Annotated in this window: 54 protein-coding genes and 1 riboswitch (1 of these 55 running past the window's edge); of the genes, 17 read left to right on the plus strand and 37 right to left on the minus strand. The window is 36.0% G+C overall.

The annotated features are described in order from the left end of the window. The 19 genes from prdD to menB all read right to left on the minus strand — a co-directional run. Positions 1-588, minus strand: the 5' portion of a protein-coding gene (gene prdD, locus AB3H93_RS03615; protein ID WP_010737604.1) for a proline reductase cluster protein PrdD. 150 nt of this gene lie to the left of the window's left edge; 588 of the gene's 738 nt are visible here — the first part of the coding sequence; it begins with the start codon at positions 586-588; the stop codon falls past the left edge of the window. Positions 589-600: 12 nt separating this feature from the next. Further along, positions 601-1,326, minus strand: coding sequence for a D-proline reductase (dithiol) protein PrdB (gene prdB, locus AB3H93_RS03620; protein ID WP_081001064.1), 726 nt, complete (start codon positions 1,324-1,326; stop codon positions 601-603). Next, positions 1,327-1,635, minus strand: coding sequence for a CBO2463/CBO2479 domain-containing protein (locus tag AB3H93_RS03625; protein ID WP_010719135.1), 309 nt, complete (start codon positions 1,633-1,635; stop codon positions 1,327-1,329). Between the two features lie 13 nt (positions 1,636-1,648). After that, positions 1,649-3,544 (minus strand): D-proline reductase (dithiol) proprotein PrdA, encoded by a 1,896-nt coding sequence (prdA, locus tag AB3H93_RS03630; RefSeq protein WP_081127579.1) that lies wholly within the window; start codon positions 3,542-3,544, stop codon positions 1,649-1,651. Positions 3,545-3,570: 26 nt separating this feature from the next. Continuing rightward, entirely contained in the window at positions 3,571-4,920 is a 1,350-nt protein-coding gene (gene prdC, locus AB3H93_RS03635) for a proline reductase-associated electron transfer protein PrdC (protein WP_368020156.1), read from the minus strand. Positions 4,921-5,380: 460 nt separating this feature from the next. Further along, complete coding sequence (locus AB3H93_RS03640; protein ID WP_158000810.1) at positions 5,381-5,551, minus strand: hypothetical protein; 171 nt, start codon at positions 5,549-5,551, stop codon at positions 5,381-5,383. Positions 5,552-5,602: 51 nt separating this feature from the next. Next, positions 5,603-6,769 carry a class I SAM-dependent methyltransferase gene (locus AB3H93_RS03645; protein WP_010719132.1) on the minus strand — a complete coding sequence of 389 codons (1,167 nt, stop codon included), beginning with the start codon at positions 6,767-6,769 and terminating at the stop codon, positions 5,603-5,605. Positions 6,770-6,918: 149 nt separating this feature from the next. Next, positions 6,919-7,734, minus strand: coding sequence for a maltodextrose utilization protein MalA (locus tag AB3H93_RS03650; protein ID WP_034698022.1), 816 nt, complete (start codon positions 7,732-7,734; stop codon positions 6,919-6,921). Positions 7,735-7,746: 12 nt separating this feature from the next. Next, positions 7,747-8,598 (minus strand): sugar ABC transporter permease, encoded by an 852-nt coding sequence (locus AB3H93_RS03655; protein ID WP_010719130.1) that lies wholly within the window; start codon positions 8,596-8,598, stop codon positions 7,747-7,749. A 3-nt stretch (positions 8,599-8,601) separates the two neighbouring features. Next, the gene (locus AB3H93_RS03660; protein ID WP_010719129.1) at positions 8,602-9,900 is read right to left on the minus strand and encodes a carbohydrate ABC transporter permease; all 1,299 of its coding nucleotides are present in this window, start codon (positions 9,898-9,900) and stop codon (positions 8,602-8,604) included. Positions 9,901-10,307: 407 nt separating this feature from the next. Continuing rightward, on the minus strand, positions 10,308-11,567 hold the full coding sequence (locus AB3H93_RS03665) for an extracellular solute-binding protein (RefSeq protein ID WP_010737611.1): 1,260 nt from the start codon (positions 11,565-11,567) through the stop codon (positions 10,308-10,310). A 98-nt stretch (positions 11,568-11,665) separates the two neighbouring features. After that, a complete protein-coding gene (locus AB3H93_RS03670; protein WP_368020157.1) occupies positions 11,666-13,435 on the minus strand; it encodes a glycoside hydrolase family 13 protein in 1,770 nt (589 codons plus the stop codon). 327 nt (positions 13,436-13,762) lie between these two features. After that, on the minus strand, positions 13,763-14,875 hold the full coding sequence (gene menC / locus AB3H93_RS03675; RefSeq protein ID WP_368020215.1) for an o-succinylbenzoate synthase: 1,113 nt from the start codon (positions 14,873-14,875) through the stop codon (positions 13,763-13,765). Next, the gene (gene menH, locus AB3H93_RS03680) at positions 14,865-15,701 is read right to left on the minus strand and encodes a 2-succinyl-6-hydroxy-2,4-cyclohexadiene-1-carboxylate synthase (protein ID WP_207432154.1); all 837 of its coding nucleotides are present in this window, start codon (positions 15,699-15,701) and stop codon (positions 14,865-14,867) included. Before menH ends, menC begins: the two co-directional genes overlap by 11 nt. Next, positions 15,694-16,407: a thiamine pyrophosphate-dependent enzyme gene (locus AB3H93_RS03685; RefSeq protein WP_368020158.1), complete on the minus strand. Its 714-nt coding sequence runs from the start codon at positions 16,405-16,407 to the stop codon at positions 15,694-15,696. Before AB3H93_RS03685 ends, menH begins: the two co-directional genes overlap by 8 nt. Next, positions 16,382-17,443, minus strand: a complete 1,062-nt coding sequence (gene menD / locus AB3H93_RS03690) for a 2-succinyl-5-enolpyruvyl-6-hydroxy-3-cyclohexene-1-carboxylic-acid synthase (protein WP_368020159.1) — start codon at positions 17,441-17,443, stop codon at positions 16,382-16,384. The genes AB3H93_RS03685 and menD overlap by 26 nt, the downstream gene beginning before the upstream one ends. Further along, positions 17,440-18,801, minus strand: a complete 1,362-nt coding sequence (locus AB3H93_RS03695) for an isochorismate synthase MenF (RefSeq protein ID WP_368020160.1) — start codon at positions 18,799-18,801, stop codon at positions 17,440-17,442. The genes menD and AB3H93_RS03695 overlap by 4 nt, the downstream gene beginning before the upstream one ends. Then, the gene (menE, locus tag AB3H93_RS03700; protein WP_368020161.1) at positions 18,782-20,308 is read right to left on the minus strand and encodes an o-succinylbenzoate--CoA ligase; all 1,527 of its coding nucleotides are present in this window, start codon (positions 20,306-20,308) and stop codon (positions 18,782-18,784) included. The genes AB3H93_RS03695 and menE overlap by 20 nt, the downstream gene beginning before the upstream one ends. Beyond that, complete coding sequence (menB, locus tag AB3H93_RS03705) at positions 20,253-21,068, minus strand: 1,4-dihydroxy-2-naphthoyl-CoA synthase (RefSeq protein WP_010719121.1); 816 nt, start codon at positions 21,066-21,068, stop codon at positions 20,253-20,255. The genes menE and menB overlap by 56 nt, the downstream gene beginning before the upstream one ends. A gap of 127 nt (positions 21,069-21,195) precedes the next feature. Here menB and AB3H93_RS03710 point away from each other — a divergent pair, with 127 nt between their 5' ends. The 6 genes from AB3H93_RS03710 to bsh all read left to right on the plus strand — a co-directional run bounded on the left by AB3H93_RS03710 (position 21,196) and on the right by bsh (position 26,261). Then, positions 21,196-21,585, plus strand: coding sequence for a PaaI family thioesterase (locus AB3H93_RS03710; RefSeq protein WP_368020162.1), 390 nt, complete (start codon positions 21,196-21,198; stop codon positions 21,583-21,585). A 279-nt stretch (positions 21,586-21,864) separates the two neighbouring features. After that, positions 21,865-22,713, plus strand: coding sequence for a YitT family protein (locus tag AB3H93_RS03715; protein ID WP_010719119.1), 849 nt, complete (start codon positions 21,865-21,867; stop codon positions 22,711-22,713). Between the two features lie 208 nt (positions 22,714-22,921). Next, positions 22,922-23,332 carry an organic hydroperoxide resistance protein gene (locus AB3H93_RS03720; RefSeq protein WP_010719118.1) on the plus strand — a complete coding sequence of 137 codons (411 nt, stop codon included), beginning with the start codon at positions 22,922-22,924 and terminating at the stop codon, positions 23,330-23,332. A 58-nt stretch (positions 23,333-23,390) separates the two neighbouring features. Next, on the plus strand, positions 23,391-23,822 hold the full coding sequence (locus AB3H93_RS03725) for a MarR family winged helix-turn-helix transcriptional regulator (RefSeq protein WP_034698048.1): 432 nt from the start codon (positions 23,391-23,393) through the stop codon (positions 23,820-23,822). Between the two features lie 131 nt (positions 23,823-23,953). Further along, positions 23,954-24,979 carry an AI-2E family transporter gene (locus AB3H93_RS03730; RefSeq protein WP_010737621.1) on the plus strand — a complete coding sequence of 342 codons (1,026 nt, stop codon included), beginning with the start codon at positions 23,954-23,956 and terminating at the stop codon, positions 24,977-24,979. A 304-nt stretch (positions 24,980-25,283) separates the two neighbouring features. Continuing rightward, the gene (gene bsh, locus AB3H93_RS03735; RefSeq protein ID WP_034866541.1) at positions 25,284-26,261 is read left to right on the plus strand and encodes a choloylglycine hydrolase; all 978 of its coding nucleotides are present in this window, start codon (positions 25,284-25,286) and stop codon (positions 26,259-26,261) included. A gap of 124 nt (positions 26,262-26,385) precedes the next feature. Here bsh and AB3H93_RS03740 read toward each other — a convergent pair whose 3' ends face one another. Continuing rightward, positions 26,386-27,669: an LPXTG cell wall anchor domain-containing protein gene (locus tag AB3H93_RS03740; RefSeq protein WP_368020163.1), complete on the minus strand. Its 1,284-nt coding sequence runs from the start codon at positions 27,667-27,669 to the stop codon at positions 26,386-26,388. Positions 27,670-27,812: 143 nt separating this feature from the next. Between AB3H93_RS03740 and AB3H93_RS03745 the strand changes: the two genes are divergently transcribed. The 8 genes from AB3H93_RS03745 to AB3H93_RS03780 all read left to right on the plus strand — a co-directional run bounded on the left by AB3H93_RS03745 (position 27,813) and on the right by AB3H93_RS03780 (position 36,077). After that, positions 27,813-29,360: a helix-turn-helix domain-containing protein gene (locus tag AB3H93_RS03745; protein WP_034698053.1), complete on the plus strand. Its 1,548-nt coding sequence runs from the start codon at positions 27,813-27,815 to the stop codon at positions 29,358-29,360. A gap of 212 nt (positions 29,361-29,572) precedes the next feature. After that, positions 29,573-30,136: an alkyl hydroperoxide reductase subunit C gene (ahpC, locus tag AB3H93_RS03750; protein WP_368020164.1), complete on the plus strand. Its 564-nt coding sequence runs from the start codon at positions 29,573-29,575 to the stop codon at positions 30,134-30,136. Positions 30,137-30,147: 11 nt separating this feature from the next. Continuing rightward, entirely contained in the window at positions 30,148-31,686 is a 1,539-nt protein-coding gene (ahpF, locus tag AB3H93_RS03755; protein ID WP_010719110.1) for an alkyl hydroperoxide reductase subunit F, read from the plus strand. A gap of 148 nt (positions 31,687-31,834) precedes the next feature. Continuing rightward, a complete protein-coding gene (locus AB3H93_RS03760) occupies positions 31,835-32,182 on the plus strand; it encodes a DUF2200 domain-containing protein (protein WP_010737628.1) in 348 nt (115 codons plus the stop codon). Between the two features lie 70 nt (positions 32,183-32,252). Then, the gene (locus tag AB3H93_RS03765) at positions 32,253-32,777 is read left to right on the plus strand and encodes a DUF308 domain-containing protein (RefSeq protein ID WP_053766849.1); all 525 of its coding nucleotides are present in this window, start codon (positions 32,253-32,255) and stop codon (positions 32,775-32,777) included. Positions 32,778-33,023: 246 nt separating this feature from the next. Next, on the plus strand, positions 33,024-34,175 hold the full coding sequence (locus tag AB3H93_RS03770) for a cation:proton antiporter (protein WP_096709088.1): 1,152 nt from the start codon (positions 33,024-33,026) through the stop codon (positions 34,173-34,175). A gap of 71 nt (positions 34,176-34,246) precedes the next feature. Continuing rightward, positions 34,247-34,699, plus strand: a complete 453-nt coding sequence (locus AB3H93_RS03775) for a MarR family transcriptional regulator (RefSeq protein ID WP_063627145.1) — start codon at positions 34,247-34,249, stop codon at positions 34,697-34,699. A gap of 175 nt (positions 34,700-34,874) precedes the next feature. After that, complete coding sequence (locus AB3H93_RS03780; protein WP_368020165.1) at positions 34,875-36,077, plus strand: MFS transporter; 1,203 nt, start codon at positions 34,875-34,877, stop codon at positions 36,075-36,077. Between the two features lie 113 nt (positions 36,078-36,190). On the opposite strand, the gene AB3H93_RS03785 is transcribed toward AB3H93_RS03780, so the two are convergent. The 4 genes from AB3H93_RS03785 to AB3H93_RS03800 form a co-directional block, all read right to left on the minus strand. Beyond that, positions 36,191-38,227: a penicillin-binding transpeptidase domain-containing protein gene (locus AB3H93_RS03785; RefSeq protein ID WP_368020166.1), complete on the minus strand. Its 2,037-nt coding sequence runs from the start codon at positions 38,225-38,227 to the stop codon at positions 36,191-36,193. Positions 38,228-38,348: 121 nt separating this feature from the next. Continuing rightward, positions 38,349-39,230 carry an LCP family protein gene (locus tag AB3H93_RS03790; protein WP_010737634.1) on the minus strand — a complete coding sequence of 294 codons (882 nt, stop codon included), beginning with the start codon at positions 39,228-39,230 and terminating at the stop codon, positions 38,349-38,351. A 79-nt stretch (positions 39,231-39,309) separates the two neighbouring features. Next, positions 39,310-40,503: an FtsW/RodA/SpoVE family cell cycle protein gene (locus AB3H93_RS03795; protein ID WP_034698076.1), complete on the minus strand. Its 1,194-nt coding sequence runs from the start codon at positions 40,501-40,503 to the stop codon at positions 39,310-39,312. A 113-nt stretch (positions 40,504-40,616) separates the two neighbouring features. Continuing rightward, positions 40,617-40,782, minus strand: a riboswitch (M-box (ykoK) riboswitch). 458 nt (positions 40,783-41,240) lie between these two features. Further along, positions 41,241-41,855, minus strand: coding sequence for a flavin reductase family protein (locus AB3H93_RS03800; RefSeq protein WP_368020167.1), 615 nt, complete (start codon positions 41,853-41,855; stop codon positions 41,241-41,243). A 228-nt stretch (positions 41,856-42,083) separates the two neighbouring features. On the opposite strand from AB3H93_RS03800, the gene AB3H93_RS03805 reads away from it, so the two are divergent. After that, positions 42,084-42,854 (plus strand): ankyrin repeat domain-containing protein, encoded by a 771-nt coding sequence (locus AB3H93_RS03805; RefSeq protein ID WP_368020168.1) that lies wholly within the window; start codon positions 42,084-42,086, stop codon positions 42,852-42,854. A gap of 283 nt (positions 42,855-43,137) precedes the next feature. Here AB3H93_RS03805 and AB3H93_RS03810 read toward each other — a convergent pair whose 3' ends face one another. The 10 genes from AB3H93_RS03810 to AB3H93_RS03855 form a co-directional block, all read right to left on the minus strand. Then, positions 43,138-43,611, minus strand: a complete 474-nt coding sequence (locus AB3H93_RS03810) for a YbaK/EbsC family protein (RefSeq protein WP_368020169.1) — start codon at positions 43,609-43,611, stop codon at positions 43,138-43,140. 200 nt (positions 43,612-43,811) lie between these two features. Next, on the minus strand, positions 43,812-45,572 hold the full coding sequence (locus AB3H93_RS03815) for a 1-deoxy-D-xylulose-5-phosphate synthase (protein ID WP_368020170.1): 1,761 nt from the start codon (positions 45,570-45,572) through the stop codon (positions 43,812-43,814). Positions 45,573-45,855: 283 nt separating this feature from the next. Further along, positions 45,856-46,098: a GlsB/YeaQ/YmgE family stress response membrane protein gene (locus AB3H93_RS03820; RefSeq protein ID WP_010719097.1), complete on the minus strand. Its 243-nt coding sequence runs from the start codon at positions 46,096-46,098 to the stop codon at positions 45,856-45,858. Positions 46,099-46,134: 36 nt separating this feature from the next. Beyond that, positions 46,135-46,647 (minus strand): Asp23/Gls24 family envelope stress response protein, encoded by a 513-nt coding sequence (locus AB3H93_RS03825; protein ID WP_225792589.1) that lies wholly within the window; start codon positions 46,645-46,647, stop codon positions 46,135-46,137. Positions 46,648-46,692: 45 nt separating this feature from the next. Then, complete coding sequence (locus AB3H93_RS03830; RefSeq protein ID WP_010719095.1) at positions 46,693-46,881, minus strand: DUF2273 domain-containing protein; 189 nt, start codon at positions 46,879-46,881, stop codon at positions 46,693-46,695. 12 nt (positions 46,882-46,893) lie between these two features. Beyond that, on the minus strand, positions 46,894-47,457 hold the full coding sequence (gene amaP / locus AB3H93_RS03835) for an alkaline shock response membrane anchor protein AmaP (protein WP_010737641.1): 564 nt from the start codon (positions 47,455-47,457) through the stop codon (positions 46,894-46,896). 690 nt (positions 47,458-48,147) lie between these two features. Continuing rightward, positions 48,148-48,306 carry a cyclic lactone autoinducer peptide gene (locus AB3H93_RS03840; RefSeq protein WP_063627151.1) on the minus strand — a complete coding sequence of 53 codons (159 nt, stop codon included), beginning with the start codon at positions 48,304-48,306 and terminating at the stop codon, positions 48,148-48,150. Continuing rightward, the gene (locus AB3H93_RS03845) at positions 48,290-48,886 is read right to left on the minus strand and encodes an accessory gene regulator B family protein (protein ID WP_096709081.1); all 597 of its coding nucleotides are present in this window, start codon (positions 48,884-48,886) and stop codon (positions 48,290-48,292) included. The genes AB3H93_RS03840 and AB3H93_RS03845 overlap by 17 nt, the downstream gene beginning before the upstream one ends. A 108-nt stretch (positions 48,887-48,994) precedes the next feature. Continuing rightward, entirely contained in the window at positions 48,995-49,741 is a 747-nt protein-coding gene (locus AB3H93_RS03850) for a LytTR family DNA-binding domain-containing protein (RefSeq protein WP_034698101.1), read from the minus strand. Positions 49,742-49,743: 2 nt separating this feature from the next. Next, entirely contained in the window at positions 49,744-51,030 is a 1,287-nt protein-coding gene (locus AB3H93_RS03855; RefSeq protein WP_368020171.1) for a sensor histidine kinase, read from the minus strand. Between the two features lie 640 nt (positions 51,031-51,670). On the opposite strand from AB3H93_RS03855, the gene AB3H93_RS03860 reads away from it, so the two are divergent. Both AB3H93_RS03860 and AB3H93_RS03865 read left to right on the plus strand, forming a co-directional pair. Next, positions 51,671-52,144: a DUF2975 domain-containing protein gene (locus AB3H93_RS03860; RefSeq protein ID WP_010719090.1), complete on the plus strand. Its 474-nt coding sequence runs from the start codon at positions 51,671-51,673 to the stop codon at positions 52,142-52,144. An 8-nt stretch (positions 52,145-52,152) separates the two neighbouring features. Then, the gene (locus tag AB3H93_RS03865) at positions 52,153-52,374 is read left to right on the plus strand and encodes a helix-turn-helix transcriptional regulator (RefSeq protein ID WP_010719089.1); all 222 of its coding nucleotides are present in this window, start codon (positions 52,153-52,155) and stop codon (positions 52,372-52,374) included. A gap of 123 nt (positions 52,375-52,497) precedes the next feature. Here the strand turns inward: AB3H93_RS03865 and AB3H93_RS03870 are convergent, their stop codons facing one another. From AB3H93_RS03870 to AB3H93_RS03880, 3 genes are read right to left on the minus strand one after another with little or no spacing between them, the layout of a single operon-like run. Next, positions 52,498-55,656, minus strand: a complete 3,159-nt coding sequence (locus AB3H93_RS03870) for an LPXTG cell wall anchor domain-containing protein (protein WP_368020172.1) — start codon at positions 55,654-55,656, stop codon at positions 52,498-52,500. 17 nt (positions 55,657-55,673) lie between these two features. Next, positions 55,674-56,510, minus strand: coding sequence for a hypothetical protein (locus tag AB3H93_RS03875; RefSeq protein WP_368020173.1), 837 nt, complete (start codon positions 56,508-56,510; stop codon positions 55,674-55,676). 15 nt (positions 56,511-56,525) lie between these two features. Then, entirely contained in the window at positions 56,526-57,656 is a 1,131-nt protein-coding gene (locus tag AB3H93_RS03880; protein ID WP_368020174.1) for a Rib/alpha-like domain-containing protein, read from the minus strand. Positions 57,657-57,671 lie beyond the last annotated feature (15 nt).

Raw genomic sequence — 57,671 nt, forward strand, 5'->3', positions numbered from 1 at the left:
TACCTGCTTGACCAACGTCACTTTTGGCTTTCCCGGATTTCTTTTTTCTTCATAGATATGTGTTTCCGTTGCTTCCTTACCATCTAGCAACTTTAATTGTTCTCGGATTTCCTGCAGATAATTGTCAACTATCCGAAATAATTTTAAACATAACTCACGATCGAAAGGTGTTCCTTTCTTGACAAGTAAGTCAATCAAAATAATGTAATCCTCTGCGTTAGGTGTGCCCGGTCGATTTAAAAATAAATGATCACGCAATACACCATCAGAAGAACCAAACTCATGGAGCTGTTCACCCTCATCGATTGTGCCGGTCATTATGACCGACACTCCCGTTAATGTATGGGTGATACCCGTCCCCAAAACGCCTAATACTTTAGCAGAAATTGGTAAAATATCCATGATAGTATTTGTTTTTAGGTCTAACTGATCTGGCTCTAACAATCGGATCGTCAAGGATTTGACATCCTCACACAGACAATCAAATTCAGTTTTTATCTGTAGTTGATTGTGATCAAGCTTAAATTGATTTCCTATGGAAACTTTTTCCATATGGAAAACTTTCATTTTTAATGTTTCTCCTTGCATGCTGATCCCTCTTTACACATGAGCGATATATTCATAAGGTAATGGCACAATTTTCCCTGGTGTTTCAATTGAAACTAGGCTTTCTAAAGTATCTTTTAAAATACCCGTTTGCATGTCAATATTATGTGGTTCTCCGGCATTAGCACCCATCGGCACACGTGGTGCTACAGCTCTAGGTGAACCATTTTGCCGTACTACTGGTGGTAATGCGGCGATTAAAATAGTAGGAATCCCTGCTTCCTCAATTGCTCTCTGCACGATCACGGCAGTTCTATGACAGGTCCCTCAACCAGCAGTCAAAACAACTGCATCAACTTCTTCTTCCACGAGTTTTTGTGCGATTTCTGGTCCCGTCTGTTCATTAAAGGCATCTTGGTCACCGCCGCCTCCCATAAAGCCATAATGTACAGGGGCAGCTTCTTTAATAAAACCAGCTTTTACTAATTCATGCAGTCGATCAATCGGAAACATTGCATTGACATCCCGATTAACGTCTGCGTTGTCATATCCACCATGTGAGACCATTAAATCTTCACTTGGTACTCCATCTGGAATCTCACGATACGTTGTGTCTCCTGCCAAATTAAAGCGTGTATCACTTTTTAAGTGGACACCAGCTGCCGTTGCCAAAGCAATCCGCATTTCTTTCAGCTCTTTTTTAACGGGCGTAAAGACGGATTTGGGTGTGATTGGTACAAAAATTTCTGACTGTAATCCTTCGAATACTGTTAAACTCATCTACTCATTTTCCTCTCTCATTTTTATTTTCTTCTGTTGATTTTTTAAACGTCGACGTTCATGTTCTGTGATTGCTTCAACGTAATGAGTATTGGCTGCTTCTTCCAAAACCTCTGGATAACTCATCAAAAATCCAACTTCTTGTCCTATTTTTAAATCGTACTCTGAAATAATCATGCGCCGCGGAATTTTTAATTGACCTAGTCGTCCTTTGATATCAATAGTTACGCTCGCATCTCGAACTTCAACAAGTATCCCTTCAAACATTTGTTCAGTAGAGACATACTTTAATTTTTCGATTCTATCCATTTTGCACCTTATTTTATTCTTTTTCATAAATTTCTTGACGTTTTTTACTTTTCGGCAAAGATTGCTCATTTTCTTCCAGGTCTATTTTTCTTCCTGTTGTTTTTTCGATAATCTCAATGTTGTTTTGTTTGACATTCGGATTCCATTTACGTTCAGCTGGTTTAATTGTTCCTCCACCCATTAACGTTTTTAACATAGCTAAATCACGAATGGCGTCTTCTCTACACAAGGTATTATTTGATAAAATTTCATTTTCAATCCCTTGTTTTGATTTATTATTATCAACCATTGCGCCCATTTCAGAATTACCAACAACTAAGGCTCCTTGAACAGCACTATAAGAGTCGCCAACCACTTTGATTCCACGTTTTCCAATTTCTTCCATGTGAGAAGCGAAATCAATATGATTATTTCCGAAACCTTCAGTGGTTACAATGGCACCATCAATGTCCATGGCTTCGACAGTCATTCCTAAACGTTTTGAAACATAATATTTTTCAGTATTCGCTTGTGGAGAGCCGACGAACATAACACCGACTAAATCAATTTCTTCATCTGCCATTGCTTCTTTAACAAGCGGTTCCCGCCAATAATGGCGTGAAGTTTCTTTCGAAGCCGGTCCAATACAAGTTAACGCATGGATTCCTCCATCTAATACTTCTGTTGGTGCCAATAGGATTGGCAAATTGCCAAGGTCAACATTTGGTTTTGCGCCAAATGTTCCAACTGGCTCGATGGGCATAATCAAATTATCATGCATCGCACCTTGCCCCATTATTTCTTTGATGATCAAAACTTTCTTATTGCCAATTCGACGTTTCTGTATAATTTCTTCTGAATGTATCACCAATGATTCATCCGCTTTTTTGAGGGCTTCACGAATTTCTTGAGTGATGTAATCAGAAGCTTTGTGAGCGGCTAGCGGACCCGGACGTTCCATATTCGCGTGTTCTTTGATTGTCACTTGGGTTTTAATAAAGATTTCTCCTTTATCTGGTGCTCCAGGTCGTCCCCACATAATGTTACGATCTAATTCTCCTTCAGAAGAACCAAATTCACCGATTTGAACTCCATTAGCATCCGTCCCTGTAACAACCATGACGACACCATCCAGTACTCGGGTAATTCCATGCCCAAGATCACCTTCAACTTTTGCGGCAATTGGCTGAACGTCCATAATCGTTTCACTATATTCAGTGTATTTATCTGGTGTAATGATTTCTAAAGTCATATCTTCAACGAGCTGTTCCAGTTCAACTGCTTCAGCGCAAATTTCTGTCATTTTTCGTAAAATTAAAGTTGTTCCTTCGATTTTTGTTTCTTCCCCAAAAATCACCTGATCAATTTTTAGATGATCATGTCGTACAGAACGAATCACTTTTTCTTTCACCTGATTTGAGTTTTCCAAAACCGGTGCTGGTATTACTGGCGTTACTTGCTCAGGAATTATTGATTCCGGTTCAGGATTTACCGTTTCGGTTAACTGAGTAGCCATCATTAAAGGAAGCTCTAAATCAATTCCTTTTCCTTCAGCAATATGAATTTTAATAGTCTGACCACTTGTTACAGAAGATGAAGCAGTTTGAATTGGCGTCGCAATTGTTTCAGAAGTCTCAACTTCTTTTTTTTCATTTAAATGAACTTCTTTCATTCCTTCAGATACACCTTCCAGTAATTCTTTTGTCAATGGAATCAACGCATCCGTTGTTTCTTTTAATGTTGTACCAAGTACTTGTTCAATTGTTAACACATCTTCAGAAAATTCAAGCAACCCTGATTCTTCTAGATCAAGAAAAATTGCGGGGTCCTCTAGATTTTCTGGCGTAATCACTGTGCCTGCTTCCGCACGACAACAGAGTACAGCTAGATCTTTTGCATGTTCTTGGGCAGTTTCAGCCGTAATAGACATTCGTTAAATCCTCCTAAAATTTAAATTTATTTCGTTGTAGGTAATTTACGATATAGTCTGTGCCCATCTGCCCGAAGTACATGATCTGTATGATGATAAACCGGAACTCCTAACCTAGGAGCTACACCAATAACGGTGTTCGTTCAATCAGAACAAGTTCCAGTCATCACAACTTCAGCACCTGCTTTTTTCAAAGCAAAGACTGTTTGTGCTTGTCCTGGACATATACCTGGCAAGGTACATCTATATCTTCCATTCACTTTTACCATTCGCTTACAGCGTTGTGTAGCAACAACTTCAGCACCCATGTTTTCAGCTATTTCAGTCATTCTTTCTTCTGAACCGCCGCATTCACAAAGTAATAGTCCTATTTTTCGATGTTCTTGAGGAAATGGCATAGCAACCAATACCCCTCCGCTGGTTTTCGTAATGGGGGTTTCTTCCGTGCCGCTATGACCAGTCATTGGTCCACCAATCACAATTTCTCCATGGGGCTCAATAAAACCTCCAACTTGATCAATTAATTGCTTGACAGGTGTTCCAATTGGGACATCTTTAAAGACTGTTTTCTTTTGTTTTACACGACCAGATACCGTAAGATCTTTATCAATAAATGGTTTTCGCTGTTCAATCGCTTCGACAATGCGTTTAATTGTTTCAACATTATCCACTACTGCTCCGATTTCGATTGGCAGTTGACCAGGGTCTAAAGTGATGTTCAACACTTCACGAATCACTACACGTTCATCGCCTGCAGGATAGATGTCAGGTAATTGGTAAACATCTATTGTCGGTTCATTGTTGATAAACTTTAACAATTGTATGACTAACTCTCGATGTTTTCCTTTAACGGCAATGATTCCTTTGGGTGCTTTCGTAATGCTCATGCAATACTTTATTCCACGAATCAATTGTTTGATTTGACTTTTCATTTGCTTTACATTGTGAAGTAATAAAGCTTCACATTCTGCACCATTTGCGATAAAGATGCCTTCTGGTATTTCACAAGATAATTTTATATCTGTCGGAAACCCAGCTCCACCAGCTCCGACAATTCCGGCTTCTTTGATTGCTTGAATATAAGAGGATGTTTCTGGAATAGGAAGATAACTTGAAAAATTTTGCTTTTCATCAATCTTTAGCACAATCTGATCGTTGGTTACTTCTGATACAACGCCTGAAAAGCTAGAATGAATGTTTGCTCCTAATCCATCTGGTTTAGCAATTTTTTGTCCACGTTGCACATATTCGCCTATTTTTACCATACTCTTTGATGAAGCGCCTACATGTTGTTTTAATGGTATAAGAATTTTTTCCACTCTTTTCACCTCCCTCGTTTTACTTGAACTTGAGTAAACTAGCCACCCACAGCTCATGTTTATAATATCACAATATGGAGGTTTGATGAACGATTTATTTATAAACAATTGTTATTTATAGTTCTATAAATGCTTTTATAACAATGAAAATATATGTATTGTTTTTTATTTAAATATAGATAAAAAATAACAACATGTACTTAATGATTATATACATAGAGTGAGAACTGATGGAAAATCTTTTTTCACTTTATTGAACGACACATATAGTCTATGCAATTTTGATTATCATAATTTTTTCATTTTCATTCATCAAAAAATACAGTTTAGCACGGTTGCTCTTTCAATATCTGTTCTATTCTATTGGCAAAATCAGCTCGATAATCATCTCCTTTTTAGCTAATAAAAAATCAAAAAAATATGTTAGAGAGCAATAGACATTTTCACAATAAAAAAGGGACTGGGACAAAATTTGTCTCAGTCTCTTCTAGTATCTCTAAAAACGAATAAACGGTGTTCAAACATCAGCCCCTTGAAATAAGCCTGAATTTTTCAAAACATGAGAAGCTGTTTCAAAAAATTCTTTCTTATTGTCATCAGAGCTACCCGATGTTTTTACGACCTCTGATTCACGGCGTTCAAGAAGCAACTCCTCAATAATAAGGGAGGAGCTAAACGCTTCTTTCAAAGCCTCTTTTCATGCGAATCTTAATTAATATTTTTTATTAGGTTTCTCCCCTTATGCACGATGCATTGGAAGATCATTATTACTTGGTTGAACAAGTAAGTATTGGATAACATCAATGTTACTTGATTCAAAAGATGCTGCACAAGCTTGAAGGTAAAGATCCCACATTCGATAGAAGGAATCGCCCATAGTTTCTGTTACCTTGTCTTGTACTTTATGGAAATTATTTGTCCAATGTTCTAAAGTAAGCTGATAGTCCCGGCGCAAACTTTCTAAATCAATTAACTGTAAATCATTATCCGTAATATCTGTTACGATTTCTGCTAATCCTGGAATGTATCCACCCGGGAAAATATATTTGTTGATCCATGCATTAACTGCCCCACCTTGCTGACGAGTAATACCGTGAATCAACGCTGTTCCTTTAGGAGCTAGTAATTTTTGGATGACACCAAAATACTCTTTTAAGTTGTCTGCTCCCACATGTTCAAACATCCCGACACTTGTAATATGATCAAACGTTTCATCTTTTAGATCACGATAATCCATTAATAAGACCCGACATTTATCTTCCAGATGTTCTTCTTTGATCCGATTAGTAATATGGTTATATTGTTCTTCACTCAAGGTAATACCAGTTGCTTTTACATTGTATTCTTTGATAGCTGTAAACATCAAGGTTCCCCAACCACAACCGATATCTAATAACGTATCATTATCCTTGATAAAAAGTTTATCTAAGATGTGGTGAACTTTATTGATTTGGGCTTGTTCCAATGTATCTTCAGGTGTCTCAAAATAAGCACAAGAATAGGTTAATGTTGGATCTAGCCACATTTCATAAAAATCATTTCCTAGATCATAATGTGCATGAATATCTGCTTGATTTTGTTTTTTTGTGTGTTTTTGCTTTTTAGGAAGCCATTTTAAATAGTCGCTCCCTCTTAAAAAGCTGTTTGCTTGTTGGTAAGCATCGTTGATCAACGCTTGAATACTTCCCTCAATCTCAATACGATGATCCATGTAAGCTTCACCTAGAGCTAGAGAGGCGTTATTTGTGATTTCTTTCATTGGTATTTCTTCATGGATCTTAATTTTGATTTGAGGAGGATTGTCAGTATCTCCATAGCGTTTTGTCGTACCATCCCAGTAAGTAACTTCGACTGGAAGGGAGAAAGAACGTGAAAATAATTGATTATATACTGTTTTTTCTAACATGATTTTCCTCCTTAGAATTGCTACTATTTAACGTTAATACTAAAAATTAAAAGAATCAACTCAGAAGGGTATTTTTCAGAAAAAAATCTTTGTTACCTATCAAATTTTCATTATTTTCACATTTATTTTCTCATAATTAGTTGATGATCTTAGGCCTTGACTTCATCTTTAAAGCCAGTTTTAGCAAAAATCCATAGCAATAAAAGAACTGAAACAGTTGATTGAATACCTAACATCAAAACAAAATCAAAATAAAAGAATCCAACAATCGTGGCAATAATGGAGCCAACTCCAATCACATTCAACATTAAATTGGCACTTTCTTTGAATGTTTGGATGGAAGAAAAACGACTCTTTCTAGTTAGCCATAAAAAGAAAGAAGCACCAAATAAAATGAAGCTAGTCATTATAAATAAGATGATTCCTAAACTCATACTATAAGATAAAATAATCATTGGACGATTACTGGCGTAAAATTCCTGTTCTAAAAATGCTTGAAACTCTTGTGGCGTTCGGACTGATTCGGGATTGAAAGACGCTTGGTAATTCATTTGATAGGTTCTTATACGCCCCTGTTCTTTTTGTTGGATTGTCCAATGATTTTTTGCGAAATCAATAAAGGCGTTTTTTTCGTTTTTTTGTTCTTTCGTCAATCCTGACCCAATCAGTATTTCGTTATTCTGATAAATCGTTATTGGTGAATGATTTATTTGCCCATTCTCCATGGGTAATTCTGAAAATTTATTTACTCCATCTTGATCAATTAGTTGGTGAACTGTCAAAAATTGCTCCATAGGGATTGCTTTTACCTGATTGGTATAATACATGGTAATCGGCATAACCATCAACGCGACCAAGAAAAGAAAGATCAGACTCAATTTAGGCCATGACAACTGTCTTCTACCAGCAAAAAGACGTCTAGGACTATTTAAATGAGAAAAGTAATTCAAAGGAAATGTTTGCATCAACACCTGCTCCTAACCTTTTGTGCCACCAGAAGTCAAACCAGTGACAAAGTTTTTTTGTAAAAAGAAGAACAATAAACAAATCGGTAATGCAATGAGGATCGCTCCTGCGGCAAATAATGAAACCCGTTGATTTGTCACATCAGAAATGAATGTTTGCAAACCAACTGCCACTGTTTGATTTTCTGGTGTGCGTAGTAAAAATTTAGCGAGCATGAAGTCTCCAAACGGTCCCATAAAGGCCCACAATGCTTGAACGGCAATCATTGGTTTAACTAACGGTAAAACGATTTGTAGAAAAATCCGGAAATGACCAGCTCCATCTAATTTAGCAGATTCATCTAAATCAAGTGGAACAGTATCAAAATAACCTTTCATTAGCCAAGTATTCATCGGAATTCCCCCACCAATATAGATCATTGTTAAGAACCAGTATCGATCTAAGGCGTTAAGTAGAAAAGCCATGACGTAAAAAGCGGTCAATGCAGCCATCGTTGGAACCATTTGAATCACCAGGAAAAACATCAAGCTTGATTTGCGTCCAATGAAACGGTAACGACTATAAGTGTAACCAGCCAAAGTTACAACAGTCACTTGGATAACCATTGTTAAAATGGAAATAATCAAGGTATTTTTATACCAAGTACCATATAACGTTTCTGAGAATAGCCGTCTAAAATTTTCTAGTGTCCAGTCACTGGATAAATCCAGACTAAAAGCAGCGATATTACCTGATTTAAATGCTGTACTGGCTGTAATCAACAATGGATAGATAATGATGATCGACAAAAGAATCAAAAAAACATAGGTCAAGAATTGTGACAATCTTCGTTGGAATTTAGCACTTGAATTAAATTGTTTCATCGCTTAGTCCTCCATATTAAATGCATTAGTCTTTTTAAACACAAGTAAAGAAACACAAATGACAATTGCAGAAATAATTAGTGTAATGGCTGAAGCCATGGAGTATTGTGGCGAGGTTCCCGTCGTTAGTTTATAGATCCAAGAAATCAAGATGTCTGTTGAACCTGCGCCCCCTCCTACACTTCCAGGACCACCGTTGTTAAATAAATAAATCATCGAGAAATTGTTGAAATTACCAGTATACTGAGTAATAAACGTTGGTGCTGCTACTAGAAAAATAGCCGGTAACGTGATATTAGAGAAACGTTTCCAAGCATTTGCACCATCGATTTTTGCTGCTTCATATAAATCTTCAGAAATGGATTGTAAAATACCTGTTACCATGACATAGATATAAGGGAAACCTAACCACCCTTGAACCATAATGATCGCAACTTTCGTCCAAAATGGATCTGTTTTCCATGAAATCGCGCTAATGTCTACGAATGGCAGATGATTGATAAAAGGAATCACTTGGGTGTTGATCGCCCCCACACTATCATTGAAGATATTAGAGAAACTCATAATTGTTATAAATGCTGGTACCGCCCATGGTAAAAGGAAAATAATACCAAAAAAACGTCTAAATTTAATAAATTTTTGGTGAGCAATAACGGCTGTAAAAATACCTAATGTGATTTGAAGTGTCGTTGCACATAGTGTCCAAATAACAGTCCAAGAAAACACAGAGAAAAAGGTATTACGGTAAGAACTTAAGAAGAAGATACTAAAAAAGTTTTTTACTCCGATCCAATCAATCAAACTAGCAGGTGGGATATGTTTGAAATCATAGTTGGTAAATGCTGTAAATAATGTGACTAGAACTGGAAAAATAATCGTAAAAATCATCAAAAGATAGGCTGGAAGTGTAAGCAAATAAGGAAAACCCTCATCACCAATATTATGTATAACTTCCTTCATCGTTCGGTTGATTTTCTTACCTTCTTTGCGTAAAACTGCGACACGTTTGGCATCTAACAGATTCAGTCCATAGAAAATAAAAAAAATAACCGTAATGATTAGTTGCAGCGTTCCTTGAATCAAAATAAATAAGGAGTGATCCTCCATCGGAACCGTTCCCAGTGTGACTAAGCCAATCAAAGAGTGGAAGCCACCAACTATCAGTTGTAGAATAAATGCTACGAAAATACCTAGAAATACGATTCCTTTGAACGCTTGACCATTAGCAAATTGCCCTAAGCCAGGTATGAGAGACATAAGTGTAATTTTTCTTACATTGATATTATTTTGTTCGTCTTGCATAACGATACCCCCAGTACTACTATTTTATTCTTTGCGCAAGGAAATGAATCAGTCGGCTATCCATAATAGCCATCTATAAGTAACTATTCATAGCAGTTATACATAGTAACTATAAATAGTAGCTATAAATAGTAGCTATCCATGACAGTCATCAATAATTGCTATCAAAAACCATTTTCCATTCATTTGTAATCCTCACTCAGTTGCTATAAAAAAACTCTGCTCGTGGATGTTATTCACACGAATCAATGTGAAACAGTTAAAGAAAATACACCGTTCAACTGTTTCACCTATTGATCCATGACTTGTTTTATGATTTGGTTGACCAAATGAGATTTAGTGGTCTACTATCACCACATCTAGTAAAAATATCCATTTGATCGTGAATAGAGATTGCTTTGTTACTTTTAATATTTTTGCTCAATCGCTTCTTTTATGGTTTTCACTGCTTGGTTAGCAGATTCTTTTGGCGATTTAGAACCTGAAGCTGCATCAAACATTAAGTTTTCAGCACCAGTCCAAACTTCAGCCATTTCTGGAATATTTGGCATTGCTTGCGCAGTTTCATACTGATCAATCACCGCAGTTGTCAATTCATCATTTTTTGATTTAGCTGTTTCACGTGCTGCTTGATTGGCTGGAATCTCATTGACCATTTCAAAGAATTTTTCTTGATTTTTTGTGTTTGTCACATAGTCTAACCATTTTTGTGATAATTCTTTGTTTTTAGAATAGTTACTTGCTACCCAACCTTTTCCTCCACCAAACGGTTGATAAGATTCGCCGTTGTTCAATGTTGGAATTTTTGCTACCCCATAATTGATTTTGTTGTCTTTATAAGTTTGTGCTTGCCAAGGACCATCAATGATTGCTGCTGCTTTGTTAGACATGAATTGTTGGCTAACGAAATCGCCTGCACTCTTGATATCTTGCATCCCTTTTGGCCAAACATTTTGGAACCAGTTTGTAGCATAAGTGATTCCTTCGATTGATCCTGCATTATTTAGACCAATATCTGATGGATTAGTTCCGTTGTCACCAAAAACATACCCGCCATAGCCTGCTAGTAAACCATAAGAATAATAAAAATCAGTCCATTTTGCTAAGAATCCAGTATTTTTTCCTGCTTCTGATTCAAAGGCAAAGCGTTTGTCTTTGGCTAGATTTTCTAATTCTTTGAAAGTGGTTGGTGCTGCATCTACTAGATCCTTGTTGTAATACAAGACTAATGTTTCGATCACCGCTGGTTCGCCGTAAATTTTTCCGTCATAGGTCACTTGTGCTTTATCTGTTTCATCATAGTCGGCTTCATTTCCTAATTTGACTTCCGCTAAATGGCCTTGTTGTCCTAACGCACCAATTCGATCATAGGCTGCCATCATCACATCTGGTCCTTTACCGGCAGGTCCATCCAAAGAAAGCGCTTCTAATTGATCGAACATATCTTTTTCAACTAGCTTGATTTTGACATCATTCTCTTTTTCAAAATCACCCTTGATCTCATTGATGTAATCTTTATAACCAGAATCTACCGATACAGTTAATGTTTTTTCATCATTTCCACCGCTAGCTGTATCAGCTTTTCCATTACCACAAGCTGCTAATCCACCTAAAATACCAAGTGACAATAAACCCAACCCTAATTTTTTAACATAGTTTTTCTTCACTTTTTGTTCCTCCACTTCCATAAATGTTGTTTGTATAAAGAGTATACTGTTATAAAACGACAACTTGCAAACGCTTTCTGCATGTTACCGGTAACAAGTTATTCACACATCAAAATGAATCCGAATTGTTGAATTTCAGCTTTCCCATCATTTAATAATTCACTATTTTGGCTTAAGATAATTTCATTTTTCTGATCAACCAAATAACTTGTAGAAGATTGATTAAAAATAGCATGGATCTTTTGGCCGTTCAATTCACGAGAAAAATGAATCACGTCTTGACTATCATCAATTAGCTCCCAGCAAATCGTACCTGTGATTAAAATTTCAGATAATCGTTTCCGAAGATAAATTAATTCTTTAATAAAACCGTATAATTCCGTATCTTGTTGCTCTTTCTCCCAGATCATACATTTACGACAATCAGGATCATCTTCTCCAGTCAATCCGATTTCCGTTCCGTAATAAATACAAGGTGCGCCTTTTTGTAAAAACATGAAAGTAAGTACAGCTTTCATCAACTCTTTATTTCCATTACACAAGGTTAGGATTCTCGCAGTATCGTGGGAATCTAATAAATTAAATGTTCCTTCGTTTACTTGATCTTGGTACAGCATCTGCTGATGGTTCATGCCACTTGCCATTTGTGAAGCAGTGATTTTTCGTTTGACAAAATAGTCTTTGATTGAGTCTGTAAACGCATAGTTCATTACAGCATGGAACTCATCTCCTTGTAACCAAGCTTGGGATGAATGCCAGATTTCGCCTAAAATATAAATATCCGGTTTGATTGCAGTGACTTTTTCATGGAACAATTTCCAGAAATGATGATCGACTTCATTAGCGACATCTAAACGCCACCCATCAATATCAAATTCTTTCACCCAATAAGCAGCAATATCTAGTAAGTACGATTGAACCTCAGGATTTGCTGTGTTGAGTTTAGGCATGAAAGGTGTAAAAGCAAACGTATCATAAGATAAATTTGCTGCTGTTTCGGGTAAATTCGTCATTTGATAGGCATCCACAGGAAAAGAATGAATATGGAACCAATCTTTATAAATTGATTTTTCGCCATTTTTGATCACATCTTGCCATTGGGGCGAGTCACTACCAATATGATTGAAAACAGCATCTAACATAATGCGTATACCCTTTTTATGCGCTTTTTCGATTAATTCTTTTAACAGACGTTCGTCACCAAAGGCTGGATCAACCTTCAAATAGTCGATCGTATCGTATTTATGATTAGACATAGCTTGGAAAATCGGGCAAAAATAAATACCATTGATTCCCAAATCGACTAAGTAATCGAGGTGATCAATCACACCCTGTAAATCACCACCAAAGAAATCATCTCGGTCAGGTGCTTTACTTCCCCATGGTAGCGTATGAGCTGGATCGTTAGTTGAGTCGCCATTCGCAAATCGTTCAGGAAATATTTGGTACCAAATCGTTTCTTTTGCCCATTGCGGCACTTTGAAACGATCAATTTCATGAAAATAGGGTATCCGGAAATAGTAATTTGGTTCTGCTAAGTTTGCTGGTTCATACGCAAAAATCCCTTGATCCCCGTAAAAACATTCTGTGCCATCAATCCCTACGATATGAAACCCATATTGTAACCTTCTAGTCGAGCTTGTTTGTTCCACTTCCCAGTAATCATGAACTAAAGTACTCAGACTTTTTTTCATTGGTATTTCTTCCAGATACCATTTTTGTGAATCAATCGTATAAGGATCGCCACTAATAAGATAAACTTTTTTTACATCGTCTTTACAGGTACGTAAACGAATTCTGAAAGTATCAGCTGTATATAAAAAAGCATATTCACTTTCCGGTCGATGATAAATTGCTGCGGTGTTCATGTATTTCCTCCTTCATATTTAAGATTACGTGTTCACTATAAAAGAGTGAACAACAAAAGACAACGCTTTCATTTATGTTATCGGTAACAGAATTCTGTTTCCCATGATTATCTCATCAAAAGGAGAAGTTAGGTCAATGGCGACATTAGCTGAATTATCGGTATTGTAGAAAGTGTAATTTTATACTCGCTACTTGCTGATTCATATAAAAAAAGTTCAACAATAAAGAAAGAATCCAAAAGAGAAAGAGCTGCTTTTGGATTCTTTCTGATTACTTGGTGTATCTCTACAACGACCACAGTGATCATATTATTTGTCAAACGTTTATTATTGAGAAAAAAGGAGTTCCTTTTTGTAGCAATAACGTTCGATTTTTTCTTGATCAAGGACTGCCCCATTGCCTTTTCCTAAGGGAATTGCAAGTTTCCCATCAGTGAGGCAAGCTTTATTTTTGATGATATCATCGTAGTAATAGCGATCTGATGCCGATATATCGCCAGGGAAAGTAAAGTCATTTTGGCTGGCAAATTGTATATTTAAGCAACGTCCTACTCCTGATTCAAACATTCCACCTAGCCACACCGTCAAGTTATGTTCACGACAAAATGTTACGATGGATAATGCCTCAGCGATCCCACCCACTCTGGGGATTTTTAGATTAATCCCACGACAACTTCCCAAGGTATGAGCGGTTTTAACATCATTTAGTGTACGAATATTCTCATCTAAACAAATTGGTGTTTTTAATTGTTTCTGTAAATACGCATGCTCGATAAAATCCCGTTGATTAAAAGGCTGTTCAATCATCGCTAGGTTTAATCGATCCAATTCTAACAATATCGGTAGATCCTTTAATGTATAAGCAGAATTGGCATCTGCCATCAAAAGCAAGTGAGGAAATTCCTTTCGTAATAAGGTTAATGGTTCGATATCGTAACCTGGTTTGATCTTTAACTTCAACCGCGTATAGCCTTGAGAAACATACATTCGAGCTTGTTTTAACAATTTTGCAGAATCTGTGTGGATACCTAAACTAATCCCAACTGCTAATTCTGTTTTCGTACTTTTGAAAATTTCTCGGAGACTGACATTCTTTCTTCTGGCATATAAATCCCAAATAGCAGTTTCCATGGCTGCTTTTGCCATAAAATTCCCTTGCACTTTCGTCAATCGTCGCTGAACTTCGAAAGGCTCTTTGATTTGAGACATAGTAAGTAAAGGAATCAATTCATTTTTGATGATCAAGCGACTCATGTCGATCGTTTCTTCAATATAGTCCGCTTGTTGGAAAGAAACCAACTCTCCTACTCCTTGATTGCCTAATTCATCCTCGATTATCAATAAATCAAACGCTTTTTCAGTTAGAATTCCATAACTCGTTTCAAAAGGGGTAGTCAAAGGTAATTTAAGTTGTAATTGCTCGATTTTTCTAATTTGTATCACTTTTTTCTTTCTCCATTATCCATTGATTTACTAGGGAAACAAATTTCGTTGGCTGTTCTAGATGAATACAGTGTCCACTTTTGGGAACCAACGCCATGGAAAACAGACTATTTTCTTCAACCAATTTTTTTCCGATTTTTTGAAACTTATCATCATATTCTCCTGCTAAATAAAGGATCGGTCTTTGGATATTTCTAAGCGATGGCCAGTAATTCGTCTGTTGCCCAGTTCCCATGTACATCAAACTAAGCGCCAAACCAATTGGTTGTTGCATAAGTCTTCCTTGGCGAATCTTTCTTCTTGTCGAATCAGGTAGTTCTTTTTGACTTTCAAATAATGGAATCGATTCCCAATAATCCACAAAACCAGACAATGGTTCAGTCATGATCTTTTGCGCTAATAGAAGATCTTTTTTTTGACGTATGAGTCTTTCGCTAAGCGAACTGACGCCTGGTGTACCACTTTCCATAATGATGCCTAAAATTCCTTTTGGTTGTTCAATCAGCCAAGTTAACGCGGTACGGGCCCCCATGGAATACCCCAACAAATAAAAGGCATCGATCTTTAATTGCAGAACCAATTGTGCTAAATCTTGAACAAGTAATGGAAGCTTATAGCGATAAGGATGAACATAAACATCCGTCTTACCATGCCCGATCAAATCGATTGCTAAAACATTTAAATCTTGAAAAGGCAAAGAAAAGCTCATGGAAGTTCCGGTAAATCCGTGTAAACAAATGATAGTAGGTCTCATTGGAGATGTTCGCTGTAACCAACGATAAGCATAATTAACACCATTGATTTTTATTTTTCCCTCACTCATTTCGATTACCGTATCCCTCAATCATGTGTTGCCAAAGCTCTACTGGTGCTTTTTGTTCGCCAACGACTTCAATCAACGTCCAAGTTGAATTTTTTTTCTCTTCTCTGTTGTCTTTACTGTCTATTCTTTCTCGACTTTCACAAACTATTTGTTCAAATTCAGTCAGCGATTTGGGCTTTTTATAAGCGCCGCAGTACAGATCTGCCACTTTCTCCAAGTCTAGATGTAAGGGTGTTGAAAACAAAGGATCAAAAAAGGAGTTATCTAATTCCCTTTGAGGAAGGAAAGAAAAGATACCTCCCCCGTTATTATTCAAAACGATCACAGTCACCGGCAGCTCAAGTTCTTTGATTATTTGTAATCCATTCATATCATGAAACAAAGCTAAGTCACCAATCAACAAAAACATCTGCTGTTTCTTAGCCGCACAAATACCTGCAGCTGTTGAAACAATCCCGTCAATACCATTTACTCCCCGATTCCCATAGACTGAAAATCGTTGTTTTGAAAAACCAGCGTAGCGATCAATAAAACGAATAGCATTACTATTGGACAAGAAGAGTGTTTCGTCAAACTTTAACAATTGAAAAAGACGCTTACTGGCATTGCTTTCGTTATAGGCATCTAAGGGTAAGGTTGTTTCTATCGTTTGTCTGGCAAGCTTTGCTCTTTCTTGCCAATTAGGATAACCAGTTTCTATCTGCATGAGTATGAAATTCTTCATTGCTCATGTTCTTAACCATGCTACAAAACGTCAGTGGATCAATTGGTAAAACATAATTACTTTGATGTAACCAGTCTTTCCAAGATTCGCTTTCATCAATGATGACATAAGTCAGGTCTTTTGACTGATTTAAATAAAGCATGAGGTTTTTGGCCAATGGCAAGTTACCAAACTGCCAAACGATTTCGGGTGTTTCTAAGCGTTGATCGGCAAAGATCAAATCACCATGAGAAATATAATTGTCGCTTTCTTTCCCGCAATTTCCTAAATTTGTAAGTGGATCACCAAGAATAGGCCATCCTACGATTTCAGCTAGTTCAATCATTTTCGTTGCCTGTTGTGTGGTCAATTCTCTTCCAACAATAATCAACCCTTTTTTGGTTAACCAAGAGTCAAGTTCTGGTAACGAAAAGGAAGTTACTTTATTGATCGTTTCCCCTTTTCTTGAATAATGACGTGTAAATGATTGTGATAAATCCGGCAGTAAAGGTTCTCGAAAAGGTAGATTCACATGTACAGGTCCTTTAGGAATTTTTATTGTAGCAGCCGCACTCTCCCAACCCTGAAAAAACGCATATCTTTCAAAAGATTCTCCTTCTTCTGGCAAAGCCATTCCGATATACTTTTTGACATGGCTTCCATACAAATGTTGCTGATCCATCGTTTGTGGTGCTCCTACGCCTTGCGCCTCTGGTGGACGGTCAGCGGTCAACACAATGAGTGGAACATTTGACGCCTCAGCTTCACAAATGGCTGGATAATAATTTGCTGCAGCAGTTCCTGATGTGCAAATCAGACCCACAGGTTCCTTTTGTGCTTTTGCTAAACCAAGCGCAAAAAAAGCAGCCGAACGCTCGTCCACATTGATATAGCAATTGATTTTCGGGTCACGATAAGCCAATAAGGCCAGTGGTGTCGAGCGTGATCCTGGGCTAATGACCATTTCTTTTAATCCACTTTCTTTCAATCCATGAATAAATGCTAATAAATAAGCAGTCAGCTCTTTTGTGTTCGTCATTCTTTTACACCTCGAATCATCGGTTGAAATTTTAGAGCAGTTTCTAAGTATTCCGCTTCAGGCGTTGAATCTGGCACAATTCCACAGCCAGCATACAACTGGACCTCAGTATCACTCACTACTCCAGAACGAATACCAACTGCAAATTCACCAACATCCTCAGTTAAACTACACCAGCCAATTGGACCACCGTATAACCCTCGCCCAATAGGTTCTTTTTCCGCTATCCAATCAATGGCTGCCTGTTTAGGAACACCGCCTAAAGCTGGTGAAGGATGTAGTTGTCGTATGACTTCTAAAAATGAGAAACCATCCTGACGGCTCCCTTTCAACGTCAAACAAAGATGTTGAACGTCTCGGTTTTTTAAAAGACTTTTTTCTGATACTGTTAGTTTCCCCTTAATAAATGAGTGCATCTGTTCTGTTAAACGTTCGACGACTAATTGGTGTTCTCCAATATTTTTAGAGTCTTTTAAAAGTTTCTCTCCCAATGTAACGTCTTCTCTTTCATTTGAACTTCGAGCGATAGAGCCTGCAATACTAGCGGTCAAAAAATGGGTATCAGTCGCCTGAAGCAAACGTTCAGGTGTTGCGCCAATAAACGCTTGACCTTTTGCTTCTAAAACAAAGTGATAGGTGTTTGGTTGTTGACTAATCAGATGAAGTAAGATTTTTTCAACAGAAAATTCTTTGCCAACTAATTGCATCTGTCTTGCTAAAACCACTTTTTTAAGTGCTGATTTTTTATTTGCTGTGACTTCGATCGTCTCTTCAACAGCTTTTAAGAAATGAGGAACAGCTACTTCAGTTTCTTTTAGTACTTGACTTGGCGAAAAATCTGGGACACATCGCTCTTTCATTTCATTAATAAGTCTCATTTTTTCTTTAATAAACTCATCGAGTTTTTTTAAAGTTTTAAAATGATTCCTTACGGTTATTACAACGGTTAGTTGCTGATGATTTTGCTTGATTAATAGTTCGGGTAGAATAAAACAGCCCTCTGCCAATTCTCCCCAAATAGGCGCTTGTTTTTTGTTTTCAGCATCGAAAGGTAATCCTCCAAAAAGAATCGGAGTCTCTTTTTCAGGAACCAGAAACGAAAGTTTTTTAAAAAACTCTTGTTTAGTATTTATCAGGTCTTCGGTGGACCAGTTTCCACGCTTCTTTAAAAGATTACGCCCAAACCCCAAGAAACCGACATTTTTGTCTGGCGTTTGCCAAAAAAAACGTGTGCCTTTAAAGTCACTCGCTTTTGCAAAGAGATTTGCTAACGGTTCATAAGGAATCTTAAAGCTATAACATACATAGTCAGCTTCAGGTACTTCCTGTAGATTTAGATTAAATAAGTTGGTAGTCAATATAGTTCACTCTTTCTTCTGTTAAAAAAAGTCGTTTTAATGGTTTTCCTGAGGCTGTTTTTGGTAGATCATGGATGACAAAAATTTCGTCAGGATGTTTGTAGGAAGCAAGTGGCTCCATGAGATTGCAAATTTCATTAACGCTGACCTTATCTATTAATTTCAAATAAGCTACTGGGCGTTGCCCCCAGTTAGGATCGGCTCTACCAATAACAATAGCCTCTGTAATTTTCTGACTTTTTAAAAAAATTGCTTCAATCTCAGCAGGGTAAATATTTTCTCCGCCAGAGATGATTCGCTCACTCATTCGACTAAGAATTTTTAGTTCACCAGTATCTGTTAAATAGCCCCAATCACCAGTACAAAACCAGCCCTCTTTCGTCCACGAATGTCGATCTCGTCCGTTGAGATATCCTTTAACGATCGATGGACCTTTCAAAAGAATTTCTCCAGATTCATTCGCTTGATCTGTCCCATCGATTTTAATTTGCACACCCATTAGCGGACGACCAACCGTGTCCTTAAACTTTGAATGCATATGGATTTTACCTGCGACAACTTGGGAACATGTTTCTGTCATGCCATAAGACAACATAACGGGTAGCTTCAACTGGCAACAGTCTTCAAGTAAGGTAGATTCAATCGGACCGCCACCTAATAAAACTTGCTTCAAAGAAGAAGGATAACCGTCTTCTGGTACAAACGGCAACAGATCTTTTAACATTTTCGTGACTAACGACAAATAAGCGGTTTTTTCGCTTAAAATCAGTTGGTTGACTTCTGATGGGTGAAATTTTTCACATAAATGAACGCTAATTCCTAAAACAAGGGAACGTAAAAGAATCGATAAACCACTGATATGGTACAACGGGACGCAACAAAGCCAATTCTCGCCAGACTCGATAGCCATACTTTTTTGTGTAGCTAGGCTACTTGCTTGATGGTTTGAAAAAGTTTGAGGTACTCCTTTTGGCTTTCCAGTAGTCCCAGATGTATACATGATCGAGGCTATTTGCTCCAATTGATAGCCGAAATCAATTGGTGGTTCATTAATTCTCCCGATTAGTTCCTTTTTTTTCGGGAAAGAAATGATGGTTACATTTTCAAAGGAAAAATGTTCAGGATGTTCAGTGATCAATAGTCGTGTATTGGCATCTTTTAACTGATAAGCTAGTTCTTCACTGGTTAACCTTGTATTTAGAAATTGGATCTCCATTCCTAATTCCCATAGAGCTAAGATCGACTGATACATCATTGTCTGATTGTCGCTCAAAATGGCTACTCTTTTAATAGTTTTTTGTTGATTGCTTATAAAACGTTTGAAATAATAAGCAAGTTGCTGTACATAGTGATTCAATTCACTAAACGTTAGACAAACATCTTTCGTATAAAAGGCTGACTGATCTGGCTGTTCTAATGCTTGTCGTTGCAACCAACTATTTGGTTTTTGTTTAGGGAAATTTAGGAAATTGGTCAAAGTCAGGCTCTCTCTTTTCTTTGAATGCATCGCGTCCTTCTTGAGCTTCAGCCATCGTGTAGTAAAGTAAAGTGGCATCCCCTGCTAATTGTTGGATCCCCGCTAGTCCGTCTGTATCTGCGTTCATTGCAGCCTTGATCATTCTTAATGCTAAAGGACTTTTCTTCAACATTTCTTCTGCCCACTCTATCGTTACGTCTTCAATTTCGGCTAAAGGTACCACTGTGTTGATCCAATTCATTGCTAAAGCTTCTGTTGCGGAATACTGTTTCGTCATAAACCAGACTTCTTTTGCTTTTTTATGACCGATCACTCGAGCTAGATAGCCTGATCCATAACCGCCGTCAAAACTTCCTACATTCGGACCTGTTTGTCCAAATTTCGCATTTTCAGCGGCAATTGTGATGTCACAAACAAGTTGTAAGACATTGCCTCCACCGATCGACCAACCTTTGACCATAGCAATCACAGGCTTTGGAATGACCCGAATCAAGCGTTGGAGATCTAGCACATTCAAGCGAGGGATTTGATCATCACCTACATACCCGCCATTTCCTCGAACTTTTTGATCTCCACCAGAACAAAATGCTTGATCTCCTGCCCCAGTTAAAATAATCACACCAATATCTTGCCGCTCTCGACAAATAGTAAAAGCTTCAATCATTTCAAACACTGTCTTTGGAGTGAATGCATTGTGTACTTGAGGTCGATTAATTGTTATTTTTGCTATTTTACCATGTTTTTCAAAAAGTATTTCTTCATAGTCTTTAATTGTTTGCCATTCTCTCATTTTATTCCTCCTCTAAGTTGAACATTCTTATTATACACAAAAGCCAAAGAAAACGTTTGTAATTTTATATTTTTTAAGAATTTCTGTTATACTATTCAAAAAAACAAAAAAGGAATGAAACCTAAAAATGAATTTAATCGAATATTTACAGATCGAGACAATATCTATCTCAAAAGAACAGGTTGAATTGTTACTACCGATTTCTGACATCCATCTCCAACCTTTTGGCTTCCTTCATGGCGGAATCAACGGTATCTTAATTGAAACCGCTTGTAGTATTGGCGCTAACCAACATTTAAGCTCGACACAATATGCGGTAGGTGTAGATTTACATGTCAACCACCTTAACAGCGCTCAAAATGGACAATTACGAGTGATCGCACATCCGACTAAAATTGGACGCTCTATCCAATTTTGGGCAGCTGAAATCTATTTAGAAAAAGAAAACAAACTAACCCCTGCTCATCTTATTGCCAATGGTTCTTGCACACTAACTGTTCGTAACGAATCGACATGACGTTGCATTTATGTCCAACCTTTCATCCATTAAATTTCCATCTTTATTTGCTCTTTATCGAATTAAGGAAAAGTAAAAGACATCTTTCATTTTTATTTCAATCGATAAAAAATATTAATATTCACTATCTATAGCAACATAGTGAACTCATAGCTCCTCTATTTCTCGACCTGAAATGTTAGACTAACCTAACATTTTTTTAAAATAGTAGTTAACTTTAGGTGGATATTACGTTATAATGAAAAAAGCACTAAAAAATTAAAATACAATAATGAATGGATGAAGCAAATGAAAACGATGATTTGGACATACATAAAAATAATGTTTGCCTTAACCATTTTAGGTGTAGGTATCAATATGTTTTTAGGGCCTCACCATATCGCAGCAGGCGGTGTGAGTGGTTTAGGTATTCTCTTAGAATCGGCTTTAGGTTTTGATCGTGCAATGGTCATTTTAGTATTAAATATCATCATGTTGGTATTAGCTCTTGTATTTCTTGGAAAAAAACCTTTTTTCAAAGTGCTTTTTGGAAGTCTTGTCTTTCCGCTGATTATAGCGGTCGTCCCTGAAATGATGGTTACGTCGGATCGTTTACTTTCAGTGATCTTTGGTAGTGCGATCTTTGCTCTGGGTGTCGCTATTTTATACAAAAATAATTCTTCAAGTGGCGGAACAACTATTCCACCACTGATCTTCAAAAAGTACTTTCATTTGAATACTTCGATTGGTTTATTGGTAACAGATGCGTTTGTTGTATCACTTAATTTATTTATTTTTGGGTTTGAAGAATTTTTATATGCCATTCTTTCGATCGTCATTACCTCGATTGTAATGTCTTATATTGAAACAGGAATGAATCGTAAAAAATCGATAATGGTGATGAGCGAAACCTCTATCGAAGAAATCCGCCAACGTTTAAGTGCGGAAATTGGTCGTGGCTTAACTTTATTAGAAGCAAAAGGTGGCTACAACCGCAAATCTAAAGAAGTTTTATTGATCGTCGTAACAGACCAGGAGTTTTCAAGAGTCAAACCATTGATCGAAGAAATCGACCCTACTGCTTTTGTGATTGTCAGCAGTGTAGCTGAAGTAACTGGTAGTGGCTTCACTTACCATCCAATTGAGTAATAAGAAGCTTATTCATAAATACTTCCTCTTCTATTTTTGTATTTCTTCTAAAAATTGATGCTGCTTAAATAATTTATCTAAAACGAGTGATGCCATAACGTGTAGTCGCTCGTTTTTTTATGCCCATGCTGAAACGAATTAGTTGCCTTTCTCAATTAAGTTGTATACAATTTAATTGTACAAAATCAAATTTAAAGGAGTGTTTTTTATGAAAAAAATGTATTCTACAAAAATGATCAATACTGGTGGTCGTTCAGGTGAAGTTCATAGTCCAGATCATTCATTTGAACTTGCAATTGCGGCTCCTGGACGTCGTGTAGCCGATGCAACGAATCCTGAGCAATTATTTGCAGCAGGTTTCAGTGCTTGTTTCAATAGTGCGTTAGAATTGATCAAAAATCAAAAAAATATCTCTGGTGCTTCTACCATCAGTGCTCAAGTATCTTTGTATGCTGAAAATGAAATGAGTTTTGTTTTAGGCGTTGAAATTGAAGGTCATGTTGAAGGTCTTTCTTTAGAAGAAACACAAGAATTATTGGAAGCAGCTCATAAGGTTTGCCCATATTCTAAAGCAACTGCAGGTAATATTGAAGTGACATTGACTGCCGTTAACAGCTAGACATTTATTACAAAATCAGCTATGCTAACAAGGAACTACGAGAATCGAGGTGGAGAAAATGGAAGATTTATATTTAGAAAACCAGTTGTGCTTTCCTTTATATGCCACCTCTAAAGAAATCATTCGCTCGTACAACCCTTTGCTGAAGCCTTTAGATTTAACTTACACGCAATACCTGGTAATGCTTGTTTTATGGGAAAACCAACAAGTCACAATGAAAGAACTTGGTAGCTTACTTTGTTTAGATTCTGGAACCTTGACGCCCGTCATAAAAAAAATGGCTGACAAAGGCCTACTTCAAAGAAGAAGAGCAGATAAAGACGAGCGTATTACGATTCTATCACTGACTTCTAATGGAAAAGCTTTAGAAGAAAAAGCAAAAGATATTCCTGCTAAAATATTAGCGAGTCTTCCACTTGAACCGGATGAGCTTGTTCTTTTGCAAAAACTCAGCAAGAAAATGCTAACTAATTTTCGGGAAAAACACTAGGAAATAAACAGTCAAACTGCAGACATTGCTCATCAATGTCTGCAGTTTTTATTTTTTTCTTCCTAATTCCCTATTTCCGCTTTATAATCAAATATGTACGCTATGACTTAAATTACTTGGAGGTTGTTGATTTGTCTGTTTACCAACGCTTTTTGGCGAATGAAAAAATTCGTCGTATGACTGTTCTATTAATCATTATTGTAGTCCTTTTTCTTGTAAGAAGCATGATTACAACAATTTTACTAACTTTTATTTTTACGTATTTAATGATTCACTTAGTGCAAATTATCCAACGATTCATTAAGGTTCCAACCGGGGTATTAACCATTATTGTTTATGCTCTTGTGGTTTACCTAATCTATTTAGCATTTACAATTTATATCCCCGTCTTGGTACACCAAACATTTGACATGGTCAAATCAGTCATCAATTTCTATGAACATCAACCCAAAGACGCTGATCCGGTTTTACTTTATATCCATAATTACATTGAAAGAAATGATTTCTTTGAACAATTACAAAATGGTGCATCAATTGCTTTAGGCTATTTGCAAGACTTTGGTAAGATGGCTGTCGCCTTTACTATGTCTTTTATCTTAAGTTTCTTTTTTATGATCGAAAAGAAAAAAACAATCCTATTTTCCCGCTTATTCTTAAAAGGCGAATTTTCTTGGTTCTTCCAAGACATTTATTACTTTGCTGATAAATTTGTCAATACCTTTGGATTAGTATTAGAGGCACAGTTCATTATTGCTTTATTAAACACGATCCTCACAACTATTGCTTTGGCTGCTTTTGGTTTCCATCAGTTGCTTAGTTTAGCAATTATGATCTTTATTTTAAGTTTGATCCCAGTTGCTGGTGTCATTATCTCTTGTGTGCCCTTATCCTTTATTGCGTATTCTCAAGGTGGCATAAAAGATGTGGTTTACATCTTATTAACGATTTTAATCGTCCATTTACTTGAATCTTATGTTTTGAATCCAAAATTGATGTCTAGTAAAACAGAATTACCGATTTTCTATACCTTTATTGTATTATTGATCAGCGAACGCTTTTTAGGAGTATGGGGTTTGATTGTTGGTATTCCAATTTTTACATTCTTATTAGATATATTAAAAGTGAAAGAAATTCCCAACCATCCCCTCAAAGAGTGACTTTCTTTGAATCAGAACCTGTAAGATTTACTTCAGTTTAATTATCATAAAAATTTTGTGACGTCTCTAGCTCTGAGAAATAAGTCGAAGAATCCCTTCTAGTTAGGGCATTCTTCGGCTTATTTTCCGCTAAAATTTTCTAGAACACCGCACACTTGTCTTGTTAATCCTTACAAAGTAAATCCATCTTAGAAAAGATCTTTTTTTATAATAGGAGTTTTTTTAATCAAAAATCAGTTTTTCTGGTAAAAAACTAAAATTGGTATTATCATTAATTTATATTAATAAAAGGAGGAGATGTATCATGTGTACATCCATTGTTTATGCAACTAAAGATCATTATTTTGGACGAAACTTAGATTTAGAGCTTTCTTATGGACAAGTAGTGACAATTACGCCTAGAAACTATCCTTTTAAATTTCGTCGAACGGATCCTCTACCCTCTCACTATGCGTTAATTGGTATGGCTGCAGTTGTTGATAATTATCCGTTATATTTTGAAGCAACAAATGAAAAAGGACTTAGCATGGCAGGTTTGAATTTCCCTGAAAATGCTCATTACTTTGAAGAAGACTCTGGTAAAACCAATATCTCACCATTCGAATTTATCCCTTGGTTATTAGGAAAATGCGCAACAATCGATGAGGCAAAAAAATTACTTGCTGAGATCAACTTAGTAAATATCAATTTTAGTGAAGAACTTCCACTTTCTCCTCTTCACTGGATGCTTGCTGACCAAAATGAAGCTCTCGTGATCGAATCAACCATTGATGGTTTGAAAATTTACAATAATCCAGTCGGTGTGTTAACAAATAATCCACCTTTTGATTATCAATTGTTTAATTTAAATAACTACCGTCATGTTTCTCCTACTGTATCTTCCAATCATTTTGCGAAAAATCTAGAGTTGGATGTGTATAGTCGTGGAATGGGTGGATTAGGCTTACCAGGCGACTTATCATCTGCTTCTCGTTTCGTAAAAGCTGCCTTTACAAAATGGCAATCAGTCTCAGGAGATTCAGAGATGGAGAGCGTGAACCAATTTTTCCATATATTAACATCCGTGGAGCAACAAAAAGGATTGTGCGATGTAGGAAATGGGAAGTTTGAATATACGATCTATTCGTCTTGTTGTAACATGGACAAAGGGATCTATTACTATACTACTTACAACAATCACCAAATCACCGCAGTTGAAATGCATAAAGAAAATCTCGAAGGCACTGAATTGATTACTTATCCAGTGGTTGATCAAGAACAAATACATTATTTAAACAAATAAAAAATAAGTGATTTAATACTTATGGTTCATCACTTATTTTTCTAGTAATTTTCTATTTTATAAAGAAGAGAATGAGGATGTGCTCCTCATTCTCTTCTTTTAATAATAATGTTATTTGTTTGCTTTAACTTTGTTTTTCACTATTTCGTAACTTTCTCACTCCGAAAATAGAGAAAATGATAAGTGTAAACCCAAGATACATAAAACTTGGTGTTGCTTTATCTGCTGTTTTTGGTAATTGACCACTTATACCATTACCAAGAGATTTTTCATTATCTGAGAAATTATCATTGTTTATTTCATAATTGTTTTCATTTTTAGGCGTTAAACTACCTGATAAAGACATCTGATGCGATTTTTCTTTGATCATATCTGGCAAAATTACTTGATTTTTCGTATTAACGTCAATTAAAGATTCCCCCACAGTTGGAAATTCTTCTTTCTTAGGTATCTCGATTTCCACTTGAGGTTTTTTCATTTCATCTGGAGTTGGATCAGTCGGTTCAACTGGATCTGGCTTTTCTTCCGGTGTTGGATCAGTCGGTTCGACTGGATCTGGCTTTTCTTCTGGCGTTGGATCAGTCGGTTCAACTGGATCTGGTTTTTCCTCCGGTGTTGGATCAGTCGGTTCGACTGGATCTGGTTTTTCCTCCGGTGTTGGATCAGTCGGTTCGACTGGATCTGGCTTTTCTTCTGGCGTTGGATCAGTCGGTTCGACTGGATCTGGCTTTTCTTCCGGTGTTGGATCAGTTGGTTCAACTGGATCTGGTTTTTCCTCCGGTGTTGGATCAGTCGGTTCAACTGGATCTGGTTTTTCTTCTGGCGTTGGATCAGTCGGTTCGACTGGATCTGGCTTTTCTTCCGGTGTTGGATCAGTTGGTTCAATTTCTGGTAATTCGGTAAAATTATCCTCATCAACATTAAGCATTTCTTCAACTGTCTGACGTTGACTATAAGGCGTAAGATGCTGATTATCTGTCGGACTGCCATCAGCTACTTTGATCGTAAATAATGCTGGCTTTGTTAAATGTTGATTTAATGTTACAGTAAAGGTAAAACTAGCCTTATGTCCATTAATCTGAAGCGTAGTTGGATCGTACCCAATCGTCAATGCTGGATCAACATTCTCAAATACTACATTGGATTGTGAGATTGGTTGCCTATCGCCTGAATAGCTGACACTGGCTTTGACTGGTACCGTTTTTCCCACCGGAAATTTCATGATTCCTGAATTTGTTGTGGAAAATTCATCCTGTAGTGTGATAAAATTCACGTTTGCCCACCCAGGCTCTTTCGTTTTAGTAACGATTGGGTGGTGCTCTTCAATCTTTACTTGTTGCGTTGCTTCGGCAGTTACCGATAGGCCTGTCAAAGCAACAGTAGCCATTATAAGTTTTAAGTGATTCATTTTTACATCTCCCCCGTTTCAAACACTTTTGGCTTGCAATACATAAGATAATACAAACGGCTAAAATATTATTACTGTTTTTTTGTTCAAAATAGCTAATTTTTTAGTAAAATGCTGGATGGAAAATCAAATGGAGGAATAACATGCAAACACAAGAAGCAATCAAAAAGTATCTTTTAAATAAAAAAAGTGTTACCAAGCTCAATATTTTTCTTTTTCTTGCAGAACACCCATTCTTCATTACCACTCACTACCTCGCTGATTATTTTGAGATGTCTGATTCTAATTTTTTGCTTTATCTCCAAGAATTAGAACAGGATTTTATGACACTTGATTTAGAAGATGTTTCTTTGATCAGGCAAAAGAAATTTGTCCAGTTAGATTTAAAGAATACAGATAGTGCAAAATGTTATTATGAATTATTTGGTAAATACTGTTTAGAATCGACAAATTTTAAAATTTTAACAGCCCTGTTAGAACCAACTGGTCATTCAATTGTTAGCATTAGTCAAACAACAAATTACAGCTCCTCTTATCTTTATTCCAAAATGAAAGCTGTCAATCAGTTCCTTAAATTGTATGGGATTGCATTTAAATTTACAGCTAAAGGAAAAAAAATCGTAGCAGGAACGGAAGTACAGATCCAGTATTGTTTTTTAGATGTTTATTGGAATATTTTTTCAAATACTTCTGTCCCCTATGGCATGGAAACCCCACAATCTATTACGTATGAACTAACAACTTATTTTAAACAAGAATTACTTGATGCCCTAAGTGGAGGGATGAAAGAGAAATTATTTTTACTATTAAAAATCTGTGTAGAGAACTTTCCAGTTACATCGTTGAAGAATGTCCAAAGAGAGTTTAAAGAATATGACTATATTGAATACTTGGTTACTCCAGAATTTGATTTGCTTAACGATCATTTATCTATTTGTCATGAACAGCGGGTTTTAATCAACCTGTTAGCAAGATTAGCGATCTCAAAACTAGAAAGTGACGAGCTTAGCTTTCAACATTACCAAATGTTACTAGAAGCTAATGTTCCTTACATCGTTTACTCTAAAAAGCTAGTGGAGTCTTTTAGCCGACACTTTCATTTAAAAGTACCAGTCAACCAACAAAAACTTTATGCCTTGAACTTTGCTCGAAATAAACTTTTCAGTACTTTTTTGAATCCTGATCAACCCAATACTCCTTTACCTACCTATACTTTATATGAAGGAAAAGAAAATTTTGAAAACTTACAAAATGAGATCAAACAATTCTACGTCACTTTTAGACAAAAAATCAGTAAAGAGCTGCCAGATCTATTGATCAAAGAAAATATGCAATGGATCGTTGAAGACTTACTTCATTTGTATGATCGCTTTAAACCTCAACATTCGATCGTTATAGGTATCAATTACACCAAGGATTTTTATGTGAGTAAAGATTTGATGGTCAAAATCGAGCAGATCTTTTCTTCCGAGTCGATCATCATCCAAAAAAATTATATGGAAGAATGTGATATCATCGTCAGTGACTGTCCCTTAGAGCATCTGCCGTCACACATCAAAAAAATCTATTTATTGGACAATTATGTAACACCGCAAGAATGGAAAAAAGTAATTACTCAAATTGCTGGATATATCTTTGAATTAAAACAAGAAAATGATTATACATCTTGCACACCATTTTCTAATAAATAATCCAATGCAGCCGTTCATGAAAAAATAGTCGACGAATCCTACTAAACAAAGGAAGCAGCCACTATTCCCATGTACGGCTTTTTCTATTGCACCTATAAATAACCTCCTATTTTTACGAGACATTCTTAAAATAACCAAAAAACCTTTGACTTTGCAACCGTTATTAAATTATATTAATTATAAATAAAGTGAAATAAATTGGAGGTTTTCATATGTCATTGATTGGAAAAAAAGTTGGAGAATTTACCGCACAAGCTTATAAAAAAGGAGAATTTATCGATATCAGCGATGCTAATCTTACTGGTAATTGGAGTATTATTTGCTTTTATCCAGCAGATTTCACTTTCGTATGTCCGACAGAATTAGAGGATTTACAGGAACAATACGATGAATTAAAATCACTAGGCGTCCAAGTCTTTTCTTGTTCAACGGATACCCACTTTACACATAAAGCATGGCATGACTCATCTGAAGCTATCGGAAAAATAGAATATGCCATGATTGGCGACCCTTCTCACCACATTTCTCGTCTATTTGATGTATTGAATGAAGAAAGTGGACTTGCACAAAGAGGAACTTTTATCATAGATCCAGATGGTATCGTACAAGCAATGGAAATCAATGCTGATGGTATTGGACGTGACGCAAGTGCCTTGATTGACAAAATCAAAGCCGCACAATACGTACGTACGCATCCTGGTGAAGTTTGTCCAGCGAAATGGAAAGAAAGTGGTGAAACACTAAAACCTAGTTTCGATCTTGTTGGAAAGATTTAGAGGATGAGCCGATGTTAGATAAGGAAACGAAACAAAATTTAGCTCAATATCTTGATTTAATGGAAGCACCAGTTGTTTTTTCGGTTAGTACAGATGACACAGCCAATTCCCAACAACTATTCGAGTTTGTGAACGAAGTGGCAGATATGACTGATAAAATTACGGTTGAACAAAAGACGTTGCCACGTACCCCTAGCTTTGAAATCAATTCTTTACAAAAGACTAGCGGGATCACTTTCGCAGGTATTCCTTTAGGCCACGAGTTTGCATCTTTCCTCCTTGCTTTATTACAAGTAAGTGGACGACCACCTAAAATAGCTGATACTTTGATTCAATCCATTTTAGAAATTAATCAACCTCTACATTTTGAGAGCTATGTCAGTTTAACTTGTCACAACTGCCCTGATGTTGTTCAAGCGTTAAACATTTTAGCGGTTTTAAATCCGTTGATCACCCATACGATGATCGAAGGTGGGATGTATCAGCATGAAATCACTGAAAAACAAATCATGGCCGTGCCAACCGTCTTTTTAAACGAAAAAGAATTTGCTAGTGGACGAATGACGATTGAACAAATTTTAGGAAAAATAGCTGGCCCGAATCTAATGGAACAAAAGGAAATCAATACAAAAGAATTATTTGACGTTCTAGTTATCGGTGGTGGTCCAGCAGCAAGCAGCGCAGCGATTTACGCAGCTAGAAAAGGACTCCGCACTGGACTCGTAACTAATACACTTGGCGGACAAGTCGTAGAAACGTTAGGCATCGAAAATCTAATCGGTACACCTTACACAGAAGGTCCACGATTGATGAAACAAGTCGAAGAACATTTACGGTCTTATCCTGTTGATGTTATGACAAATCAACAAGTTGTGTCACTAAACAAAGGAGCAGATCTCTTTGAAATCAATTTAAAAAGCGGCAATCAGCTGAAATCAAAAACAACGATTGTTGCAACAGGAGCTCATTGGCGTTCAATCAATGTTCCTGGTGAAAAAGAATTTAAAAACAAAGGAATTGCCTATTGTCCTCATTGCGATGGTCCCCTCTTTGCCGGAAAAGAAATCGCAGTGATTGGTGGCGGAAATTCAGGGATTGAAGCTGCCATTGATTTAGCTGGGTTGGCGAAACATGTATATATTTTAGAGTTTCTTCCGACACTTAAAGCAGACCAAGTATTACAAGATAAACTAGCTACTTTAACAAATGTCACTGTCATTCTAAATGCCCAGACGAAAGACATCAGTGGTCAGACAAAGGTTGATTCGTTGAGTTATATCGACCGTTCCACCCAGGAAGAACACACAATAGCTGTTTCAGGTGTGTTTATTCTGATTGGTTTGGTTCCTAATACGGATTGGTTAGTTGGAACACTTGAGTTAAATGATCGAGGAGAAATCATCACTGATGCCCATGGTGCTACCAGTGAAGCAGGACTTTACGCTGCTGGTGATTGCACAGATAGTGCTTATAAACAGATCATTATTGCTATGGGTTCGGGTGCTACAGCAGCCCTTGGTGCATTTGACTATTTGATGAGAAAAGAATAACTTTGCTACAAATCTCAAATGGTTAAGACAAGTTTATTCATCAACTTGCCTTAGCCTTTTATTTATTCTTTTTTTACAATTGCGATAAGTACACATTTATTGAACAAACGAATATAATAAAAGAAAACTTATCGTAGGAGGTGCTATCATGAATCAACGAATTTTCACCATGAGTTTCTCAAGTGTCTACCCTCTCTATGTAAAAAAAGCTGAGAAAAAAGGACACTCTCGGTCAGAAGTGGATGAAATCATCCGCTGGTTGACTGGTTATACCGAAGAAGAATTACAAAAACAACTGAAAAATGAAGTAACGTTCCAAGTATTCTTTGAACAAGCACCCAAACTGAATCCAAACAGACAGTTGATAACTGGGGTGATTTGTGGTGTGCGAGTGGAAACGATCAAAGACCCACTGATGCAGGAAATACGTTATTTAGATAAGCTAATTGATGAACTTGCAAAAGGCAAGAAAATGGATAAAATATTAAGAAGCTAAATAAAAAAACAGTTTTTTGTTTGGTAGAATAACCGTTTACCGTTACAATAGAATAAAAGGAGGTTATGTTATGTTTGAAATGATACGTACTAATTTTCAGCGTTACGCATTGCTAAGGTCAGCCATTTACATCATTGCCGGACTTGCAATTGTGATCAATCCGACAGCTGTATTCCATTTTATTGGCTACCTCATTACAGCGTATTTTGTTTTATTGGGGATTTTGAATCTTTTAGAAGCAAATAAAAACCGAAAACAAACGGGTGCATGGGGATTTGGTTTAATTAGCGGGATTGCATTTTTTATTCTCGCACTAATCGTGTGGGTCTTTGCAGCAGCAATCGTCTCGCTCTTACCAGTTATCTTAGGTTTAGTTATTATCCTAAAAAGTCTCTTTCAATTATTCGTCGGACTTAACACCCGTTCGAAAGGTTGGAGTGCTTATAGTATTCTCTTATTGATTGGTGGTTTGATTTTATTATTCAATCCATTCAAAAGCGTCATGATACTCTTCCAATTATTTGGTGGGCTATTAATTTTCATGGGTATCTCAGAAATCATTACCTATTTCAAAGTGAACAAGAGATATTCTTAAGGAAAAAAGAGGTTGCATGTGTATTAGTTTGCTTAACTAGAAGATAGAAAAAGCTAATTTTCTAAAAGCTTTTCATTTCTAAGAGTAAAACTTTCTGAATGCTGCCTCTTTTTATTTGCTCTTAAAAATTTTTCATTTTCGAGTCTCTTTTTGCAGTTTTCTAGATAATCTCTTTTCACCACAAATAAAATAATTAATGTTATTATATATTTGAGACTATTGAATAAAGAAAGGTTTGACTATCTTATGGAGTTTATTGGTATTTTATGTTTAATCCTTGTTGCAACTACAATTGGTTCGCATATTTCGAGAAGATTTGGAATTCCGGCTGTTATTGGACAATTGTTAGTTGGTGTATTACTAGGACAAGCAGGACTTGGCTGGGTTCATCCTAATATTTTAGTTCATGATTTTTCTGAAATTGGTGTCATTTTGCTGATGTTCTTAGCAGGTTTGGAAAGTGATTTATCCTTATTGAAAAAATATTTTAAACCAGGAATGTTTGTAGCACTTTTAGGAATCCTCTTCCCTGTCTTTTTCGGTTGGCTTACCGGTGAGGTGTTTCAGGTAGCGAACAATGAAGCAATCTTTTTTGGAATTATTTTAGCTGCGACTTCTGTTAGTATCTCTGTCGAAGTATTAAAAGAATTGAATGTTGTGAATACGAAGGAAGGATCAACGATTCTAGGTGCCTCTGTTGTTGATGATATTCTGGTTGTTCTAGTGCTAAGCTTCAGTTTATCTTTTTTAACAGGTAAGTCTACGAGCAACCTACCCCTTCCTTTACTCTTGTTGGAACAACTATTCTATTTCTTATTTATCTTTTTATTAGTGAAATGGATTGCTCCATTTTTAATGTCGCTAGCAGAAAAAATCTATGCGAATTCAGCCATTATCATTATGTCATTAGTCATTTGCCTAGGAATGTCTTATTTAGCAGACCTGATTGGGTTAAGTTCAGTAATTGGGGCATTTTTTGCTGGGATTGCAGTGAGTCAAACAAAAGTAAAACATGAAGTTTACAATAATGTTGAAGCTTTAGGATATGCAGTATTCATCCCCGTCTTTTTTGTGAGTGTTGGTTTAGAAGTAGATTTTTCTAACTTTAGTGAACAGATACTATTTATTTTGATTTTGACACTCGTAGCGATTCTGACTAAACTTATTGGCGGATATATTGGAGCAAAATTCTCTGGTTTTTCTTCCAACAGTGCACTCATGGTAGGAGCTGGTATGATTTCTCGTGGTGAAATGGCACTGATTATTTTACAGATCGGACAACAAAGCAACTTGATTGAAAATCACTACTACTCTCCTTTAGTGATCGTTGTTTTGTTAAGTACTCTGATCTCACCTCTGATTCTTAAATATTTCACTAAAAAAGTATACGCCAATTAACTTACTATCTATCAATGAATGTTGTGATGATAATGTCCATTCGTTATACTAGAGAAAAAGGACGGTGAAAAATGGACTCAAGACTTAAATTGATTAGTGAGATGGTCGATCTGACTAACGAGATCACTTGGCGTAATAAACCAAAATTAGAACAAGTACTCGAAGGCTATTCTTTAAATGAGATCGACTTAATCGAAAAAGTAGCATCAATTCCAAATCCAAATGTAACCAAATTAGCAAATGCTAGTTACATGACTCGTGGAGCGATTAGTAAGCTAACTAAAAAAATGATCACTAACGGCTTACTTGAAAGCTATCAGAAACCTGAAAATAAAAAAGAGCGTTACTTTCGCCTGACAGCTGAAGGTCAGCGTATTAACAAAATGCATCAAAAGCTCCATGAAGAATTTCTTAAAGAAAATGAGGTCGTTTTTCAACAAATGACTAAGGAAGAGTTTGATACTGTTTTTCGTTTTATCGGTCGCTTTAGAGAAAATTTAAAAAGAACAAAACTAGAAAAATAAAGTGCATGTGTAATCAACCGTGATCTTAAGATCACGGTTGATTTTTTGCTCTCTGCTTCGTTAGATTTCATTCTTCTATCGTAGTATCTCTCTGTTTATTGTTGACAAGGAAACAATAAACGTATACCATATAAAATGTTTCCTAGGAAACATTTTATAGCTAAGGAGTTTTGATATGAATACAACAATCAACAAACATGCACTCGTTTTTGGTTTCACTTCGGTCTTTTTGATTGGATTAGGGTTAACAATCGTTAATCCGGTTATCCCATTTATGGTAGAGCAATACACAAAAAACACACAGCAACAAGCAACCACGGTGACACTACTCAGTGCGATCTATGCTTTTTCCATGTTTTTAGCCGCCCCTATGTTAGGCGCACTCAGTGATCGGTTTGGTCGGAAAATTATTTTGATCAGTAGTTTGTTTGGCTCTGCGATTGGGTACTATTTATTTGGCTTTGGTGGAGCTTTATGGATACTTTTTCTTGGTAGAATAATTGAGGGGTTAACCGGCGGCGAAATCTCAGCTATTCTTGCCTATTTTGCTGATTTGACACCCATTGAAAGTCGAACAAAATATTTTGGATGGATTAGCGCGACTGTTGGGATTGGAACTGCAGCAGGTCCTTTGATTGGTGGGTTCTTGGCACAGTACGGACCAGCAACTCCCTTATACGTTGCCTCCTTTTTGTCTTTGAGTAATGCGGTTTACGGTTATTTTTTCATGCCTGAAAGTTTGACTAAACGTGAACGTACAAGAAATCTTTCTCTTCAGCAAATCAATCCCTTCAAGCAACTCCAATTGGTTTTCACTTTTCGATCAGTCAAATGGTTATTGATCACAGGTTTTTTGATTTGGCTACCCAACGGTTCGTTCCAAGCGATTTTTGCTCAATTTTCAATTGATACTTTCCATTTATCGCCAATCATCATCGGTTTTACTTTCTCGTTAATTGGCATTATGGACATTATTGCTCAACTGTTGATTATGCCAATTTTATTAAAATTTTGGCGAGAAAACCAGATCATCACTATGGGTATTACCAGTGAAATGATTGGTTATTCTGTCATCATCCTTTCCGTTTTTTATAGATCGATCTCCTGCTTTATCATCGGCATGGTCTTTTTCGGGCTAGGTGATGCGATTTTTAGTCCTTCCTACAATGGTTTGATTTCAACGTATGCTAGCAAAGAGGACCAAGGGAAAATCCAAGGGGCTTCACAAAGCATCCAAGCATTAGCTAGAGTGATCGGTCCGATGATTGGTGGTCAACTATATGCTACTTTCCATCATACGATGCCATTCATTATTGGATTCATTTTATTAGGTTTAGCTACTTTTATCGTTAAACCAAAAGTAAAAAGATCATTCTAAAGCATCCCTATATAAAAAAACTAATCGAGTGACTGTAGTATTCTAAATAATTTAGGTTTCCTAGCCCAAATGTAAGTAGTGACTACAGTCATTGATTAGTTTTATTCATTCGTCTATTGATAGTTTTGATTCAAGTATTGGAGCAACTCAGGTGCACGTTTCGTTGCAGAATCACCTTCTGCTTTATCTTCTAACATGCTGATCATGAGATAACCATTTGTATCAGGATTCACAGCAAATAGGAAGCTATTTTCTTGTCCTTTTTCATCTTGTTTTTCTTTGATTTCCGCTGTACCAGTTTTTGCTGCTATTGGTATGCCTAAAGCAGCTAAAGAATGAGCGGTACCATTCGTATCTTGAACAACATCTTTCAAATCTGGCAGAATCGTCTGTACAGCTGTTGAAGCAATGACATTTTGTTTAACTTTCGTTTCTTTATCCATCTCTAATTTTGGATAAACGAGATTTCCATTATTAGCAAAAACAGAATACATCGTTGCTTGTTGGATCGGATTGATCAATAGTTCTCCCTGTCCATAACCAGTATCTGCTAATAAGATTTCTGACTTAAAACTATCCTTATTTGAGATTTGTGCGGGATTCATGCTGATCGGCAAATCTAAGTCTTCCCCAAAAATGAATTTATTTAAGCCTTCGCGGAATTTCTTCTCACCCATTTTCAAGGTTTCTTGAGCCATATAGATATTATCTGAATAAATCATTGCGTTTCTCAGATTGACTTGAGGCACATCGCTGACACGAGTAACTTGATACGATCCCCATGATTGGTCTTTTTGCCATTTCAATCCATTGATCGTCAATACTTCGTCTGGATTCAGCGTTTGATTATCTAATCCGATTGCGGCAGTAATCATTTTAAATGTAGATCCGGGAGCGTAACCGGTAGCAAAACGACTAATAAATGGTTGATCTTTATTTTCCGTATAGGCTTGATAATCTTCTTGAGAGATTCCATTTGTCATTTTGTTTGGATCATAACTTGGAGAGCTCGCTAATACTAACAACTCACCCGTTTTTGGCGAAGTCGCTACTGTTGAACCCGCTTTTCCACCTAAACTATCAAATGCGATTTTTTGAGCATCGGCATCAAGAGTTAATTTGATATCCTGACCATTTTTAACTTCTTGATCGATCAATACTTCTTTTTCTGTCCCATCAGCATCCGTAATACTCAATTTCCCCCCATTGGTGCCACGTAGTTCTTTGTCATAAGTCATTTCCAGACCAGAACGACCAATTTTACCATTACTACTTAATTCAGCATTCTTTTTGATATCTTCTGCTGAGATATCACCAACATAACCAATCAATTGCGCTGCTGCTTCGCCTAACGGATAGGTGCGACCATCAACTTCTTGGATCGCTGCTCCGCCTGGTAATTCGGGGGTTTGTCCATCAATGATTTTTAGAGGAACAAAATAGTCCGGTTGTACCCAGCTTTGAGAGATAGCTTGATTGATTTCATCTTCTGAAAGATCAAAAGCTGCAGCAATTGCTTTGATGTTTGCTGTTTTTTCTTCTTTTTCTCCTAGCTTTCTAGGAACGATCCCTAACTGTTTCAATTTGCCCGTCGTTGCTAATTTCTTTCCATTTCGATCAAGGATATCGCCTCTTTTAGCTTCCTCACTAGTCAGACTTACTTTGTCCGTATCTTCCATTTGAGGAAAAATCAAGTTAGGCTGCCAGTTGATTTTGATCTGATCATTTTTATTTGTCAAAGTTCCTTTATATGATAGGTCTTTTAATTCGCCTAAGCTTGTATTCATTTTAGCTTTATAAGAAAAAGAATAGGTTTCACTATCTTTTTTCGTCACTTTTAAATTAGAGATTTCCAAGCCTTTTATGGCCACAGCTCCGTAAATGTTTTGGTATTTTTCAAGAGCTTCTTTTTCAGAAATTGTCTTCTTAGTCTGTGAATCAATTTGTGTGTATGACATCGCCTTTTTGTAATCGCCAGTACTCAAACGTTCCGCAAACTGTTGGATCGTTTTTTCTCCTGCTGAAACCACTTGCTCTTCTTGCGTTTTTTGATAGTAAAAATACCCGCCACCAGCCGCAAGAACTAAAACAAGGGCGCTTGTTAGATAAACACCAGTCTTGTTCCTACGATGATTGTCACTTCGTTTCATTTTGTCCCTCCGCTCACATTTTCTTATCTTAACTTCTATCCATTTTACCATAAGAAAAGAAGCTAGAACACAACGACAATCGCTTGTTTCTAACTTCTTACACTTTAAATAAAATGTAAATCTATTGGTCTAAAAACTGATTGATTGCTAATTGATTTTTTTCTAAATCAAGTTCTAGTACACTACCAGAAGGTGTGTAATCATTAAAATTCCAACTACCTTCAACTGGTACAGATAACGTATCAATTGGTTTGTCATCTTTTAAGAAATCAATACCACAATCAATTAATACACTTTCAGGTAAATTCGTTTTAATACTTCCCAAGAGTTGACCGATTGCTTTTGGTAATTTAAGGATGGAAGTCACATCTTTTAATTGCTTAGAAATTGCTTTGATCACTTGTTGTTGTCTTCTGATCCGTCCAAAATCTCCTTCAGCATCTTCTCTAAAACGCGCATATTGCAATAAGGTATTCCCATCCATCGTTTGTTCACCTTTTTTGATGTATACACCATCCAAGTCTAAATCTTTCTCAGCATTGATATCTACACCGTTAGGGAATAGCTCATTGACACAATCAATGAAATCTTGGAAGGTGATACTTGCATAATAAGGTGTTTCAAATTTGAAATTTTCTTTCAATGTTTGGTTCAAAAGATCAATCCCGCCATATGAATAAGCTGCGTTGATTTTATCTTGACCATGCCCAGGTATATCTACATAAGAATCACGCATAATCGAAACCAATTTTGCTTTTTTAGTTTTTTGATTATACTGAGCAATCATCAAAGAATCTGAACGTCCATTTTCTTCTTTCGACCGGGCATCAGAGCCAATCAATGCCACATTGATAATCTTAGGAACACTTTTGGCTTCTACTTTTGGTACATCGTCTGCTCGACTCGTTGAAGAATAACCATGAACAAACTCAAAAGAAAAATAGCCGATGACAATGACGACTGCCGTCAATAGACCTAAAATCACTTTTTGAAATGTTTTCATTTTCGATTCCTCTTTCTAACCGAACCTCTTACTTGAAATATAGCCATTTTTTTATTATGATAGTCCAATTGAGAGATTCTTAATTGTTCTTGTTTAACAGTTCAGGTTTCTTGAGTTGTAACCTCTCAACCTGCTTATTTTTCTCTTTCACTTGTCGAGACGAGATATTCAAAGCTAATCCAATAGCAAAAGACAAGATTAAATAGCTTGTTCCTCCGTAGCTGACAAATGGCAATGGTACACCTGTCATTGGAATTAAACCAAGGATGCTTCCAATATTGATACTTGTCTGAACGAGTATCCATGTCCCTACACCAATTAAGATCAAAGTTGCCTGTTGGTTCTTTTGTTTCGTACTCTTTTGGAAGATTCGCATACATAATAAGAAAAGCAAAAACAAAACAAGTAATGCGCCTATCAACCCAAACTCCTCAGCAATGACTGAGAAAATAAAATCTGTTTCGGATTCAGGGAGATAACCTTTTTTAGTAATACTATTCCCCATTCCTCGACCAAATAGGCCACCGTTGTATAGTGCATAGTAAGAGTTACTCATCTGGTATCCTGCACCATGTTCATCTAAAAAAGGATTATGAACCATTGCGATTCGGTCATAAGCGTGTTCAAAAAATGAAGGTAACAAATGATGCTTTTCAAGTAGTAAAACTAAGCCAGCTACTAAGATCAAGCTAGCAATCGCTGCTCCGATAATTATCAGCCCTTTTTTAATGGGAATAGCTGCAGCCCAAAAGATAGCTCCAGCAATAGCTAAAATCATCAGTGCTCCCGCAATTTTAGGTTGAAACAAAACAAGCACGGCAATTCCGCCCACAATCAACACTGGTATATGAAGTTTCTCAGGAACACTGCGGTCATTTCTAAAAAAACGACTTAAATATAAAATCAAAAAAATGGTTGCGATTTCTGACGGTTGAAACTGGATTCCAGCGATTGAAACCCACCGCTGGGCACCATTAACTGTTACAGCAAAAATCCCGAGTTTCATCATCGCTAATAATAAGCCCGATACAATCAATCCAGCTTTTATTATTCTTGGTTTCAGTAGAACTTGTAATCTGATGGAATAGGTCAATACAATTACGCCCCAACTAAGAATAATAAACAAAAATTGCCGAATAAATAAGCTTTTAGGATCACTTCCTGCTACCAATAAACGATAGGAACTAGCACTATATATCTCTAAAAGACCGACAATTGACAAAGCCAAATAAGGGCCTAAAATCAACCAGTCGATCTTTCTGTTTTTCCACATCGCATATCCCCCTCCTCTTACACAAGTTAGGCGAACACGAGCAGTTAAATATAGAATCAGTTATAGAATATAAGAAAAGGTCAGAAACCTTTTCGAACAAGAATTCTGACCTAGCATCATCTCATCGTCCGAGTTTTAGCACTATACAACGTAAAGAAACACTCTTAGCTATTTGAAAAAGCCTTAATCCGACAATTCCTGTTTGACTCATTGGCGTCTTTCGACGTTTCTGAGCAATAGCATATGTTTGTATAGGAGCCTCACCTAACAAGGTTATTACTATTTTTATTTTTTACAGAGTTAATAGTAAGCTTCTTTAACTATTTTAGCAATCATTTATTTGATAAAAAAACAAAATTAATCAATCTTTAATATATTTCCCCTTTTTAGGAAGTCGTTTAATATGAAAATCCTTTGCTAACTTAATTGATTTTTCTGTTTTAATTTTCTCGTTTTCACTTTTCGGAATAAATTATCAAGTTATCTTAACATTTACATACCAGTTTATCCATGCACCAGAAATCCTCATATCTGCCTTTTTACTTGTATATTTCAAATAAAACTTTAAATCATTCGGTTTACCTAAAAAAACTTTATTGTTTTTTATAACTAAACAATGTTTTAGCTAAATTTTATTTCTTACTCCATTCATGAAAGAAATGAACTTACGCCAATATTATAATAATATTTTTAGGATTATACATCCTCTAAAAATAACATATTTATCGTCATGTGGTTCACTTTGGCCTAGGGATGGTAAAGATTTTCCCTAAGGTTGCATAATCATTCCCTGCTAATCGACTAACTGGTTGTAGTTTCTTGGGATTGATCTTCCCAGATACTGGATCATATACCTCTTCATTTAATTGATACGTATGGATTTTTAATAAAAAAAGATCGGCAGTAACTTCTTGCTCATTTTTAATTTCGAGATGGTCATATAAATCCGTTTCAAAAACAATTTTTGACTCATTGATTGGTGGAATTGAACCATTCCTATTTATTTTCGTAGTCAAGTTAGTCAAGGTTAGTTCACTTTCTTCTTGCGGAAGAGTTGCTGCTGTTTTATTGACCTCCACCACATTTTGCTCATCTAAAACTTGGATAATTGCTTCTTTCCTTATTAAGATATTTTTAGCAGTATCTTTCATCTGCTCATTTTTTCTTTGGACAGCTAACGAAACGATGGGTGGATTTGAACTAACGATATTAAAATAGCTGAATGGCGCAATGTTTAAGTTCCCTTTCTCAGTTAATGTTGAAACAACAGCTACTGGTCTGGGAATAATTGAACCAATCAGTAATTTATAATTTTTTCTTTCTGTTAATTGAGATGACAAACGTGTAAACATCTACTCCCCTACTTTCATTTGACAGAATCAAAAGCTGTTCTCCTGTCTAGATTTAGTCAGACACTATTTTTTACTATCTATCATTGTTCTTTTTTTGTCAAGAATCCGTCTTGGAAGCGTTACTTATTACGTTTTTGCCTCTATATAAAGAGCTGTGCATTGTTTAGCAAGTATTTATTTTGCTGTTTATGGCTATTTCAACTAAAATAATATTGAGGAGGCGTTTTCATGAAACCTTATTCAATCCTATGGTTATTCCCTACGTTATTGGTATTTGCAGGATGTGCCGATCATTCCTCTCAATCAAATGGTACTAATACTAGCACGAATTCGATTGTTTTGGATTCTACAACTTCTGCGCCTTTACCAACTAATCCCAACCATCCATCAAAGGAGGAAACACCAATGTCAATTGCTCCAGGTCGCTTGTTACAAGCTGTTAGTGCCGAGGATTTAAATCTAGTTCAAACGTTGTTAGACCAATCAACTGCGATGATTGATGAACAAAATGAAAAAGGAGAATCCCCATTATTGATTGCTGTCCACCATAATATGATCGATATTGCAAAAATCCTCATTGATCACGGTGCGAACATCAACTTACAAGATCATATTCAAGATAGCCCTTACTTATATGCTGGCGCACAAGGAAAAACTGAGATTCTTGCTTATATGCTTGAAAATAGTGAACCTGATCAGTCGATCGTTAACCGTTTTGGTGGTAATGCATTGATACCAGCTGCCGAAAAAGGACATTTAGCCAACGTCAAACTTTTGCTAACTGATGGTCGTGTTGATATTGACCATCAAAATCATTATGGCTATACTGCCTTGATTGAAGCTGTGGCTTTGCGAGATGGCTCAAAGATCTACCAAGACATCGTCCGAGAATTATTGGCTCATGGTGCAAATAAAGAATTGCGTGATAATCAAGGGAAAACTGCCGAAGATTATGCCAGAGAATTAGGATATGATCAACTATTATCTCAATTAACTTGATTACAGGCTAAAAAATAATTTCCAAATAAAAAAGCTGATGATCGATGTTTTATAACAAAATGACACTTTTGTTTATAGCTTAGACATTTGCTTTTTTGTTTTACTTTCACGATCGTCTCATCGTTTTTGTCTGAACCATGTTCGATTTACTTTCTGATCAGCTAAGCTTTTTGATATGGAATGTCACATCTGCGACTTTACTCATACGCAGTTTTTCTATCACGAAACCTTCGTTAAACAAAAGATTTCACTTAAGATGAGCCTGTTTCATTATGGTTACAGGTCACTCCCCTGCTGGTAATACATACGTTTTTATTTCTAATATTTGAATGATCTTATCTAAATCAGCCACTTTGACTACCATGGTTTGATCAGGTCTACCAGGTGCAAATACTAATTTTTCCTGAGCGAATATTTCTTCATCAATAATGACAGGAACAGATGATTCATAACCAAATGGTGAAACAGCACCTGGCTTTTGTCCCGTTTCCGCTTCCATTTCTTCAGCCGTAACAACTGACACTCTTTTACCAATCAGTTTGCTTAATTTTTTAAAGTCGCTTCTTTTAGTCGTGAAGGTTAAAAAAATATAGCGATTGTTTTGTTTATCTTTTAGATACAAGCTCTTCGTCTCAGTACCACTAAACCCTTGTTCCTCTTTTACAACTAACGCATCCTCATTGGTAAAAATTGGGCGATGGCGATAAAGTTCAAACGCAATCTGGTTTTGTGTAAATATTTCTTGCAAATCAATCAAAAAAATACCTCCTTAAAAATAGATTATTTCTTTACTTTTCTATTTTATGGGATTTTTATCGATAAAAGCAATATTTATTTCATTACTCGTTTGGTTTATCCCTAACTGTGTTTACATAATATAAATATAGTATATTTAATCCAGATTTCTTAAAAAACAGAGTAAATTCGTTTGATATCACGAATTTACTCTATTTTTTTCTATTGATTTAAACTGCTAAGACTATCTGCTACGATTTGTTTTGGTGTCAAATGATAACGTTCATACAATGTTTGAACAGGTACACTATCAGTAAACTCTTTTTGAGAACCAAAGTTTAGAACTTGGATTGCTGAATCTCCATAATAACGACTGATTTTTTCACCAAATCCGCCCGAAAGACTACCATCTTCTAAAGTGATAATCAATTGGTGATTTTCTTTTAATTCTTCTAAAGTTTCATGATCAAGTTCGGTGATCGTTCCAGGGTTAATCAATGTGCCTGAAATCCCCTGATTCGCAAATTCTTCTAAAGCTTGTTTACCTAATTCAAGGAAGCCACCTAGTGCTAAGATCGCAACTTTATCTCCAGCAACCAGACGTTGGTATCTTGGAATAGCGTAGTCTTCTGCGATCGCTTCACCAGATGTCACACCATGAGCAGGGATTCTAATAGCAACCGGTGAATCGGTTTGTGATAAACTCCAATCCAACATCGATAGTAAGTCTTCCTTCGTAGCTGGCGCTAGATATTTAATATTAGGAATACTTGAAAGATAAGGAATATCAAAAGTCCCTTGGTGAGTACGATCACTTCCTGAGATGCTTGCTCCTCCAATTAGAATGACTACTGGATTTTCGTTGATCGCTAAATCATGAGATAATTGATCATATGCTCGTTGTAAAAACACACTTGAATGGAATACCACAGGTCGAATCCCTTGAGATGCTAAAGCAGAAGCAAATGTGATCGAATGTTGTTCTGCAATCCCCACATCAAAGTAGTGTTCTGGATGTTTTTTTTGAAATTCCTTTAAGCCAAACATTCCTGGAATCGCAGCATTCACAGCCACGATAGGCGTTGCACTTGTTTTCGTTTTTTCATCAAGATAGTTCATCATTATTTGATTAAAACTTTCACTAGTAGGAGCATTTTTCGCTTCGCCTGTTTCTAAATCAAACGGTACATGCCAATGATATTTCATTTTGTTTTCGACGGCTGGCTCATAGCCATGACCTTTTTCGGTGTGAATATGTAAAACGATTGGATGGTCAATGTCTTTAATTTCTCTGAAAACCTCAATTACTGTTTCTAAATCATTACCATCCGCAATGTAGCGATAATCATACCCCATCGCTTTAAATAAATTATCATTACTTGTCCCATTGCTTTCACGAAGCTCTGCTAAATGACGATATAAACTTCCCTGATTCTCATCAATGGACATTTCATTGTCATTCACTAAAACGATCAAATTAGAATTGATTGTTCCACCATTATTCAAACCTTCAAAAGCTAAGCCTCCACTTAAGGAACCATCCCCGATAAAAGCAATGATATTTCCTTTCTCCTGTTTCAAATCACGGGCTTTTGCAAGACCAACCGCTAAACTGATAGAAGTTGAAGTATGCCCCACAGTAAAATAATCATGTTCACTTTCATGTTGATTGGAATAGCCACTAATTTCGTGGTAGCTTCCCTCCTCAAATCCATTTTTACGACCAGTTAATAACTTATGTCCATAAGATTGATGGGAAACGTCCCAAACAATTTTATCCTTGGGCGAGTCAAACACATGGTGGAAAGCAATTGTTAATTCCACGACACCCAAATTTGGGCCGACATGTCCTCCGATCGCACTATTTTTTTGTAAAATCTTTTCTCTCATTTCTGTAGCTAATTCAGACATTTCGTCTATCGTTAGTTTTTTTACCTCTGTTGGACCATTGATTTGGTCTAAGATGTTTGTCTTTATACTCACTATTCTCTCTCCTTTTGCAATAACATGTCCGAAAAGAATAACTCATTTCGGTCTTACTAATTGTTACCACAAAAGATATTGTACTACTTGGAGTCAACTCTAAGTCAAGAGGATTTTGAGTAAAACTTCACAATAACAATGATATTTTTATTCTAAACAGCTTACCACGAATAAACTTTACTAACTGGACCGAATTTTTTTAATGTAGATAAAAAAAGCTGAGACAATAATTGTCTCAGCTTCTGATTTTATTTATGATCGATCAAATGATCCGATCAATTTCTTATAGTTTACGAGCAAAGAATGATACGACCAATACAAGAATGATTGCACCAATCAATGATGGAACGATTGCCATGCCCCCGATACTTGGTCCCCAAGTGCCAAGTAAAGCTTGTCCGATCGCTGATCCAACTAGACCTGCGACTACGTTAGCAATGATTCCCATTGAAGAACCTTTATTTGTAATAGCCCCTGCAATTGCTCCGATAATACCACCGACGATTAATGACCAAATAAATCCCATTTTAATTTCCTCCTAATTTCTTTTACTAACAATCAATTACTGAACACGTGGTTCAGTGTTTTCTTTCACTTTTTGTGTTCCTTTATTCATAGCTGCTTTTGCTTTATCTGTTTGTTTTGAAGCAAATTGACCAGTTGATTTAGCAGCGTCTGTCACTTTGTCTTGGACAGTTTCTTGATCTTTTGCATATTCTTCTTGTGTTTTGATATCAACTACATTCACATTCACTTCGATTACATCTAAATGTGTCATATCATTCACTTCACGGCTGATCAATTCTTTAATTTGATCATAGATATTTTCAATATCTTTTCCGTATTCTACAACTACATCTAAGTCAACAGCTACTTGTTTTTTACCAACTTCTGCATTGATTCCTGCTGTGACATTATCCGTGTTCACTAATTTTTCAGCAATGTTTGAGAAGAAACCGCCATCTAATGTTAATAAACCATCAACATCTTTCAAAGCATAACCGATGATTTTTTGAATTACTTTATCTTCGTAAGTTAATTCTCCACGTGAAATATGGTTATTCTCAGATGTCATTGTATTTGTGTTTTTGATTTCTTTGTTTTCCATGTCCAGTTCCTCCTAAGATTTAAAAAATTGATCAAATATTTTTGTTTCTTTCAAATAAAAACCAATGCCTGCACCTATAGCAGTCATGATTAATATTAGAAGTGTTTTAAAAAATCCAACTGTTATCCATAAAACAGCTAACAGTAAGCCAAGTCCCCCGAAGATAATAGGGAGCTTGTACGCTGAAAATATCTCTTTCATGATGGGCCCCTCCTATTCTACTCGAGCGTGCTTGTGTGCATTACTGTCGTAATCTTCAAACCCACTATAAGTAACAGCTACAGCGATGTTTTGTTCAGTACCAAGTACTCGTGCCACTTGTTGTTCAATGTCACGCATCAATTCTCCTGTTTTACCAATTAAAGAGGATGTTCGTTTTAAATCCCCTTTTACATGGACATTGATTTTATTTTTTGTTGAGCGTACTCGAACTTTTGGTGAACCAACAAATTCTTCTTCATGTAATTGTGATCGCACAAGCCCTTCGATTGCTTTCTTGTCTAAAGTCAGTTTTCCATCTTTTTGTTTTAAAACAAACGTTCCTTTGGATTTTGGATAGAAAAGAACAACTAATAACAAAATAAGCACAAGTATAGCAAAAACGACAGCTGTCCAAAATAGATATTGTTGCACGTAGTAGTTCGTTATGACAAAAAATCGAAAACGTTCCAACTGTTCTGGCATCATATACGGTGCGTTGATCAACGCAATCCCTAAAAGCACCGTCAGCAAGAATAAACTTGCAAGAATACCGACGATCTTCCACCCTTTATTCATTCTCCACCTCCTACTTCTAATTGACCGTGATCACACATGTTATTTACAAGATTTAATAGAAAGCGCTACCATGCCATGCTAATACTAATAGCCTTTTTTCACTTTCTATGACAATCATTCATAAATAACGTTTCCCTCCAATAGACTGTGTTGCCTTTTTTCTATTGGGTATATTTAAAGGATAGTAGTCTACATTAAAAAATGCAAAGATAATGCTCAGTTATTATTACAAAAAACTATCAGTTGCTATGAAAATTTTCTAATATTTATCGTTTCCTACTCTTTTTCTTCTTTCTTATCTGTAAAAAACAGATAAAATTTCTTTCCAAATATCTTTTAAATGAATTATACTTAAGTAAAGATCATTTGAAGAAATGGAACGCTTTAGCCATGTTTTTGAAAAAAGGGGTGTTGTGAGATTATGGTAAAGAAAATAATTTATGCTCTAATAACTACCTTAATTTATTTAATCGTTTCTAATGCAGGGAATTTATTTTTTGGAATTTCAAAAGAATTTAGTTGGACAACGACATTATGGGAATCTTTTTTCTTTTTTATATTTGTTTTGCTCTTACAAAATTATCGAAAAAAATAAGTCTTAGGGTCAAAATAGCAACTACTATTTTTGATCCTAAGACTTATTTCGTATGATGAATTCTTTTTATTCCACTAGTATTTCGATTTACAAGTTTATTTTTCGATTTGTTTCAATGCTTCAGGTACTTTTGGTTCATAAATAATTCCTGTACACATTGTTCCTTTACCTATAGCTTCTGTAGCAACAGCAATAGCAACAGTTGCTAAAATTTGCATATATTTTAATTTTCTTGAGCTAATTTTTTTTAACATTTTCTTCATCCTTTCTTTTTTGAACAAACATTAAAAGGGTTGAGATCATCATGCCTAACAACAGTAAGGTACGAATACGGTTACTTGATTGAATCCCACCAAAAATAGTTAGGAACAAACTGACCACTATCATCTGGCTCTTTCCATTTAGCAATGAACTTTTCGCCGATTTTTGTGCGATCACTATTCCTTTGAACCACAAGATCAAGCAAATCATGAGACTGCAGATCACAAAGCTGGCTCTTGTGACATCTACAGCAAAAGTAGTAACTAGATATGGTAATAAGACAAAGAAAAATAGACTTAAGGCCGTACATACATTACTATCTCTTGCATGAAAACTTTTTGTTGTTCTTCTCATTAGTGTAAATGCCAAATGAGTAGTCAAAACCGGCAGAATAATATGAAGACACCCAGCTAAACAGTAGATAAAAAATATCTTTGAACTAATTACCAGAAGAACAGCTAATCCATATTCCATTTTTGCCAAGTCAATTTCTGACAATTGTAATTGTCTTCCTATCCGCTTACTAATTGTTTTTGAAACTTTTTCTTCTAAAGATATAGATTCTTCCGACATTTGATCCGCTCCTTTTCATCTATATTATATTTGTTTTTTTATAAGATAGTTGGTTTTATCAAAAGTGAACGTTATTTGATCAAAAGTGCGGAATACCTGGAGATGTAATCAACAACTGGTTAATTTCTTGAACTGATTTACTACTTTCTTTAAATGACGAGTAGAAACTAAACATTTTGCTCCATTGGACATAGTGATCACTCGTTCTTTTTTATTGATTTCTTTCACATTCATCAGATTAACTACATAAGATTGATGGCAACGACAAAATACCTCATACATACTTTCTACTTCTTTGATCTTCCCTATATACTCAATTCTGCGGTTATCTAAATAGACGATCAATTTATGGGGTGTTGGACTAGATTCAAAATAAAATATCTCATCGACATATAACTTTACATCAATTGGACCATTCTTAATCCAAATTTGGGGTCTAGTTTCCAGATTTGTATTCAAATAGCGTTCAATTGCGACGTCAATACATTCCGTCACTCTCTTTTGAAAAGTATCCATATTATCCTTGACAATGTAATCTAATGCTTCTACTTTGTATAAAAAAGTTAAATAGACTAGATCTGTATAAGTTGTCACAAAAATGATTTTTGCTGTTGGGTCGTAATCTCTGATTTTTTTTGCTAACTCGATCCCATTTAAATCCGTTTTTAGATCAATATCCAAAAAATAGATTCCTTCTGTTTTATGTTTTGAAATAAACGACAAGATCATCATTGGATCATCCGTAGCAAATTGGAATTGAACATCATAGTCTTTCATCAATAAATAATTTGTAATCATCCGAGTAAGCTTATTTCGATGAGCAATTTCATCATCACAAACAAATATTTTTAACATTACTAGCCCCTCATTCCACTAATCGTTATGATTTGTATAAAGCGATTGTTTTCAATTTTTGTTTCTAAAAAAACATTCTCGTTCAAATGAACAAGCTCGTCCAGATTCGTTAGACCTAGTCCTTGATTTCCTTTTTTAGTAGTAAAATTCACTTTTTTCAATTCATGTAATTTAGGAATACTCGAACGACATTGATTCATTAAGACAAAAAAACAATTTTTGTCTTCCTCCATAATAGTCAATTCAATTTTTCCCTTTTCTAAAAAGTCTGATTCTTCAATTGCATTATCCAGTATAATCCCTAGCATACGAACAAGTGTGACTGTTGAGATAGCGATATCCGTAATGGGTGTTGGAATCATTACGTTTACTTCGACACCCTTTTGGCTAGCCACGTATAATTTACTCAAAATAATGCTTTTTATCTCTCTAATTTTAAGATTTGAAATCGAAGCAATTGGGAGATTGTTTTCTTCAAAAATCGTTTCAGTAGCTTTGATACTTTGATAAAAATACTTTTGTAGCCCTTCAATATCCTTTGTTTGAATATAGTCCTCTATTGAAAACAAAATATTCTTATAATCGTGTTTGAATTTTCGTAACGCAAGATAGTTATTTTCGATCTGTTCACTGTATTCAATCAGGTGACGCATTTCTTTTTGCTGCTCTCGTGTTTCAAATTCTTTTTTCTTGATAAAAAGTAGTACACAATAAATTATGGTAGACATTACACCATAAAGAACCGTAAATAATTCATTACTGATAACTAGGAATCTTGCTAAAACAGAAAAACGATCACTACAAATGTTAATAAAATAAACAATAATCGTAAAAAAAACAACGATGGCCGCTATTTTTAAAGTCGTTTTATCCCTAATAATCTTTGGTATGACCATTTTTTTTAGAAAAACAGTAACGATCCATAAACAACCTGTTCCTAAAACAGCTGTTAAAAAATCGCTGATATCCCAACCTAAAATTTTATATAGATATTTGGCTGTTCCATCAATGAATATGTAGAAAAATAAAATAATTGAAGGATAAAATATCGCTATATCAATGTTTCGATCAATAAAATAGATGCTTAGACATAACCCAGCCCATAAGATAACGGTCGCAATGATATTGATCCATTGATATAAAGTAATATAAGCGATTACACTAATAAACGAAAACAACTGAAATTTTTTATTTGATAAAAGATTCCTTAGATAACCAAGAGCCATAAAAACAGTGTAAAGCTGACCAATCAAAATTAGGATAAATAAACTTTCTTCATTTAATTTCATTTAAACTTCCCCTAACAACTTAATAATTTTATCTGAAATTTTTATCCATACTTATATAACAATTTATACTAACGTATTTTATTTCCCAACTCCCCACAACCAAACAAAATAAAACAATTAGTTATTTGTACACCTAATTTTAATAACGAAAAATAGGAATAAATTTTCCCAACCAATCATGATCTTCGTTGTTATTTGTGATTTTAGCATATTTACTTTAGATTTGGGAGGGTATAAACATGATAATGATACGTTTTTCTCCTTAAAAGTTCTGTTATTTAAAACTATCGTAAATGTAATCTAAATTAAATATCTTTTTTGCAAATGATATGTTATAATTAATCTATTGCGATAAATATTTTATGCGAGATTTTGATTTGTTTTGATGAAATTTAATCCCACTGGCGTAACTTCAGGGTTACAAGGATGTATTAGTGGTTAGGGAATACATTGTTTAAATGAGAAATAGTCCATTTTTAGTAATAGTTTTACAGCTTTAAAATATAATATGATTCGTTAGAACGCCTTTTCTTTATTGAAAAAGGCGTTTGTCCATCCTTTTATTTATCGTTTATCGATAAATAATTATTGATAATGAACAAACCTCATGCTATACTAATAAAAATTTAGGAGGCATTTTATGAAATCCAAACTGTTCTTTATCCAATTAATCGTTTCTGTTTTTTGTTTTGTTCCCCTTCTCTTGGGAACGCTATTAACTATTCAATTGAGTACAAATCCTACAAATCCATTTAGCAACTGGCAAACTACACTATTTATTCTAGTTCTTTACCTGATCCTTCTAGTGACTTTGTTGCTCAATTTCTTCCTGCTCCGCTTAGTCAAAACCTTCCCTTCAAAGGAAACTTTTACTAAAAAGAGTCTAAAGCTTAGCAGTAAAATCCGATCTTGCCTTTTATGTATCACGATCCTTGCATTTGGTATTTTGCCAAAATTTTACCAAATAGCTGATATGAGCGATAGTCCAGGAATCCTACTCATCGCTTTCGTCTTACTCTTTATCCCTTTTTTTATCTACATCCTTTCAAGCATTTTGATTGATTTACTTAAACAAGCCATTTATTTAAAAAATGACTATGATCTAACAGTGTGAGGTGTCGAATGTCTATTATTATCAATTTAGATGTCATGTTAGCCAAGCGAAAAATGAGCGTGACCGAACTGAGTGAAAAAGTAGGTCTTACGATGGCTAATATCTCTATTTTAAAAAATGGTAAAGCAAAAGCGATTCGGTTTTCTACGCTCGATAAGATTTGCGAAGTTTTAAACTGCCAACCAGGTGATATCCTCGAATATCAAGATACAAGCCAAATGAGAGAGTAGCTCATTTCTTTAGTTGAGTGACACCAATGAAAGCTAACTACTTTCTAATCAATCTGAAGACCGACAAAAAAGCCCACGTCAGCTGTAGTCTAGCTAACGTGGGCTTTTTAATAACTGATTATCTTATTTTTTAGAATTTTTATTTGCTTTTCTTTTTCTCCAAAACAGGATGATTCCCGCTAAAATAACAATCAAGACACCTGATACAGTAAAAACCGTATTTTTTGTTTCATTGGTTTTTGGTAAATTACCATTTTTTGCGCCACTTGTATTGTCTCCATTTGAGTTCTTTTTTTCTGAATCTGTTCCTGTGATCTCTTTATCTTCAGTCATGCTATCTTCTGTACCATCTTCTAAAGCACCATCCGTCCCTTTTTCCACCACTTCATAAGCCGCTTCAGTTTCAGTAGAAAAACCACCATAGGAACGGTCAGCTTTCACGACTAGTTTAGCAACACGATACCCCAAAGAAGAAGTATCGATTTCTGTTTCAGGATCTAATGCAACCGTATAAGCAGTTTTCGGCAGCTCTTTGCCATTGACTTTAACTTCTTTCAAAAGATTTTTAAGGTCCACACGTTTCGTATCGATAACTATTTTCGCTTCTGCTGGTGTCACGGTAAAATCTCCTGTTGGTTCAAACCCATATTCAGTCACATTGTAATACGCATAATTGGAACCATAAGTGTAATTTCGCTCTTCTTCTTCTGCCATCAAGACATTCCCACTTGGATCGGCATGATACACTTTAATTTGATCTCCCACCGAAACTTTTAATGGTTCCCCACTATTGAATCGATTAATCGATTGTTCAATTGTTTGCGTACCGCGAACTTCGTATTTATATTTACTGCTGTTATTTGTAAAAACTTCAATCCCATAGTAAATTTCCATGTCATCATATTCTGTGATACGGTTCGATAAGTCACTTCCGTCTTCTCCCTGTAATGATTGGAGTTTGATTTGTTTGTTTTCTTTTATCAAACTGTAGGCACCTACAGTATCGCCATCTTGATTTTTTAGTTGGATCGTACTTCCCCACTTCACTTCGTAAGGCACTTCCACTTCTGTAGAAGTCACCTCATCTGCGGTAGACAATTTCACTTTTAACATTTTCTGTCCAGTGGTATTTGTATCAAAGTCAGAAACTTGTTCGACATCATATAATGTCGTCTCTAATTTTTGACCATTGAAAGTGACATTTTTAATCAAATCCATTCCATCAATGTCACTGGTATCTTCGCCCAAGGTAAATTCATGCGAAACTGTTTCAGCCTCCATCTCAGTGATGGGAACAAATTCTTGACTGGCCACTTGATAATAGGCGTAGTTGGAACCCGCTGTATAATTTTTCGACAAGTCATCTCGCATCAATAAATTATTCTTCGCCTCTGCATGATAAACTTTAACGATGTCCCCTTCCTCAATCGGTAATGGTTGGCCATTATTAAACCCATTGATCGCCTGCCACACTGTCATATTGCCCGTCACATCATACTGGTATTTTATTTGTTCCGATAATCGAGTAGTCGGATCTAAGCCCATAATATTTTCGACAGTGACACCTGTTTTTTCTTCGGACTGATTTTCTGGATTTCCTACTATTTCGATTCGATAGTAAGTATCGCGACCAAAGGCACTATTCACATGATCCGATAAAACGGTGGAATCATCCCCTTTGCCAGCTTGTATCGTCCACTCTCCGCCTTGTTCCACAATACTATAAGCGCCCACATTCTGGTCATCTAACCCTTTAAGTAAGAAAGTACTTCCCCAAGCCACTTCATAAGGAACATCCAGTTCAATATCTGCTGAGCCATCTTCTGGCTTAAGATTTAATTTGACTTCTCTTTTACCAACAGTAGAGGTGTCCATTTTAGAAAGTTGCGTAATCTTATAATTTTTGCTTTCCACCCGTTCACCATTGATTGTTATATTCGCTAATAGCTGACTCAAGTCTATATTTTGAGTGTTTTCCATTAAAGAAAAAACTTTATTTGGTCCTACAGTTTCAATTACCGGCATGGGCTCAAAACCATAAGAAGTTATGCGGTAATTAGCATATGGAGAACCATAGGTATAGTCCTTTTCTGTTTCATTTACCAGTAAGACAGAACTACCGTCTGAACGTTGGGGATGATATAGTTTTATGATATCACCTGCTTGGACATTCAATTTTTGTTTCGAGCCAAAATTAGCCATTACCTCTTCTAAAGTCGCATAACCCGGTATCTCTTGCGAGTAAACAGATCGCCCTTCACGCACTATTTCAATGGAATAGTAAAGTGAAGAATCGGTACTAATTGGTGCATTAAGATCGGTTTTTAGTCCTTGGTTAAAGACTAATACCCGATTCGTACTGGAAGTTCCCGCATATAATGAAAAGGCCCCGGCTGATTGTCCATTCTGAGCTTTTATCAAAATAGTTTTCCCCCATTTGACTTCATAGGGAACGTCAAGCTCTTTTGACACCAGCCCATCTTTCGTATCAATACGTACCTTGATCGTTTGTGAACCAGCTACCGAAGTATCGAAATCACTCATTTGTTTGACTGTATATAGATTACTAGCCACTATCGTTCCATTGACCGTAATACTATTGATCAACTTCGATCCATCAACGTTACTGCTGTCTTCACCCAAGGTAAATTCTTGAGGCATCGAATCAGCCGCTACCGCTAAAATTGGTTCCAAGCCATATTCAGTGACTTCATAATACGCATAATCGGAACCTATCGTGTAATCCTTGACTAATTCGTCTTTCATTAATAGATTTTTCCCAACAGAATCGGCATGGTACACTTTGATCACGTCACCTTCATTGACATCCAGCGGTTTTCCCTCGTTGAAACCGTAGATGGATTCACGAATCGACTGATTGCCTATCACTTCATAACGGAACTTGTTAGTTGTCCCCTGTAAAATTTCAATGGAGTAAAAGGTATCTCTACCAAAGTAGTTATTGACTGGCTCGTCTAATTCTGTACCTTCTACGCCCTGGCTAGCTTTAATCTGCCATTGATCATTACTTTTTAGTAAACTGAATGCACCAACAGTCGATTCTTTCAACCCCTTTAGAACGAAAGTATCACCCCATTTCACTTGATAAGTGACTTCAACTTCTTCAGAGACTAAACCATCTTTTGTGGTAATATTGACTCTCATCGTTTGCTTACCAACTGTTCGAGTATCCCCCCCATCGATAAGGTTGATTTTATACTGTTCATTCGAAGTTAATTGATCATTAAGACGTATATTTTTGATGAACTCTTGTGGATTCAATTGGTTGATATCTTCGCCTAAAAAAATACTCTTGCGCTTTCAGCTGTTATTACGGGTGCTGGGTCTAAACCATACGCTGTTACACGATAACGAGCATTCTCTGTTCCGTATGTAAAATCTTTTTCTTCTTCATCAATCATCACGACCGAGCTATTAGCTGTTTTCCCTGGGTGTGTGATTTGGATGATATCATCTATTTTAACGTCTATTTTATTCTCTTTATCTCCGAAAGCATTCATAATTTCTTGTAAAGTTGCCCGATTTGTTACTTCTTGCGTATAGATCGTTCTCTCATTACGTAAAATATCCAACCGATAATACAGTTTAAATGGATCTTGTAATTTTCCTACCGCCACGTTTAACGGTGATTCTAATCCTTGGCGAATCGAAAGAGCAGCGGAGTCATTATTTGAGTTACTGACATCAAGAGTGAAAGCACCTGCAGAATGGCCATCAATTGAACGCATTAAGATGGTATTGCCCCATAATACGTTGACTGTAGTGGTTCCTGTCCCTTTAATCCAGACACTCGCCTCAGAAGTTTTTTTCTTAACTGTAATGTTTACTTCTTTTTGACCAATAGTCTGAAAATTTGTATCGGTTGTTTCGTCCACGAGCAATTCTAACTCATTAACGTCTACTTTCTCACCTAACAGTGTCACTTCTTCTATATAATTTTTAAAATTTGAACTTAAAGAAGGGTAGGATACTCCTAATATTCGTTCTTCTAATGGTTTTAATTTAACTTCTAAACCTGGATTGGAGATAACTTCAATTTGTACTGCACTATCTGCAGTACGCCCATCTGAGGAGGTCGCTTTCGCCAGACAAGTTTGAATACCCTCTTGATTCATATCAGGGGCTTTGACTCATTCAACTTTGTATGTAGACTCTTCATAATGATTCACCACATTAAAATAATCGGCTGCTTTTGGAACAGCACCATATTGTATGACTTTATGTTCTCCTGCTTTTGGTAACATCTCTAGCGGCAAAGGCATAATCGTAATCGGCACAGTGACTTCAAGCGTTCGTCCAGAGTCATCACTGACTACTATTCTCGCTTCTTGCACTCCTGGCTGACTCGTATCAGGAGATGTTTTCCATTCATATTTTACATTTCCTCGAGTATTCTCTACTGACTCAATATATTCTACAGCTTTAGGTACCTCATCACCTTGTTTAAGCGTATGTACGCCATCTTTTATTGAAGCTTTCAATTTCCCAATACTTGATTCTGCATCAGGAAAATCTACTGAAAAATCAATTGCATCATATTCTTTAACTATCCCCAAATAGTAAGTAGGGTAATAAAAGATTTCCATAGGGAAAATCTCGGGTTGGTTTGGCGCAATTTTCAGACGAGTGAATGTAACATGATAACCCCAATCATCTGCTTTAACCAATTTCATTCGCCAATTTCCGCTTTTTGAATCTACACTAAAATGTTTACCTTCTGAAACAGTTCCATTATGTGGTGCCCCTTGAGGTAATAAATATATTGTGTCCCTCTTTATCAGAACGCCATCACGAGGGAGATCAGGGTCATAAGCTGGTTCTGTAAGACCTATCTGTTTGCTATAATCAAAGTCTGGAACAAGTTTATATTTTAAAATTACTTGTTCATCTACTTTATAATTTAAGTTTCTCTCGTTTATTGCAACTCTTATTATACTATTCAAATATACCCCTACATACGCAGAAGCTGTCTTCCTAAGTTCTCCACGTTGATAACTGGTTAGCACAGAGTCTCTAGAAGAAATTGTTGTATTTTTTTGATCATCTTCTGGATCTACTAGGTTATTATTATCTGCTTTTTCACTTGTTTTTTTTTCTTTTCCCTGATTTGTTTTTTCAGTTCTTTTTGATTTTTGACTTATAGCTCTGCTTTCATTTGTAGGCAACATCGAACCTGCTCCCACGATAGTCCCACTATTCGTTTGACCGAGTATCAATGCAAAAATCAACGCACTTTTCAATAATCGTTTTTTATCTTTCAACATAATCCTCCCTTG

It is taken from the genome of Enterococcus sp. C74, from assembly GCF_040887125.1.
In the GTDB taxonomy this organism is placed as follows: domain Bacteria; phylum Bacillota; class Bacilli; order Lactobacillales; family Enterococcaceae; genus Enterococcus_B; species Enterococcus_B hirae.

Coding starts and splice junctions, on each gene's coding strand:
- AB3H93_RS03830 (WP_010719095.1), bottom strand. CDS start 46,881: ATGAAAGAGATATTTTCAGCGTACAAGCTCCCTATTATCTTCGGGGGA.
- AB3H93_RS03745 (WP_034698053.1), top strand. CDS start 27,813: ATGCAAACACAAGAAGCAATCAAAAAGTATCTTTTAAATAAAAAAAGT.
- amaP (WP_010737641.1), bottom strand. CDS start 47,457: ATGAATAAAGGGTGGAAGATCGTCGGTATTCTTGCAAGTTTATTCTTG.
- AB3H93_RS03725 (WP_034698048.1), top strand. CDS start 23,391: ATGGAAGATTTATATTTAGAAAACCAGTTGTGCTTTCCTTTATATGCC.
- AB3H93_RS03790 (WP_010737634.1), bottom strand. CDS start 39,230: ATGAAAACATTTCAAAAAGTGATTTTAGGTCTATTGACGGCAGTCGTC.
- menB (WP_010719121.1), bottom strand. CDS start 21,068: ATGAGAGAATGGCAAACAATTAAAGACTATGAAGAAATACTTTTTGAA.
- AB3H93_RS03785 (WP_368020166.1), bottom strand. CDS start 38,227: ATGAAACGAAGTGACAATCATCGTAGGAACAAGACTGGTGTTTATCTA.
- AB3H93_RS03625 (WP_010719135.1), bottom strand. CDS start 1,635: ATGGATAGAATCGAAAAATTAAAGTATGTCTCTACTGAACAAATGTTT.
- AB3H93_RS03780 (WP_368020165.1), top strand. CDS start 34,875: ATGAATACAACAATCAACAAACATGCACTCGTTTTTGGTTTCACTTCG.
- AB3H93_RS03775 (WP_063627145.1), top strand. CDS start 34,247: ATGGACTCAAGACTTAAATTGATTAGTGAGATGGTCGATCTGACTAAC.
- ahpC (WP_368020164.1), top strand. CDS start 29,573: ATGTCATTGATTGGAAAAAAAGTTGGAGAATTTACCGCACAAGCTTAT.
- AB3H93_RS03820 (WP_010719097.1), bottom strand. CDS start 46,098: ATGGGATTTATTTGGTCATTAATCGTCGGTGGTATTATCGGAGCAATT.
- AB3H93_RS03860 (WP_010719090.1), top strand. CDS start 51,671: ATGAAATCCAAACTGTTCTTTATCCAATTAATCGTTTCTGTTTTTTGT.
- AB3H93_RS03655 (WP_010719130.1), bottom strand. CDS start 8,598: ATGAAACAATTTAATTCAAGTGCTAAATTCCAACGAAGATTGTCACAA.
- menD (WP_368020159.1), bottom strand. CDS start 17,443: ATGACGAACACAAAAGAGCTGACTGCTTATTTATTAGCATTTATTCAT.
- AB3H93_RS03805 (WP_368020168.1), top strand. CDS start 42,084: ATGAAACCTTATTCAATCCTATGGTTATTCCCTACGTTATTGGTATTT.
- AB3H93_RS03765 (WP_053766849.1), top strand. CDS start 32,253: ATGTTTGAAATGATACGTACTAATTTTCAGCGTTACGCATTGCTAAGG.
- AB3H93_RS03715 (WP_010719119.1), top strand. CDS start 21,865: ATGAAGCAAATGAAAACGATGATTTGGACATACATAAAAATAATGTTT.
- AB3H93_RS03875 (WP_368020173.1), bottom strand. CDS start 56,510: ATGAATCAAGAGGGTATTCAAACTTGTCTGGCGAAAGCGACCTCCTCA.
- AB3H93_RS03760 (WP_010737628.1), top strand. CDS start 31,835: ATGAATCAACGAATTTTCACCATGAGTTTCTCAAGTGTCTACCCTCTC.
- AB3H93_RS03650 (WP_034698022.1), bottom strand. CDS start 7,734: ATGCAAACATTTCCTTTGAATTACTTTTCTCATTTAAATAGTCCTAGA.
- AB3H93_RS03770 (WP_096709088.1), top strand. CDS start 33,024: ATGGAGTTTATTGGTATTTTATGTTTAATCCTTGTTGCAACTACAATT.
- menH (WP_207432154.1), bottom strand. CDS start 15,701: ATGAGTGAGGGAAAAATAAAAATCAATGGTGTTAATTATGCTTATCGT.
- AB3H93_RS03720 (WP_010719118.1), top strand. CDS start 22,922: ATGAAAAAAATGTATTCTACAAAAATGATCAATACTGGTGGTCGTTCA.
- AB3H93_RS03740 (WP_368020163.1), bottom strand. CDS start 27,669: ATGAATCACTTAAAACTTATAATGGCTACTGTTGCTTTGACAGGCCTA.
- AB3H93_RS03850 (WP_034698101.1), bottom strand. CDS start 49,741: ATGTTAAAAATATTTGTTTGTGATGATGAAATTGCTCATCGAAATAAG.
- AB3H93_RS03800 (WP_368020167.1), bottom strand. CDS start 41,855: ATGTTTACACGTTTGTCATCTCAATTAACAGAAAGAAAAAATTATAAA.
- AB3H93_RS03855 (WP_368020171.1), bottom strand. CDS start 51,030: ATGAAATTAAATGAAGAAAGTTTATTTATCCTAATTTTGATTGGTCAG.
- menE (WP_368020161.1), bottom strand. CDS start 20,308: ATGCATTCAAAGAAAAGAGAGAGCCTGACTTTGACCAATTTCCTAAAT.
- AB3H93_RS03710 (WP_368020162.1), top strand. CDS start 21,196: ATGAATTTAATCGAATATTTACAGATCGAGACAATATCTATCTCAAAA.
- AB3H93_RS03845 (WP_096709081.1), bottom strand. CDS start 48,886: ATGTCGGAAGAATCTATATCTTTAGAAGAAAAAGTTTCAAAAACAATT.
- AB3H93_RS03660 (WP_010719129.1), bottom strand. CDS start 9,900: ATGCAAGACGAACAAAATAATATCAATGTAAGAAAAATTACACTTATG.
- AB3H93_RS03795 (WP_034698076.1), bottom strand. CDS start 40,503: ATGTGGAAAAACAGAAAGATCGACTGGTTGATTTTAGGCCCTTATTTG.
- prdA (WP_081127579.1), bottom strand. CDS start 3,544: ATGTCTATTACGGCTGAAACTGCCCAAGAACATGCAAAAGATCTAGCT.
- bsh (WP_034866541.1), top strand. CDS start 25,284: ATGTGTACATCCATTGTTTATGCAACTAAAGATCATTATTTTGGACGA.
- AB3H93_RS03825 (WP_225792589.1), bottom strand. CDS start 46,647: ATGACATCTGAGAATAACCATATTTCACGTGGAGAATTAACTTACGAA.
- AB3H93_RS03685 (WP_368020158.1), bottom strand. CDS start 16,407: ATGCAGATAGAAACTGGTTATCCTAATTGGCAAGAAAGAGCAAAGCTT.
- AB3H93_RS03840 (WP_063627151.1), bottom strand. CDS start 48,306: ATGTTAAAAAAAATTAGCTCAAGAAAATTAAAATATATGCAAATTTTA.
- AB3H93_RS03645 (WP_010719132.1), bottom strand. CDS start 6,769: ATGTTAGAAAAAACAGTATATAATCAATTATTTTCACGTTCTTTCTCC.
- ahpF (WP_010719110.1), top strand. CDS start 30,148: ATGTTAGATAAGGAAACGAAACAAAATTTAGCTCAATATCTTGATTTA.
- AB3H93_RS03670 (WP_368020157.1), bottom strand. CDS start 13,435: ATGAACACCGCAGCAATTTATCATCGACCGGAAAGTGAATATGCTTTT.
- AB3H93_RS03865 (WP_010719089.1), top strand. CDS start 52,153: ATGTCTATTATTATCAATTTAGATGTCATGTTAGCCAAGCGAAAAATG.